Source organism: Pseudomonas mangrovi (assembly GCF_003052585.1).
In the GTDB taxonomy this organism is placed as follows: domain Bacteria; phylum Pseudomonadota; class Gammaproteobacteria; order Pseudomonadales; family Pseudomonadaceae; genus Aquipseudomonas; species Aquipseudomonas mangrovi.
Map to the genome: position 1 here is coordinate 388,901 of NZ_QASN01000020.1, position 57,671 is coordinate 446,571.

At 64.1% G+C, this 57,671-nt stretch carries 45 protein-coding genes, 1 tRNA gene, 1 other RNA gene and 1 pseudogene (2 of these 48 running past the window's edge); 38 read left to right on the plus strand and 10 right to left on the minus strand.

Going from position 1 to position 57,671, the window contains the following annotated elements:
* The 21 genes from pelG to ligA form a co-directional block, all read left to right on the plus strand.
* On the plus strand, nucleotides 1-735 hold the 3' portion of the coding sequence (gene pelG, locus DBO85_RS14530; protein WP_108107979.1) for an exopolysaccharide Pel transporter PelG. It extends 636 nt beyond the left edge of the window; the window shows 735 of its 1,371 coding nt (coding positions 637-1,371); the start codon falls outside the window, past its left edge; the stop codon is at nucleotides 733-735.
* A gap of 95 nt (nucleotides 736-830) precedes the next feature.
* A complete protein-coding gene (locus DBO85_RS14535) occupies nucleotides 831-1,145 on the plus strand; it encodes a hypothetical protein (protein WP_108107980.1) in 315 nt (104 codons plus the stop codon).
* A gap of 297 nt (nucleotides 1,146-1,442) precedes the next feature.
* The gene (gene thrS / locus DBO85_RS14540) at nucleotides 1,443-3,365 is read left to right on the plus strand and encodes a threonine--tRNA ligase (protein WP_108107981.1); all 1,923 of its coding nucleotides are present in this window, start codon (nucleotides 1,443-1,445) and stop codon (nucleotides 3,363-3,365) included.
* Nucleotides 3,365-3,916 carry a translation initiation factor IF-3 gene (gene infC / locus DBO85_RS14545; protein ID WP_177429789.1) on the plus strand — a complete coding sequence of 184 codons (552 nt, stop codon included), beginning with the start codon at nucleotides 3,365-3,367 and terminating at the stop codon, nucleotides 3,914-3,916. Before thrS ends, infC begins: the two co-directional genes overlap by 1 nt.
* 60 nt (nucleotides 3,917-3,976) lie before the next feature.
* Nucleotides 3,977-4,171, plus strand: coding sequence for a 50S ribosomal protein L35 (gene rpmI, locus DBO85_RS14550; protein ID WP_108107983.1), 195 nt, complete (start codon nucleotides 3,977-3,979; stop codon nucleotides 4,169-4,171).
* Between the two features lie 28 nt (nucleotides 4,172-4,199).
* Nucleotides 4,200-4,556: a 50S ribosomal protein L20 gene (rplT, locus tag DBO85_RS14555; protein ID WP_003243409.1), complete on the plus strand. Its 357-nt coding sequence runs from the start codon at nucleotides 4,200-4,202 to the stop codon at nucleotides 4,554-4,556.
* A 141-nt stretch (nucleotides 4,557-4,697) separates the two neighbouring features.
* Nucleotides 4,698-5,702 carry a phenylalanine--tRNA ligase subunit alpha gene (gene pheS / locus DBO85_RS14560; RefSeq protein ID WP_108107984.1) on the plus strand — a complete coding sequence of 335 codons (1,005 nt, stop codon included), beginning with the start codon at nucleotides 4,698-4,700 and terminating at the stop codon, nucleotides 5,700-5,702.
* 34 nt (nucleotides 5,703-5,736) lie between these two features.
* Entirely contained in the window at nucleotides 5,737-8,115 is a 2,379-nt protein-coding gene (gene pheT, locus DBO85_RS14565) for a phenylalanine--tRNA ligase subunit beta (protein ID WP_108107985.1), read from the plus strand.
* A 3-nt stretch (nucleotides 8,116-8,118) separates the two neighbouring features.
* A complete protein-coding gene (ihfA, locus tag DBO85_RS14570) occupies nucleotides 8,119-8,421 on the plus strand; it encodes an integration host factor subunit alpha (RefSeq protein ID WP_003282572.1) in 303 nt (100 codons plus the stop codon).
* Nucleotides 8,402-8,758, plus strand: coding sequence for a MerR family transcriptional regulator (locus DBO85_RS14575; protein WP_108107986.1), 357 nt, complete (start codon nucleotides 8,402-8,404; stop codon nucleotides 8,756-8,758). The genes ihfA and DBO85_RS14575 overlap by 20 nt, the downstream gene beginning before the upstream one ends.
* A 76-nt stretch (nucleotides 8,759-8,834) precedes the next feature.
* A tRNA-Pro gene (locus DBO85_RS14580) sits at nucleotides 8,835-8,911 on the plus strand.
* A 267-nt stretch (nucleotides 8,912-9,178) separates the two neighbouring features.
* A complete protein-coding gene (locus DBO85_RS14585; protein WP_108107987.1) occupies nucleotides 9,179-10,873 on the plus strand; it encodes a vWA domain-containing protein in 1,695 nt (564 codons plus the stop codon).
* Nucleotides 10,874-10,888: 15 nt separating this feature from the next.
* Nucleotides 10,889-11,485, plus strand: coding sequence for an RNA polymerase sigma factor (locus DBO85_RS14590; protein WP_108107988.1), 597 nt, complete (start codon nucleotides 10,889-10,891; stop codon nucleotides 11,483-11,485).
* Entirely contained in the window at nucleotides 11,482-12,156 is a 675-nt protein-coding gene (locus DBO85_RS14595) for a hypothetical protein (RefSeq protein ID WP_108107989.1), read from the plus strand. Before DBO85_RS14590 ends, DBO85_RS14595 begins: the two co-directional genes overlap by 4 nt.
* Nucleotides 12,157-12,310: 154 nt before the next feature.
* Nucleotides 12,311-14,779, plus strand: coding sequence for a hypothetical protein (locus tag DBO85_RS14600; RefSeq protein ID WP_108107990.1), 2,469 nt, complete (start codon nucleotides 12,311-12,313; stop codon nucleotides 14,777-14,779).
* Complete coding sequence (locus DBO85_RS14605) at nucleotides 14,770-15,099, plus strand: hypothetical protein (protein ID WP_108107991.1); 330 nt, start codon at nucleotides 14,770-14,772, stop codon at nucleotides 15,097-15,099. The genes DBO85_RS14600 and DBO85_RS14605 overlap by 10 nt, the downstream gene beginning before the upstream one ends.
* A 103-nt stretch (nucleotides 15,100-15,202) precedes the next feature.
* Nucleotides 15,203-15,688 (plus strand): hypothetical protein, encoded by a 486-nt coding sequence (locus DBO85_RS19145; RefSeq protein WP_146168213.1) that lies wholly within the window; start codon nucleotides 15,203-15,205, stop codon nucleotides 15,686-15,688.
* Nucleotides 15,689-15,766: 78 nt separating this feature from the next.
* Nucleotides 15,767-16,426 (plus strand): GntR family transcriptional regulator, encoded by a 660-nt coding sequence (locus DBO85_RS14615; RefSeq protein ID WP_108107993.1) that lies wholly within the window; start codon nucleotides 15,767-15,769, stop codon nucleotides 16,424-16,426.
* 16 nt (nucleotides 16,427-16,442) lie between these two features.
* Nucleotides 16,443-19,931 (plus strand): chromosome segregation protein SMC, encoded by a 3,489-nt coding sequence (gene smc, locus DBO85_RS14620; protein WP_108107994.1) that lies wholly within the window; start codon nucleotides 16,443-16,445, stop codon nucleotides 19,929-19,931.
* 159 nt (nucleotides 19,932-20,090) lie between these two features.
* Nucleotides 20,091-20,912 carry a cell division protein ZipA gene (gene zipA, locus DBO85_RS14625; RefSeq protein WP_108107995.1) on the plus strand — a complete coding sequence of 274 codons (822 nt, stop codon included), beginning with the start codon at nucleotides 20,091-20,093 and terminating at the stop codon, nucleotides 20,910-20,912.
* Nucleotides 20,913-21,014: 102 nt separating this feature from the next.
* Nucleotides 21,015-23,384: an NAD-dependent DNA ligase LigA gene (gene ligA / locus DBO85_RS14630; RefSeq protein ID WP_108107996.1), complete on the plus strand. Its 2,370-nt coding sequence runs from the start codon at nucleotides 21,015-21,017 to the stop codon at nucleotides 23,382-23,384.
* Nucleotides 23,385-23,426: 42 nt separating this feature from the next.
* Here ligA and DBO85_RS14635 read toward each other — a convergent pair whose 3' ends face one another.
* Nucleotides 23,427-23,699: an HU family DNA-binding protein gene (locus tag DBO85_RS14635; RefSeq protein ID WP_108107997.1), complete on the minus strand. Its 273-nt coding sequence runs from the start codon at nucleotides 23,697-23,699 to the stop codon at nucleotides 23,427-23,429.
* Between the two features lie 87 nt (nucleotides 23,700-23,786).
* A complete protein-coding gene (locus DBO85_RS14640) occupies nucleotides 23,787-24,332 on the minus strand; it encodes a hypothetical protein (protein ID WP_108107998.1) in 546 nt (181 codons plus the stop codon).
* Nucleotides 24,333-24,488: 156 nt separating this feature from the next.
* Here DBO85_RS14640 and DBO85_RS14645 point away from each other — a divergent pair, with 156 nt between their 5' ends.
* The 5 genes and pseudogenes from DBO85_RS14645 to ffs all read left to right on the plus strand — a co-directional run bounded on the left by DBO85_RS14645 (nucleotide 24,489) and on the right by ffs (nucleotide 30,480).
* Nucleotides 24,489-26,732 (plus strand): hypothetical protein, encoded by a 2,244-nt coding sequence (locus DBO85_RS14645; protein ID WP_108107999.1) that lies wholly within the window; start codon nucleotides 24,489-24,491, stop codon nucleotides 26,730-26,732.
* Nucleotides 26,733-26,743: 11 nt separating this feature from the next.
* Nucleotides 26,744-28,510, plus strand: a complete 1,767-nt coding sequence (locus tag DBO85_RS14650) for a toxin-antitoxin system YwqK family antitoxin (protein ID WP_158268900.1) — start codon at nucleotides 26,744-26,746, stop codon at nucleotides 28,508-28,510.
* 94 nt (nucleotides 28,511-28,604) lie between these two features.
* A pseudogene (locus DBO85_RS19745) lies at nucleotides 28,605-29,381 on the plus strand (MCP four helix bundle domain-containing protein); the annotation flags it as partial.
* A 78-nt stretch (nucleotides 29,382-29,459) separates the two neighbouring features.
* On the plus strand, nucleotides 29,460-30,239 hold the full coding sequence (locus DBO85_RS19750) for a methyl-accepting chemotaxis protein (RefSeq protein WP_407681479.1): 780 nt from the start codon (nucleotides 29,460-29,462) through the stop codon (nucleotides 30,237-30,239).
* Nucleotides 30,240-30,383: 144 nt separating this feature from the next.
* Nucleotides 30,384-30,480, plus strand: an RNA gene (gene ffs / locus DBO85_RS14660) — signal recognition particle sRNA small type.
* A 146-nt stretch (nucleotides 30,481-30,626) separates the two neighbouring features.
* Here the strand turns inward: ffs and blaOXA are convergent.
* Nucleotides 30,627-31,409: a class D beta-lactamase gene (gene blaOXA, locus DBO85_RS14665; protein ID WP_108108002.1), complete on the minus strand. Its 783-nt coding sequence runs from the start codon at nucleotides 31,407-31,409 to the stop codon at nucleotides 30,627-30,629.
* A 290-nt stretch (nucleotides 31,410-31,699) separates the two neighbouring features.
* Entirely contained in the window at nucleotides 31,700-32,788 is a 1,089-nt protein-coding gene (locus DBO85_RS14670; protein WP_108108003.1) for an NADH:flavin oxidoreductase/NADH oxidase, read from the minus strand.
* A gap of 89 nt (nucleotides 32,789-32,877) precedes the next feature.
* On the opposite strand from DBO85_RS14670, the gene DBO85_RS14675 reads away from it, so the two are divergent.
* The 6 genes from DBO85_RS14675 to DBO85_RS14700 all read left to right on the plus strand — a co-directional run bounded on the left by DBO85_RS14675 (nucleotide 32,878) and on the right by DBO85_RS14700 (nucleotide 38,680).
* Complete coding sequence (locus tag DBO85_RS14675; RefSeq protein ID WP_108108004.1) at nucleotides 32,878-33,180, plus strand: ArsR/SmtB family transcription factor; 303 nt, start codon at nucleotides 32,878-32,880, stop codon at nucleotides 33,178-33,180.
* A gap of 56 nt (nucleotides 33,181-33,236) precedes the next feature.
* Complete coding sequence (locus DBO85_RS14680) at nucleotides 33,237-33,758, plus strand: DUF3087 family protein (RefSeq protein ID WP_108108005.1); 522 nt, start codon at nucleotides 33,237-33,239, stop codon at nucleotides 33,756-33,758.
* A 227-nt stretch (nucleotides 33,759-33,985) separates the two neighbouring features.
* Nucleotides 33,986-34,765, plus strand: coding sequence for an efflux RND transporter periplasmic adaptor subunit (locus DBO85_RS14685; RefSeq protein ID WP_108108006.1), 780 nt, complete (start codon nucleotides 33,986-33,988; stop codon nucleotides 34,763-34,765).
* The gene (locus DBO85_RS14690) at nucleotides 34,762-36,081 is read left to right on the plus strand and encodes an efflux RND transporter periplasmic adaptor subunit (protein ID WP_108108007.1); all 1,320 of its coding nucleotides are present in this window, start codon (nucleotides 34,762-34,764) and stop codon (nucleotides 36,079-36,081) included. Before DBO85_RS14685 ends, DBO85_RS14690 begins: the two co-directional genes overlap by 4 nt.
* A 1-nt stretch (nucleotide 36,082) precedes the next feature.
* Nucleotides 36,083-38,179, plus strand: coding sequence for a biotin/lipoyl-binding protein (locus tag DBO85_RS14695; protein ID WP_108108008.1), 2,097 nt, complete (start codon nucleotides 36,083-36,085; stop codon nucleotides 38,177-38,179).
* Nucleotides 38,180-38,188: 9 nt separating this feature from the next.
* Nucleotides 38,189-38,680 (plus strand): GNAT family N-acetyltransferase, encoded by a 492-nt coding sequence (locus DBO85_RS14700; RefSeq protein ID WP_108108009.1) that lies wholly within the window; start codon nucleotides 38,189-38,191, stop codon nucleotides 38,678-38,680.
* A 98-nt stretch (nucleotides 38,681-38,778) separates the two neighbouring features.
* On the opposite strand, the gene DBO85_RS14705 is transcribed toward DBO85_RS14700, so the two are convergent.
* Together DBO85_RS14705 and DBO85_RS14710 are read right to left on the minus strand one after the other, a co-directional pair.
* Nucleotides 38,779-39,090: a DUF6916 family protein gene (locus DBO85_RS14705; protein ID WP_108108010.1), complete on the minus strand. Its 312-nt coding sequence runs from the start codon at nucleotides 39,088-39,090 to the stop codon at nucleotides 38,779-38,781.
* Nucleotides 39,091-39,135: 45 nt separating this feature from the next.
* Entirely contained in the window at nucleotides 39,136-39,723 is a 588-nt protein-coding gene (locus DBO85_RS14710) for a phage tail protein (RefSeq protein WP_108108011.1), read from the minus strand.
* 301 nt (nucleotides 39,724-40,024) lie between these two features.
* Between DBO85_RS14710 and DBO85_RS14715 the strand changes: the two genes are divergently transcribed.
* From DBO85_RS14715 to DBO85_RS14735, 5 genes are read left to right on the plus strand one after another with little or no spacing between them, the layout of a single operon-like run.
* Entirely contained in the window at nucleotides 40,025-40,861 is an 837-nt protein-coding gene (locus DBO85_RS14715) for a sulfotransferase family protein (RefSeq protein WP_108108369.1), read from the plus strand.
* A gap of 45 nt (nucleotides 40,862-40,906) precedes the next feature.
* Nucleotides 40,907-46,606, plus strand: coding sequence for an Ig-like domain-containing protein (locus DBO85_RS14720; RefSeq protein ID WP_108108012.1), 5,700 nt, complete (start codon nucleotides 40,907-40,909; stop codon nucleotides 46,604-46,606).
* A 39-nt stretch (nucleotides 46,607-46,645) separates the two neighbouring features.
* A complete protein-coding gene (locus DBO85_RS14725; RefSeq protein WP_108108013.1) occupies nucleotides 46,646-48,157 on the plus strand; it encodes a TolC family protein in 1,512 nt (503 codons plus the stop codon).
* A gap of 12 nt (nucleotides 48,158-48,169) precedes the next feature.
* Nucleotides 48,170-48,955, plus strand: coding sequence for an aspartyl/asparaginyl beta-hydroxylase domain-containing protein (locus tag DBO85_RS14730; protein ID WP_108108014.1), 786 nt, complete (start codon nucleotides 48,170-48,172; stop codon nucleotides 48,953-48,955).
* Nucleotides 48,943-49,890 carry a sulfotransferase family protein gene (locus DBO85_RS14735; protein WP_108108015.1) on the plus strand — a complete coding sequence of 316 codons (948 nt, stop codon included), beginning with the start codon at nucleotides 48,943-48,945 and terminating at the stop codon, nucleotides 49,888-49,890. The genes DBO85_RS14730 and DBO85_RS14735 overlap by 13 nt, the downstream gene beginning before the upstream one ends.
* Nucleotides 49,891-49,982: 92 nt before the next feature.
* Here the strand turns inward: DBO85_RS14735 and cysC are convergent, their stop codons facing one another.
* The 4 genes from cysC to imuA form a co-directional block, all read right to left on the minus strand.
* Nucleotides 49,983-50,564 carry an adenylyl-sulfate kinase gene (gene cysC, locus DBO85_RS14740; RefSeq protein WP_108108016.1) on the minus strand — a complete coding sequence of 194 codons (582 nt, stop codon included), beginning with the start codon at nucleotides 50,562-50,564 and terminating at the stop codon, nucleotides 49,983-49,985.
* 321 nt (nucleotides 50,565-50,885) lie between these two features.
* Nucleotides 50,886-54,062 (minus strand): error-prone DNA polymerase, encoded by a 3,177-nt coding sequence (locus DBO85_RS14745; RefSeq protein ID WP_108108017.1) that lies wholly within the window; start codon nucleotides 54,060-54,062, stop codon nucleotides 50,886-50,888.
* Nucleotides 54,059-55,465 carry a Y-family DNA polymerase gene (locus tag DBO85_RS14750; protein WP_108108018.1) on the minus strand — a complete coding sequence of 469 codons (1,407 nt, stop codon included), beginning with the start codon at nucleotides 55,463-55,465 and terminating at the stop codon, nucleotides 54,059-54,061. The genes DBO85_RS14745 and DBO85_RS14750 overlap by 4 nt, the downstream gene beginning before the upstream one ends.
* Before the next feature lie 2 nt (nucleotides 55,466-55,467).
* Entirely contained in the window at nucleotides 55,468-56,076 is a 609-nt protein-coding gene (gene imuA, locus DBO85_RS14755; RefSeq protein WP_108108019.1) for a translesion DNA synthesis-associated protein ImuA, read from the minus strand.
* 283 nt (nucleotides 56,077-56,359) lie between these two features.
* Here imuA and dnaX point away from each other — a divergent pair, with 283 nt between their 5' ends.
* On the plus strand, nucleotides 56,360-57,671 hold the 5' portion of the coding sequence (dnaX, locus tag DBO85_RS14760; protein WP_108108020.1) for a DNA polymerase III subunit gamma/tau. 752 nt of this gene lie beyond the right edge of the window; the window shows 1,312 of its 2,064 coding nt (coding positions 1-1,312); the start codon lies at nucleotides 56,360-56,362; its stop codon lies beyond the right edge, outside the window.

Here is a 57,671-nt window from a genome sequence, read left to right on the forward strand (position 1 = left end):
GGCTCTGATCGACTGATCGCCTTCGACTTCCTCGACAGGCGCAAGGTGTTCCTCAGCCTGCTGGCCACCGGGCTCTGCTACAACCTGGGTATCTGGGTCGACAAGTTCATCTTCTGGTTCAACCCTGCCACGTCCGATCAGGTGATCGGCCCGTTGCGCGCGTCGATGCTCTACGACCTGCCGATCTTTCTTGCGTACCTTGCGATTATTCCGGGCATGGCGGTGTTCCTGGTTCGCATCGAGACCGACTTCGCCGAATGGTACGAGCGCCTGTTCAGCGCGATTCGCGATGGCGAGACGCTGCAGCACATCGGTCAGTTGAAGAACGAGATGACCCTGTCGATTCGCCAGGGTCTGCAGGAGATCTGCAAGGTGCAGGGGCTGACCGTGCTGCTGCTGTTTCTCTTCGCGCCCAACCTGCTCGACATGCTCGGGATGTCGCACTACTACCTGCCACTGTTCTATATCGATCTGGTCGGGGTCAGTATTCAGGTCGTGTTCATGGCGCTGCTCAACGTGTTTTTCTACCTGGACAAGCGCATCGTGGTGCTCGAGCTGTGCGTGCTCTTCGTGGTACTGAACACCTTGCTGACGCTGCTCAGCCAGTACCTGGGGCCGACGTTCTTCGGCTACGGGTTCACCGTGTCGCTGTTCTGTTGTGTTCTGTTCGGCCTGCTACGGCTTTCGACGGCCCTTGAAGATCTGGAATACGAGACTTTCATGCTCGATCGCTGAGCCGACGGAGTTGCGTTCGTCAGTTGCGAGCGCACCTCTGATCGTCTGCTGTGGTCCACCTCTGGCAAGCAAAAAACTCCAGAGGAGAACAACGCATGAAGAAACTCAATTGCCTGGCCCTTGGCCTCTGCCTCATGTCCGGCGCTGCCGTTGCAGCCGACAGCACCTCGCCGAATACCCCGGCCACCCAGCCTGGCGCGTCGCAGAGCGGCCCGGTTGATCGTGGCGCCGTGGGCAACGGTTCCATGGGGACCGGTGACGGCATCCTCGATCATGAGCGTCGCGAAGAGCAGCGTAGTCCTGGCGTAGGTAGTGGCGCCGGTACCGATGGAACCGACTCGCGCACCAGTGGCAGTGGCACAGACAGCGACAGCGTACCGAACAACATTCCCCCGGCTCGCGCCAACTGATCTGCTGCTAAACAGTCCCCAACGAGCGCTCCTGCGTTCGTTGGGGCAGCATTTGTTCCCGTTTGCCCTCCCGTGGTGCTAGGATTCGCGCTGCTTTTGCCCGCAACATGCCTGTCTGCGACCTTTTTCCGCTCGCTCGGCCCGCTCAAGCACACTCGATCATCCAGTGTTTGGTTCTGTTCCGGTTCGCCCGTAAGGGCCCTGCCATCGTGAGGCAGGCTGGCCGGCGGAGCCTTTCCTGGCTAATCCCAACCCACGTGGCCTTTGGTAGGGGTCACCACTAGGAGAGGAGGCGCCATGCCCACCATTACTCTTCCCGATGGCAGTCAGCGTAGTTTCGACCAGCCCGTCAGCGTTCTTGAAGTTGCCCAGTCCATCGGTGCCGGTCTGGCCAAGGCCACTGTCGCCGGAAAGGTCGACGGTCGCCTGGTCGATGCCTGCGACCTGATCGAGGCCGATGCCACTCTGCAGATCATTACCCCGAAGGATCAGGAGGGCGTCGAGATCATCCGCCATTCCTGTGCACACTTGGTTGGGCATGCGGTGAAGCAGCTGTATCCGGACGCGAAGATGGTCATCGGGCCGGTGATCGAGGACGGCTTCTATTATGACATTGCCATCGGCCGGCCCTTCACGCCTGACGATATGGCGGCGATCGAGAAGCGTATGGGAGAGCTGATCGACAAGGACTACGACGTCATCAAGAAGGTGACTCCGCGGGCCGAGGTCATCGAGGTGTTCAGTGGGCGTGGCGAGGACTACAAGCTGCGCCTGGTCGAGGATATGCCCGACGAGCAGGCCATGGGGCTGTACTACCACGAAGAATACGTCGACATGTGCCGTGGCCCCCACGTGCCGAACACCCGCTTCCTCAAGGCGTTCAAGCTGACCCGCATCTCCGGTGCGTACTGGCGCGGCGACTCGAAGAACGAGCAGCTGCAGCGTGTCTACGGCACCGCCTGGGCTGACAAGAAACAGCTGGCAGCCTATATCCAGCGGATCGAGGAGGCCGAGAAGCGCGACCACCGCCGCATCGGTAAGCAGCTCGACCTGTTCCATACCCAGGAAGAAGCGCCGGGCATGGTGTTCTGGCACCCGGCCGGCTGGACGCTGTATCAGAGTCTCGAGCAGTACATGCGCCAGGTGCAGCGCGAGAACGGCTATGTGGAAGTGCGTACGCCGCAGGTGGTCGACCGCATTCTCTGGGAGAAGTCCGGCCACTGGTCGAACTACGCCGAAAACATGTTCACCACTTCGTCGGAGAGCCGCGAGTACGCGGTGAAGCCGATGAACTGCCCGTGCCACGTGCAGATCTTCAACCAGGGGCTGAAGTCCTACCGTGACCTGCCGCTGCGCATGGCCGAGTTCGGCGCCTGCCACCGTAACGAGCCGTCCGGCGCGCTGCACGGCATCATGCGCGTGCGCGGGTTCACCCAGGATGACGCGCACATCTTCTGCACCGAGGAACAGGTGAAGAAGGAAGCGGCGGACTTCATCAAGCTGACCCTGCAGGTCTACGCCGACTTCGGCTTCAGCGACATCGCCATGAAGCTCTCGACCCGCCCGGCCAAGCGGGTCGGCTCCGGCGAGCTGTGGGATCGCGCCGAGGGCGCGCTGGCCGAAGCCCTCAACGAGTCCGGTCTGGCCTGGGAGTACCAGCCGGGCGAGGGCGCCTTCTATGGTCCGAAGATCGAATTCACCCTGCGCGACTGCCTGGGCCGTAATTGGCAGTGCGGCACCCTGCAGTACGATCCGAACCTTCCCGAACGTCTGGATGCCAGTTATGTGGCAGAGGACAACAGCCGGTTGCGTCCGGTCATGTTGCACCGCGCCATCCTCGGTTCCTTCGAGCGTTTCATCGGCATGCTCATCGAGCACTACGCCGGGGCCTTCCCCGCGTGGCTTGCGCCGACCCAGGCGGTGATCATGAATATCACCGACAAACAGGCCGATTTTGCCCAGACGGTAGAGAAAAGCCTCACTCAAGCGGGTTTCCGGGCCAAGGTCGACTTGAGAAACGAGAAGATCGGCTTTAAAATCCGCGAGCATACCTTGCTCAAGGTTCCCTATCTTCTGGTTATCGGAGATCGGGAGGTCGAGACACGATCCGTTGCTGTGCGCACCCGCGAAGGCGTCGATCTGGGCTCCATGCCCCTAGATCAGTTCGCTGCTTTGCTGTCACAGGCGGTTTCCCGGCGTAGTCGCCAAGAATTGGAGTAATCATTATTAAGCGTGAAATGAGACAGGATAAACGAGCTGCACCCAAGGCCCCGATCAATGAGAATATCTCGGCCCGCGAGGTTCGTTTAATCGGGGCGGATGGTGAGCAGATTGGCATCGTCTCTATTGATGAAGCGCTGCGTGTGGCCGAAGAGGCCAAGCTGGATCTGGTAGAAATCTCTGCTGATGCCGTACCGCCGGTGTGCCGGATCATGGACTACGGCAAGCACCTCTTCGAGAAGAAGAAGCAGGCTGCCATCGCGAAGAAGAACCAGCACCAGCAACAGATCAAAGAAATCAAGTTTCGTCCAGGGACGGAAGAAGGGGATTACCAGGTAAAACTACGCAACCTGGTACGTTTCCTTGAAGAGGGGGATAAGGCCAAGGTTTCCTTGCGATTCCGCGGCCGAGAGATGGCACATCAGGAGCTGGGCATGGAGCTGTTGAAGCGGGTCGAAACCGACCTCGCCGAATACGGCGCCGTTGAACAGCATCCAAAGATGGAAGGACGCCAGCTGATCATGGTCATCGCCCCCAGAAAGAAGAAGTAACCACCAGGGCACGGCAGGCCTTGCGGTTATGTTTATCAATTGAATGCGGAGTATCCGAACATGCCAAAAATGAAAACCAAGAGCGGCGCCAAGAAGCGCTTCAAGCCGACAGCGAACGGCTTCAAGCACAAACACGCTTTCAAGAGCCACATCCTGACCAAAATGTCTACCAAGCGTAAGCGTCAGCTGCGTGGTACATCTCTGATGCACCCGTCTGACAAGGCAAAAGTAGAGCGCATGCTGCGCGTTCGTTAATTCGGTCAAGACTTAGAGGAAATTACTCATGGCTCGTGTTAAGCGTGGCGTTATCGCTCGTGCTCGTCACAAGAAAATCCTGAAACTCGCAAAAGGCTACTACGGTGCGCGTTCGCGCGTATTCCGTGTTGCCAAGCAGGCGGTAATCAAGGCAGGCCAGTACGCCTACCGTGACCGTCGTCAGCGCAAGCGTCAGTTCCGCGCTCTGTGGATCGCCCGTATCAACGCTGGTGCTCGTGTCAACGGTCTGTCCTACAGCCGTCTGATCGCCGGTCTGAAAAAGGCTTCCATCGAGATCGATCGCAAGGTTCTGGCCGATCTGGCCGTGAACGAAAAAGCAGCCTTTGCTGCAATTGTCGAGAAAGCCAAAGCCGTTCTGGCCTGATTCCCCGACAATTCCGGGTTCGCCCGGTGCTGGTAATCGATAGGGGAAGAGCCTTTGGCTCTTCCCCTATTTCGTATCTGAAGAGGCACTTGCAAAGCCTCGCAAGTTGGCCGGCTTTGCAAGAGCCTTTGGAGGTTGTAGATGGAAAATCTGGATGCATTGGTCGCCCAGGCGCTCAAGGCAGTGCAGGGCACTGATGACGTCAACGTGCTGGAGCAACTGCGGGTCCAGTACCTGGGCAAGAAGGGCGAGTTGACGCTGTTGATGCAGACCCTGGGCAAGTTGTCTGCCGAGGAGCGCCCCAAGGCTGGCGCGCTGATCAATACCGCGAAGAACTCGGTGCAGGACGCGCTCAATACGCGCAAGTCCCTGCTGGATGCTGCTGCGTTGAACGAGAAGCTGGCCGCCGAGCGTATCGATGTGACCCTTCCGGGTCGCGGCCAGGAGTCGGGTGGCCTGCATCCGCTGACCCGCACGCTGGAGCGCATCGAGCAGATCTTTGCGCGCATCGGTTATACCGTTGCAGAGGGGCCGGAGGTCGAGGACGACTACCACAACTTCGAGGCGCTCAACATTCCCGGGCACCATCCGGCGCGGGCGATGCACGATACCTTCTATTTCAACGCCAACATGCTGCTGCGCACGCATACCTCGCCTGTGCAGGTGCGCACCATGGAATCGAGTCAGCCGCCGATCCGCATCATCTGCCCAGGTCGCGTCTATCGTTGTGACTCCGATCAGACCCACTCGCCGATGTTTCACCAGGTCGAAGGTCTGCTGATCGACGAAGGCATCAGCTTTGCTGACCTCAAGGGCACCATCGAACAGTTCCTGCGGGCATTCTTCGAGGCGGAGCTCGAGGTGCGTTTCCGTCCCTCGTTCTTCCCGTTCACCGAGCCGTCGGCCGAGGTGGATATTCGCCGCGTGGTGCGCAAGGGCGATCAGGAGTCCCAGTCCTGGCTCGAGGTTCTGGGCTGCGGCATGGTCCATCCCGATGTCCTGCGCATGTCCGGAATCGATCCGGAGCGCTATCAGGGCTTTGCCTTCGGCATGGGCGTCGAGCGGCTGACCATGCTGCGCTACGGGGTCAATGACCTGCGCATCTTCTTCGATAACGATCTGCGTTTTCTCGAGCAGTTTCGCTAACAGCAGATCGTCTGAGCAGGTTTAGGAGAGCAGGATGAAATTCAGTGAGCAGTGGCTGCGTAGCTTGGCCAATCCCCCGGTATCCCGTGATGAGCTGGTCGCTCGTCTGTCGATGGTCGGGCTCGAGGTGGATGCGGTAGCGCCAGTCGCGGGGCAATTCAGTGGTGTGGTGGTTGGCGAGATCCTCAGTGCCGAGCAGCATCCGGACGCCGACAAGCTGCGTGTCTGCCAGGTCAGCAATGGCAGCGAAACCTTTCAGGTCGTCTGCGGCGCGCCCAACGCGCGTCCGGGCATCAAGATCCCCTTTGCTATGATCGGGGCCGTGCTGGGCGAAGACTTCCAGATCAAGAAGGCCAAGCTGCGCGGCGTGGAGTCCTTCGGCATGCTGTGCTCGGCGTCGGAGCTGAAGATCAGTGAGGAGAATGCTGGCTTGCTCGAGCTGGCGGCAGACGCCCCGGTGGGTGTTGATCTGCGCGAGTACCTCGGGCTGGATGACGTCAGCATCGAGATCGGTCTTACCCCGAACCGTGGCGACTGCCTGTCACTGGTTGGCCTGGCGCGCGAAGTCGGTGCGATCTATTCGGTGCCGGTTGCCTCGATCGCAATCGAGCCAGTAGTGCCAACGTGCGACCAAGTGCTCCCGGTAGAGATTGTCGCCCCGGCCGCCTGTCCTCGATATCTGGGTCGCGTCGTGCGCAACGTTGATGTTTCGCGTCCGACGCCTTTGTGGATCGTTGAGCGGTTGCGCCGCTCCGATATCCGCAGCATCGATGCGGTAGTGGATATCACCAATTACGTGATGCTGGAGCTGGGTCAGCCAATGCATGCCTTCGATCTGGCCCAGTTGCGCGGCGGGATTCGCGTGCGCCTGGCCGAAGAAGGCGAAAAACTGGTGTTGCTCGGCGGCCAGGAAATGACCCTGCGTCCCGATACGCTGGTGATTGCCGATCATGAGCGAGCTCTTGCAATCGCCGGCGTCATGGGTGGCGAGCACAGCGGAGTGGGTGCAACGACCCGCGATCTGTTCCTGGAAAGCGCGTTTTTCGACACCATCGCGTTGGCCGGCAAGGCGCGCTCCTACGGTCTGCACACCGATTCCTCTCATCGTTTCGAGCGTGGTGTCGATTCGCAGCTGTCGCGTGATGCGATGGAGCGGGCCACTCGGCTGGTGCTGGAGATTGTCGGCGGTGAAGCGGGCCCCATCGTGGAAGTCGCCAGTGCCGAGCACCTGCCCAGCGTCGCTCCGGTTACTCTGCGTGCCGAGCGGGTCGAGCAGATGCTTGGCCTCAAGATGGACGGCGGCGACATCGAGCGGCTGCTCGGAGCCCTTGGTCTGGGTGTAAGCGAGCAGAGTCCGGGTGTCTGGACGGTCACGGTGCCCAGTCATCGCTTCGATATCAGCCTGGAAGTTGATCTGATCGAGGAGCTGGGCCGTCTCTACGGTTACAACCGTCTGCCGGTACGTTACCCACAGGCGCGTCTGGCTCCGCAGGCGAAAGAAGAGGCGCGTGCCGATCTGGCAGCACTGCGTCGCCTGCTGGTGGCTCGCGGCTATCAGGAAGCGATTACCTACAGCTTCATCGATCCGCGGCTGTTCGAGCTGTTCAGCCCGGGCGTCGAGCCGCTGCAGCTGGCCAATCCGATCTCTGCCGACATGTCTGTGATGCGTAATTCGTTGTGGCCGGGTCTGATCAAGGCCCTGCAGCACAACCTCAATCGCCAGCAGACGCGGGTGCGCGTGTTCGAAAGCGGCCTGCGTTTCGTAGGGCAGCTAGAAGGTCTCAAGCAGGAAGCGATGCTGGCTGGCCTGGTATGCGGCGCGCGACTCCCGGAAGGCTGGTCGAATGGCAAGGAGTCGGTCGATTTCTTCGATGCCAAGGCCGATGTCGAGGCGCTACTGGGTGTTGCAGGTGCTGCCGGTGCGTTCTCGTTCCGCGTCGCAGAGCACTGTGCGTTGCATCCGGGGCAGGGCGCGGTCATCGAGCGCGACGGGCGCCAGGTTGGCTTTATCGGCGCACTGCATCCTGAGCTTGCGCGCGAGCTGGGTATCGACCAGCCGGTGTATCTGTTCGAGCTGGTACTGGCCGAAGTTGTCGCCGGTCGCCTTCCCGCGTATCGGGAGCTTTCCCGCTTCCCCGAAGTGCGCCGGGATCTGGCTCTGCTGGTGGATCGTCAGGCGCCGGCAGAAGAGATTCTTAAGGCCGCCCGCGAAGCGGCCGGTGAAAGCCTGGCTGATCTTCGACTGTTTGATGTCTATCACGGTAAAGGTATTGATCCACAAAGAAAAAGCCTTGCGGTCGGCTTGACCTGGCAACATGCATCACGCACTCTTAACGACGATGAGGTGAGTGCATCCGTTGAAAATATCCTCACCTTGCTTGGAGAAAGGTTCAACGCCACGTTAAGGAAGTAGCGCATGGGGGCTCTGACGAAAGCTGAGATGGCTGAACGTCTGTACGAGGAGCTTGGCCTGAATAAGCGGGAAGCCAAGGAATTGGTGGAACTGTTTTTCGAGGAAATTCGCCAGGCTCTCGAGCATAACGAGCAGGTCAAATTGTCCGGTTTCGGTAATTTTGATCTCCGGGACAAGCGTCAGCGTCCCGGTCGTAACCCCAAAACGGGTGAAGAGATTCCGATCACGGCACGGCGTGTGGTCACTTTTCGTCCAGGACAGAAATTGAAAGCCAGGGTCGAGGCATATGCTGGAACCAAGTCATAACGACGAACTGCCGGCGATTCCTGGCAAGCGTTACTTCACCATTGGTGAGGTGAGCGAGCTGTGTGCGGTCAAGCCTCACGTCCTGCGCTATTGGGAGCAGGAGTTCCCGCAGCTCAATCCGGTGAAGCGCCGTGGAAACCGTCGTTATTACCAGCGTCAGGACGTGCTGATGATCCGGCAGATCCGCGCGTTGCTCTATGAGCAGGGTTTCACCATCGGCGGCGCCCGCCAGCGTCTGTCCGGCGATGAAGCGCGTGACGACACCACCCAGTACAAACAGCTGATCCGTCAGATGATCTCCGAACTGGAAGATCTGCTTCTCGTTCTGCGTAAGTAAGCCTTTGTTTTAAAAACCATTTGACCGTGCGAAGCATTCCTGTATAGTGCGCGTCGCGTTCGAATGAATGCATCGTCGGGGCGTAGCGCAGCCTGGTAGCGCACTTGCATGGGGTGCAAGGGGTCGAGTGTTCGAATCACTCCGTCCCGACCAAATAGATCAACAAAAAGGCCAGCTCAGATATGAGCTGGCCTTTTTGTTTTCGACGTTTGTGCTCGATCCTCTCGCTCTATCGGTGACCGGCAAACATCGCCGCAGGATGCTTCTTGTCTGCACTCCGCGAAGCCGAATACATGCCGAGCGTTATGCTTGGCGGTGTTGTAGGTAGAGATAAAAGTTTTCCTGCGAGCTTAACCCGTCACGCTGAAGTGCCTCGTCTACCTCTGTGAATGGACCCTATCGCCATCAAGGAGGCGCGTCATGTCCCGTCACATCCAACTGCTCCCTCTGCTGTCCGGTTTCGGCAGCGTCTTTCTCATTGCCCTGGCGGGCTGCACCGTCAAAAACGAGCCGGAGGTTCAGGTTCAGGCAGGTTCTGATCAACTGAGCAAGCCGGCGCCGGTGCTGGCCGAACAGGTCGCCGACGTCAACGCGGGCTATGCAGCTTCCAAGCGCGAGCTGGTCCGCATGGCGGCGCCGATGCCGGTGGCGCCCATGCCCGGCGATTACCAGCAGCAATACCAGGACAGCTACCGCGAGCAGTACGCGGATGTCGAAGACAATCCGGTGCAGGCAGTGGCGCAGCATCCGGTCTCGACTTTCAGTATCGACGTGGACACCGGTGCCTACGCCAACGTGCGGCGCTTCCTCAATCAGGGCCAACTGCCGCCGGCCGAGGCGGTACGACTGGAGGAGATGGTCAACTATTTCCCCTACGCCTACCCGCTGCCCAAGGGTGATACGCCATTCGGCGTGACCACCGAGATCGCGCCCTCGCCGTGGAACGCGCAGAGCCGTCTGCTGCGCGTGGCGATCAAGGCATCGGACGTGCAGAGCAGCGCGTTGCCACCGGCCAATCTGGTGTTCCTGGTCGACGTTTCCGGCTCCATGCATCGCCGTGAGGGGCTGCCAATGGTGCAGGCTACGCTGAAGCTGCTGGTCGACCAGTTGCGCGAGCAGGATCGGGTTTCTCTGGTGACCTACGCCGGCAACTCCCAAGTGGTGCTCGAGTCCACTTCCGGGGCGGAGAAGGCGAAGATTCGTGCCGCCATCGACGGCCTCGTCGCGGGCGGCTCCACCGCAGGCGAGTCAGGTATCCAGCTGGCCTACCAACAGGCGCAGAAGGGCTTCCTCGACAAGGGCATCAACCGCATCCTGCTGGCCACCGACGGCGACTTCAACGTCGGCATCAGCGACTTCGACAGCCTGAAGAAAATGGCGGCTGACAAGCGCAAGGGTGGCGTTTCGCTCACCACGCTGGGCTTTGGCACCGACAACTATAACGAGCGCCTGATGGAGCAACTGGCTGACGCCGGTGACGGCAACTACGCCTACATCGACAACCTGCGCGAGGCGCGCAAGGTACTGGTCGATCAGCTCAGCTCGACCCTGGCCACCGTGGCCAGTGACGTGAAGATCCAGGTCGAATTCAACCCGGCCCAGGTCAGCGAGTACCGTCTGCTCGGTTACGAAAATCGCGCCCTCAAGCGCGAGGACTTCAGCAATGACAAGGTTGACGCTGGTGAAATCGGGGCCGGGCATACGGTGACCGCGCTCTACGAGATCGTCCCGGCTGGCAACAAGGGGTGGCTGGAACCGCTGCGTTATCAGCAGTCGGGCGTCAGTGGTGGCAAGGCCGACGAGTTGGCCATATTGCGCCTGCGCTGGAAAACACCGGGTGAGCAGAGCAGCCGGCTGATGGAGATTCCACTGCAGCAGGGGCAGGGCGTGGCGACCCTGGATCAAGCCAGCGAGGATCTGCGTTTCGCTGCATCGGTGGCGGCGTTCGCCCAGCAGCTCAAGGGCGGCAAGTATCTGGGGGACTTCGATTACAAGCAGACCCTGGCCCTCGCGCGCGGCAGTCGCGGTGAGGATACCTTCGGTCTGCGCGCCGAGTTCGTGCAACTGGTGGAACTGGCGCAGAGCCTGCAAACTGCGCCAACCCAGGGACGTTGACCAGAGACACCGCGAGTGAGCGCAGCCACAACCGATCAACCCGAGAACGACGCCGCCTTGTTGCGGCGTTACCGGCGCGGTGACGCCGACGCCTTTGCCGTGCTCTATGCGCGGCATCGGCTCGGCCTTTTTCGTTTTCTTGCGGGCCTGTGCGGCGATGCCTCGCTGGCCGAGGAGATCTTCCAGGAAACCTGGCTGAGTCTGGTGCGCAGCGCCTCCGAACAGCAGCAGGCGTCGGTGCAGTTCCGCAGCTGGCTGTACCAGATCGCGCGCAACCGGCTCATCGACCACTGGCGCAAGCACGGCAAGCGCCAGGGGCTGCAGGATGTTTTTGACGAGCAGCTGCACGACAGCCCGGCGGACGAGCCGGGGCCGGAGCAGCAGCTTGATCTGAGTCGTGACCGCCAGCGTCTGCAGGCCGCTCTGGACGATCTGCCGCAGGAGCAGCGCGAGGTCTTTCTGCTGCGCGCCCACGGCGACATGGAGCTGCATGAGATCGCCGAGCTGACCCACACGCCGGCGGAAACCGTGAAAAGCCGGCTGCGCTATGCGTTGTCGAAGTTGCGTCGGCTATTGGCCGACCCGGCGCCGACCGAGGAGGTCTGCCGATGAACACCCCCAATCCGGAGCGTCTACCGGCCGAGCAGATGCTGCTCGAGCACTATCGCGCTCACGAGACCGGGCAACCGTCTGCCGAGCTGGACGCCATGATTCTTGCGGCAGCGCGTGAAGCGGTTGCGCCTGCACGTCCTTCGCTGCTGGCGCGCCTGCGCGATCTGTTACGCCGGCCGCAGCGCTTTGCCCTGGCCTTCGGCAGTCTGGCGAGCATGGCATTGGTGCTGGGTCTGGTGCTCAAGGGACTGCCGCAGGAGCCGAGCATCGATGATCGCCAGGTAGCACCGGTGCTGCGCGAAGAGCTGGGCGAGTCGCTGGCTGCGAAAAGGAAACAGGAACTACCACGCACCGCCGTGCCCAGCCCGGCTCCGCTGAATCGGGAAGCGGCACGCATGAGCGCTGCGCCAAGCGTGGAGGCGCTGGCCGATCAGCCGGCGGCTGCCGAGATCGCTGACGTCGACGCCGGCTACGCACCGCAGAGCATCAGAAAACCCCTGGTGCCGCCGCTGATCAGTGAGCTGGACGAAGTACTGAGCGAGGTCCTGCAGTTGCGCGAAAAGGGTCTGGACGAGGAAGCGCAGCAACTGCTGCAGGCCCTGCGCGAGGCGCATCCGCAGCTGGATCTGGATGCGCGACTGGAACAGCTGCAGCATCCCGATGGGCCATGAGTGACCGCAACAGGCGGCTGCTCGGATACCGCCGTCGGCGCGATGTGCGGATTGACCGGGCTGGGCGGACGCTCCGAGAGTCGCCCACCCGCTGCCGAGGCGCGTTTCGCGGCATGCACTGAACAGTGGATACCCACGCAAAAGGATTGCCTCCATGAGTGCCAGCCACGATTCCACCGATAGCGACGAACCGTTGGGTCGTCTGCTGCTCAGGCTGGCGGGCCATCTGATCCATCTGCTGGCGCCCATCGTGCTGGTCGCCATGCTGCCGTTGCCCTGGACGCTGGCAGCCATTGCGCTGCTGGTTCTGGCGCAGCTGCTATGCGTGTATCTGGGTGCGCGGCGTGTCGCTGACGAGGCGGGATTTTTACTGGTCACCGCCATTCTCGGTGCGGCTTTCCCCCTGGCGGCATGGTTTCCCGGTTGGTGGGGCGTGCCGGTGGCCGCCGTTGCGGTGCTGTTCGGTCTTGCCGCTTGCGCGACCCTGGCCCGCCGTCTGGGCCTTGCAACGATAACGCCTGAACCAGCCAGGGCCGCGGCACAGCGGGGCGCCAGTGCCTGGGGCGGAGGAGAACCGACGCTGACCCCTGAAGGCGAGCCGATTCGCCTGCTGGCTCGCGGCGAGATCGCCATGGGCGGGCCCAGCTACTGCGACTATCTGTTCGCCGACGGCGTGCTGCTGCAGGGGCTTGGCGGCTCGGCGCTGTTCTCCAATGACGGCCGCTACTTCGTGGCTCCCATCCCTTCGCGCCAGCGCTGGGGGCTGCTGGTGCTGGATCGACAGGCGCGCCTGGTCTATCGCTTCGTCGAGATCGACTGTTTCTGGGAGCTGGATGCCTTCGAGAAAAAACTGCTGGGACGCTGCAGCCCGCTTACCGACGACAAGACCTATGAGCTCGACCTGCGCGCGCTGCTGGCCCAGTCCACGGGAGTGGCACTGCGGGAGCTGGGCGATCTGTGGCTGGAGCCGGATGACGCCTGGCAGTTGCCGGACGCGCGCGATTATCCCGCCCCCGAAGGGCGTCAGCTGCATGCCGAGCCCTGGCTGCCGGCGTCGTTGCTGGCGCTGGACGATCCGCTGCAACCGTTGCGCCATCCGCTGCTGCGCCTGGCGCTTGACGGGCAGGACAGCGGCCTGCTGCTGGATGAGGCTGAAACGCCGGTCTGGGATGCCGGCGGCCTGCGCCTTGCCTGTCGCGCACAGGGTGGGGTGCAGCGTCATGGCGGTTACTGGTGCTGGCAGTCGCAACGGGGCTGGTGGGAGCTACCCCGGCCCTGGGTCGAGGCAGTCGGCGAGCCGGGTCTGCTGCTGGGCGCCGTCGAGGGGTTTGAGGAGGACGCGCTGCTGATCACCGCCGAGCTTGCCCTGGGCGAGCTGGATCAATTGCGGTTCGGCTACGGCCAGATGCAGGTGTACAGCCCCATCCAGGTGATCGACGGCCATGATGCGCGGGGCCGTGCCCAGCTGCGGGAGCGGGCGCTGCAGCGTCTGCAACTGGTGCTGCCCCTGCAGGCGAGCGCGACGGAGCGCGGCTGTTGCAGGATTCGTATCGCCACGCCGGCCGGGCAGCGACTCGAGCTGCGCTGGCTGCGCGACAGTGCCGACGGCCGGCTTGGTGCCTATGCCTGCGAACTGGATGGCAAGCGCTTGCCTGGTGAATGGCAGCTGAATGTGCGCACCGCGCAAGAGGGGCGCTATCTGGCCTTGCTGGCGTTTGCCGACGCGCCGGCCGCTGCAGGGGAGGTGGCCGTGCTGGATGTGCCACGGGCGCAGTTCTGGCAACTTGCGCTGAAGACCCCGCTGGGCCGACTGCTCGACTTCAGTGACATGCGGCTCTGTCTGAGCGAGGTGGTAGGCAGGCTCGACGACACCCTCGAGTCCACGCCGCTGCAGCGTTTCAATCGTCAGTCGCCGGGGCCGGCACGCGCCGCGGCGTTCCTTGCCGAGACCGAAGGCTCGAGGCTGTGCTATCGCGAGCGGCACCTGCAACTGACGGCCCAGGGGCTGCAGGTGCTGCCGCCCTGGCGTCTGGTCGATCGGCCGCAGGCGGCCAATGCCGAGGGTGATTTCGTCCTGCCCAGCCCGCCCGGCGACGATGCGGCCTGGCTGTTCGGTGCGCAAAGCGAGTATCGCGACAGCTACCCGCGTGAGCGGCACCCGCGTCAGGGCGGCTGTCTGCTGACGGCGTCCGGCGTCGCGCTGGCGGATCTGACGCCAGCGCTGGTCTGGTCGGCGGACGGGCGCTATCTGGTGGTGACCCGCCTGCGGGAGAGCGATGACTGGCATGACTTTGCGCCGCGGCGCATGCAGTGGGTGCCCTATCTGCTCGATGTCCGGGCCCGTTGCCTGTACGGTCCGGGGCCGGGTCTGGGCTGCATGCCGCTGTTCGAAGGCCTGGCGGGTGGTCGTCTGTCGCTGAGGGTATTCGACAGCGACTGGCAGGTGGATGAGGAAGCCGGCGCAGCCTGCGTGCTGGCGCTGGAGACAATGCTGGGCTGGCCTGTGCAAACACTCGGCGCCTGCGGCCGTCTCTGGCTCGAAACAGACGAACGGGCTCGCGCCGGACAATGGCTGCGCCTGGACGATGATCATCTGGATACATGGAGAGCGAAATGGACATGATGCAGCCGGCGTTACTGGCGGGACTTGGCACGATGCTGCTAATGCTGACCTGGGTCGGCGGGATCATTCTTGCGGCGGTCAAGTGGCGCAGCTGTCCGCGTGCGGCTGCGATCACCCTGACCTGCGCGCTGACGCTGCTGCTGTGGCAGATACTGAGCTTCCTGCTGACCCAGGGTATGTCGCGCTGGTTCGAGGATTCCACGTCGATGCTGGTCGGATTCCAGTTGGTCAATCTGCTCGGTTGTGTGGTTCATGCCGCGGTCTATGTGGGGTTGGGGTACGCGATCTTCGCCGGACGCGATGAACGTTCCGTCGGTTGATGGCCCAGACGATTTGCAAATGCTCCGCCGGCGGACCAGCATTTTGGCTGCTATCCGATATCCGGCGCTGCCGTCAGGCCGCGCCGCAGCCTGGGAATGATCGATGACTCACCTGCGAATCCTGGCCCTGGCGCTGGTCCTGAGCGGTTGCGAGGAGACTGCCGCGCCACCACAGGCCGCACCGGAACCAGCAGAACCCGCGCCAACGCCCACTACTCAGGAGGTAGAAGAGGCGCCAGCTCCTCCGGAGAGCTCGCCGCCGGCCAGGAAACCACCGGCGTCGCGTATCGCCGCCCCGGTGGTACCGAGCAGCCCGCCGACCGTGGCGGTTGTGCCCGGCAGCAAGGGACGCACGCAGACGCCGCCAGCGGAAGACGAAACAGAGCTGCGCCCCCTCGATCTGAGTCTGCCCGAAGAGCTGCTGGAGGCGGTCGAGCCGGGCGAGTCATTGCAGTTGGAGCCGGTGCTGCCGTCGCTCTTCGGACACGACATCAAGCGCGACTACCGCCTCAATGGCCGGTTGATCGAAAGCGACGACGGCGAGCACCTGGTCGAAGGTGCCGAACTGCGTCTGGAGATTCGTCGCTAGGCCGCGTCGGCGCTTGGCGAGGGGTGGCCCTGTGCTACACTCTCGCGCCTCTTCGTGCGCCGAATTCCAAGGAAAATCATGACCTTCAGGGCCTCCGAAAGCCTCGCCGGACAGATCGCCGGGCATCTTGCCGAGCGCATCATCCGTGGTGAGCTGAAGGCCGGCGAGCGCATTCAGGAGATCAAGGTCACCCAGAGCCTTAAGGTCAGCCGCGGCTCGGTGCGCGAGGCGCTGCTGATCCTCGAGCGGCGTCATCTGGTCGAGATATTGCCGCGTCGTGGCGCCCAGGTTGCAGCGCTCGATCCGCACAAGGTGCGCAGCCTCTATGACCTGATGATCCAGCTGTACATCCTGATGGCCCATGCAGTGGCGGACCGCTGGAGCAGCGCAGAGGACCTGCAGCCGATGCGCGAGATCCAGCGCGGTCTGCGCGAGAGCTGTGCGGCAGACGATGTCGACGCCTTCGTCGAACACAGCTTCAATGCCCTGCGCGCGGGCTACCCGTTCGCCGCCAACCCCTATCTGCAGGAAACCATCGAGAACCTGCGCCCGGCCATCGCCCGTACCTATCACCTGGCGCTGGAACAGCGGCGTAGCCAGATGAGTCTGTTCCTCGACGGCATGGTGACGCTGCTCGATGCCATCGAGGCGCGCGACAAACCACGGATCGCCGCCATCCTCGACAGCTATTGCCAACAGAACTGTCAGCTGGCGCTGGCTGCCCTGCAATCCCACTAGCGACAGGAAGCGCTGCATGCGGTTGAAGTGTATCAAGCTGGCCGGGTTCAAGTCGTTCGTCGACCCGACTACCGTCAACTTCCCCAGCAACATGGCTGCGGTGGTCGGGCCCAACGGCTGCGGCAAGTCCAACATCATCGATGCGGTGCGCTGGGTGATGGGCGAGAGCTCGGCGAAGAACCTGCGTGGCGAATCGATGACCGATGTCATCTTCAACGGCTCCAACACCCGCAAGCCGGTGACCCAGGCCTCGATCGAGCTGATCTTCGACAACAGCGACAACTCGCTGGTTGGCGAGTACGCCGCCTTTGCCGAGATATCGATCCGCCGCCGGGTCACCCGTGACGGGCAGAACACCTACTTCCTCAACGGCACCAAGTGCCGCCGCCGCGACATCACCGACATCTTCCTCGGCACCGGCCTGGGGCCGCGCAGCTATTCGATCATCGAACAGGGCATGATCAGCAAGCTGATCGAGGCCAAGCCCGAGGAGCTGCGCAACTTCATCGAGGAAGCGGCGGGGATCTCCAAGTACAAGGAGCGCCGCCGCGAGACCGAAAACCGCATCCGCCGCACTCACGAAAATCTGGCGCGTCTGTCCGACCTGCGCGAGGAACTGGAGCGCCAGCTCGAGCGTTTGCAGCGCCAGGCGCAGGCGGCGGAGAAGTACCAGCAGTACAAGGCCGAGGAGCGCCAGCTCAAGGCGCAGCTGTCGGCGTTGCGCTGGAGCGCGTTGAACCAGCAGGTCGGTGCGCGGGAAGCGGTCATCGGCGATCAGGAGGTCGCCTTCGAGGCGCTGGTGGCCGAGCAGCGCAATGCCGATGCCAGCATCGAGCGCCTGCGTGATGGTCACCACGAGTTGTCCGAGCGCTTCAACCAGGTGCAGGGTCGTTTCTACTCCGTGGGTGGCGATATCGCTCGCGTCGAGCAGAGCATTCAGCACGGCCAGCAGCGCCTGCGCCAGTTGCAGGATGACCTGCGCGAGGCCGAGCGCGCGCGTCTGGAGACCGAGTCGCATCTGGGACACGACCGCACCCTGCTGGCGACCCTCGGCGAGGAGCGGGCGATGCTCGAACCGGAGCTGGAAGAAGCCAACGCCGCCGCCGAGGAGCTGGCGGCACTGCTGGCCGAAGCCGAGGAAGCCATGGCTGCCTGGCAGGAGGAGTGGGATGGCTTCAGCCAGCGCAGCGCCGAGCCGCAGCGCCAGGCGCAGGTTCAGCAGTCGCGGATCCAGCAACTGGAGCAGACCCTCGAGCGCGTCGCCGAGCGTCAGCGGCGTCAGGGCGAAGAGCTTGCCCGGCTGGTGGCCGATCCCGAGGACGCGGCCCTGCTGGAGCTGGCCGAGCAACTGGCGGCCGGCGAGCTGGAACTGGAGGGTCTGCAGGTCGCCGAGAGCGATACCGTGCAGCGCCTGGAGCAACTGCGCGAAGACTTGCGCCAGGCGCTGACGACACAACAGCAGAGCCAGGGTGAACTGCAGCGCCTGGGGGGCCGCATCGCTTCACTGGAGGCGCTGCAGCAGGCGGCACTGGATCCTGGGCAGGGCACTCAGCAATGGCTGCGCGAGCAGCAGCTGGACCAGCGCCCACGCCTGGCCGAGGGCCTGCGCGTCGAGCCGGGCTGGGAGCAGGCGGTGGAAGCGGTGCTGGGCGCCGATCTGCAGGCGGTGCTGGTCGAGGATTTCGCAGGGCTGGCACTGGAGGATTTCCAGCAGGGCGATCTGCGCCTGGTCAGCACTGCGGCGCAGTTGTCAGGCAGTGCCGGCAGCCTGCTGGACAAGGTCGAGGCGCCCTTTGATCTGAGTCCCTGGCTGGCCCGCGTGCGCGCGGTCGAGACCCTGGACGCGGCGCTGACCGCGCGCGCTGCGCTGGGCGAGGGCGAAAGCCTGGTCAGCCGTGATGGCTACTGGGTCGGTCGACATTTTCTGCGGGTGCGCCGCGCCAGTGGTGCCGACAGCGGCATGCTGGCGCGGGGGCAGGAGCTGGAGAACCTGCAGCTGGAGCGCGAATCGCTGGAAGAGGCCCTTGTCGCCAGCGAAGCGGCGCTGGATGAACTGCGCGTGCGGCAGCGGGGCGAGGAAGAGAGTCGCGACCGCCAGCTGCGTCAGTTGCAGGACGAGGCGCGGCGTCTGGCCGAGCTCAAGGCGCGCCTCTCGGCCGGCCAGGCGCGCGCCGAGCAGCTCGGCCTGCGTCGCCGTCAGCTCGAGGAAGAGTGCGCCGAGCTCGCCCAGCAGCGTGAGCAGGAGCAGGAGCAGTTGGGCGAGGCGCGGGCACTGCTGGAACAGGCACTGGATGCCATGGCCAGCGACAGCGAACGTCGGGAGGCTCTGCTGGGGCGTCGCGACGGCCTGCGTGAACGCCTCGACCGCACCCGGCAGGAGGCCCGGCAGCATAAGGATCACGCGCACCAACTGGCGGTACGCCTGGGCTCGCTCAAGGCCCAGCACGACTCAACGCGTCAGGCCCTGGAGCGCCTGGAGTTGCAGTTCGAGCGCGCCATCGAGCGCCGCGAGCAGCTCAACCTGAACCTGGAGGAGGGCGAGGCACCGCTGGAAGAGCTGCGCCTGAAGCTGGAGGAGCTGCTCGACCGGCGCATGGGCGTGGAGGAAGAGCTGCGCCTGGCGCGCCTGGCCCTGGACGATGCCGACCGCGAGCTGCGTGACGCCGAGAAACGCCGCACCCAGGCCGAGCAGCAGGCCCAGCTGTTGCGTGGTCAGCTGGAGAAGCAGCGCCTCGACTGGCAGACCTTGAACGTGCAGCGCAAGGCCCTGGCGGATCAACTGGCCGAGGACAACTACGACCTGCACGGCGTCCTCGCCAGCTTGCCCGCCGAGGCCAGCGAGGCGGCCTGGGCCGAACAGCTGGAGCAGCTTTCCGGCCGCATCCAGCGCCTGGGAGCGATCAACCTGGCGGCGATCGACGAATACCAGCAGCAATCCGAGCGCAAACGCTATCTGGATGCACAGAACGACGACCTGGTCGAGGCGCTGGAAACCCTGGAAAACGTCATCCGCAAGATCGACCGGGAAACCCGCAACCGCTTCAAGGACACCTTCGATCAGATCAACGCCGGCCTGCAGGCACTGTTTCCCAAGGTCTTCGGTGGTGGCAACGCCTACCTGGAGCTGACTGGCGAAGACCTCCTCGACACCGGCGTAACCATCATGGCGCGCCCGCCGGGCAAGAAGAACAGCACCATTCACCTGCTTTCCGGCGGCGAGAAGGCGCTTACCGCGCTGGCCCTGGTGTTCGCCATCTTCCAGCTCAATCCGGCGCCGTTCTGCATGCTCGACGAAGTCGATGCGCCGCTGGATGACGCCAACGTCGGACGCTACGCACGACTGGTCAAGGAGATGTCGGCGACGGTGCAGTTCATCTACATCACCCACAACAAGATCGCCATGGAAATGGCCGATCAGCTGATGGGCGTGACCATGCATGAACCGGGCTGTTCACGGCTGGTTGCGGTGGACGTCGAGGAGGCCTTGGCGCTGGTCGATGCCTGATACGACGAACGGTGTAAAGTTGCCTTTCGTCGTGCTAGGTTAGGCCCAATTTTTTAGCTGCCCCGGCGTGTTTCCTCCGTCCATGGGCATTTCGCAAGAATTTCACGGCTCTGGGCTTGTCCATTGCCGGTCATCTATTCAAGGGGTCACAGGAATTTCATGGATATCGGTCTGCGCGATTGGCTCATTGTCATCGGCATCATCGTCATCGTCGGCATTCTGTTTCACGGCTGGATGAGCATGCGCGGTGGCAAGGGCAAGCTGAAGTTCAAGCTCGACCGCAGCTTCTCCAATCTGCCGGACGACGACGGCGATCCCGATCTGCTCGGCCCGGCCAGGGTGGTGGAGCGCCACCAGGAGCCGGCGCTGGATGAAGATGACCTGCCTTCCATGAGTGCTCGCGAGCTGAATCGCCGGCGTGGCGGCGAGCCGCAGCAGGGTGATCTCAACCTGGGCGCCGACGAGCCTGTGCCGACCCTGCTCAATCCCGTCGATGAGGGTGAAGCGGAGGTCGGCGAAAGCCAGGCCGCGCAAGCCGAACAGCTGCCGGTCGAGGAAGTCCTGGTGATCAACGTGATCGCCCGCGGAGAAGGCGGCTTCAAGGGTTCCGCGCTGCTGCAGAACATCCTCGAAAGCGGTCTGCGTTTTGGCGAGATGGACATCTTCCACCGCCACGAGAGCATGGCCGGCAACGGCGAGATCCTTTTCTCCATGGCCAATGGCGTCAAGCCGGGCACCTTCGACCTGGACGACATCGAGCACTTCAGCACCCGCGCGGTGAGCTTCTTCCTCGGCATGCCGGGGCCACGCCATCCCAAGCAGGCCTTCGATCTGATGATCGCCGCCGCGCGCAAGCTCTCCCACGAGCTGGACGGCGAACTCAAGGACGACCAGCGCAGCGTGATGACCGCGCAGACCATCGAACACTATCGCCAGCGCATCGCCGAGTTCGAGCGTCGGCAACTGACCCATAAACGCTAGAACGCAGCGGCAAGCTGCCAGCCTCAAGTTGCAAGCCGTGCGCTTGGCTTGGGGCTTTTTCGTTCTTGCCGCTGGAAGCTTGCTGCTTGAGGCTTTTTTCGCATGACCAACCCCGCCGAACGCATCGCCGCACTTCGCACCGAACTCGACGAACACAACTACCGCTACTACGTGCTTGACGAGCCGAGCATCCCCGACGCCGAGTACGACCGCCTGTTTCGCGAGCTGCAGGCGCTGGAGGCCGAGCACCCCGAACTGGTGACGCCCGAATCGCCGACCCAGCGGGTGGGGGGCGAGGCGCTGGCGGCGTTCGGCCAGGTCCGTCACGAGGTGCCGATGCTCAGCCTCGGCAATGCCTTCGAGGAGCAGGACCTGTTCGACTTCGACCGCCGCGTGCGTGAGGGGCTGGATCTGCCGGCGGGCGATCTGTTTGGCGGCGGCAGCGAAGTCGAATACAGCTGCGAACCCAAGCTCGATGGCCTGGCAGTCAGCCTGCTGTATCAGGACGGTCAGCTGGTGCGCGGCGCAACCCGTGGCGACGGCACCACCGGCGAGGACATCAGCGCCAATGTGCGCACCGTGCGTAACATTCCGCTGCGCCTCAAGGGCGAGGGCTGGCCGCAGATGCTTGAAGTGCGCGGCGAGGTGTATATGCCCAAGGCCGGCTTCGAGGCGCTCAACGCACGTCAGGTCGAGGCGGGCGGCAAGACCTTTGCCAACCCGCGCAATGCCGCGGCCGGCAGCCTGCGCCAGCTCGATCCGAAGATCACCGCCAGCCGTCCGCTGGAGTTCTGCTGCTACGGCATCGGCCAGGTCAGCGAGGAGCTGGCCGAGACCCAGGTCGGCATGCTGGAGCAGTTGCGTGGATGGGGCATACCCATCAGTCGCGAGCTGAAGCTGGCGCGCGGCGCCGAGCAGTGCCTGGCCTACTACGGCGACATAGGTGCGCGCCGCGAGCAGCTGGCCTATGACATCGACGGTGTGGTGTACAAGGTCAACCGCCGCGCCGACCAGCGCCAACTTGGCTTTCGCGCGCGTACGCCGCACTGGGCGGTGGCGCACAAGTTTCCCGCCCAGGAAGAAGTCACCGAGCTGCTCGACGTCGAGTTCCAGGTCGGCCGCACCGGTGCGGTGACGCCGGTGGCACGGCTCAGGCCGGTCAAGGTCGCCGGGGTGATGGTCGCCAACGCGACCCTGCACAACATGGACGAAGTGGCGCGGCTGGGCCTGATGATCGGTGACAGCGTGATCATTCGCCGTGCCGGCGACGTGATTCCCCAGGTCATGCAGGTCGTGCTGGAGCGCCGCCCGGCACAGGCGCGGGCGGTGCAGATACCCCAGCAGTGCCCGGTCTGCGGCTCGGCGGTGGAGCGCACCCAGCTGGTCAGGCGCAGCAAGGGTCGCGAATCGCTCAGTGAGGGTTCGATCTATCGCTGCTTCGGCCGACTCAGCTGTCAGGCGCAGCTCAAGCAGGCAATCATCCATTTCGTCTCACGGCGGGCGATGGACATCGACGGCCTCGGCGACAGGATCGTCGAGCAGCTGGTCGACACCGGGCTGGTCGCCTCGCCGGCCGATCTCTACACCCTGACCTACGAGCAGGTGGTCGCGCTGGAAGGCTTTGCCGAGGTGTCCGCGCGCAAACTCCTGGCGGCCATCGATGCGAGTCGCAGCCCAAGTCTGGCGCGCTTCATCTATGCCCTCGGCATTCCCGATGTCGGCGAGGAAACCGCCAAGCTGCTGGCCCGCGCGCTGGGCAGTCTGACGCGCATCGAGAAAGCGCTGCCCGAGGTTCTGGTGTGGCTGCCGGACATCGGTGCCGAAGTCGCCCACGAGATCCACAGCTTCTTCGAGGACGCGCACAACCAGGCCGTCATCGGTGCGCTGCTGGCGCGCGGGGTACAGCTGCAGGAGCAGGGCGATCTGCATGCCGAGTTCGCCGCCTGTGCAAGCTTTGCCGAATTCATCAACCGACTGCAGATTCCCTTTGTCGCCAGCACCGGGGCGCGGACGCTGGCCGAACGCTGTGCCGGCCTGCCGGAGCTGATTGCACTGAGCCAGGACTGGCTCGATCTGAACCAGCTCAAGGGGCTCAACGAGAAGGCGCGGCAGTCACTGCGCGACTTCTTTGCCGAACCCGCCAACCAGGCGCGGGCGCAAGCCATCGAGGCGCAGCTGCGTGACTTCGGTATGCACTGGCAAAGCGAAAGGAAAGTTGCCGAAGGTCTGCCGCTGGCAGGGCAGACCTGGGTGTTGACCGGCAGCCTGGAAAGCATGAGTCGCGATCAGGGCAAGGCGCGCCTGGAAGCGCTGGGTGCCAAGGTGGCGGGCTCGGTGTCGGCGAAGACTCACTGCGTGGTCGCAGGCCCCGGTGCGGGTTCGAAGCTGACCAGGGCGCAGGAGCTGGGGGTTGCGGTGCTGGACGAGGAGGCCTTCATCGTCCGGCTGGCGACGCTGGAGGCGGCTGGCTGAGCGAAGGTGGCGCCGGCTGGACAGGCGCCACGGTGGTGATGATCAGTTGAGGCTGTCGCTCAGGGCCTTGGCGGGAACGAACTTGACCACCTTCTTGGCGGCGATCTGGATGCTCTTGCCGGTCTGCGGATTGCGGCCGGTGCGCGCCGGGCGGTCGCCGACCTTGAGCTTGCCGATGCCCGGCAGAGTCAGTTCGCTACCGTTCTCGAGGGTGTCGGCAACCACTTCGCTCAATTGGTCGAGTACAGCGCGGACCTTGGCCTTGGGCAGGTCGACGGCATCGGCGATATCGGAAATCAGCTGGTCTTTGGTCATCGGGTGAAACTCCCTTGCTGCTCGTGTTGGATGAAGTGCCAGGCTGTGGCGGGGAAACGGGCCCATGCACGCTAGCACAAGATCGGCTCAGCGAAGTGCGACACCCAGACACAGGCTCAACTGTCTGCCGCTGTGCGGATCGAAACGGCAGGGCGGCAGCGCTGGCGACTGCAGCCAGAGCAGCCAGGCACAGTACCCGCCGATGAACAGCAGAACTACCGCCGCGATCCAGGCAGCTCGCCCGCTGCGCAAAGGTGCTGCAGGCAGCAGCCAGAGTGCGGTGATCGCGCAGACGGCCAGTAGCGCGACGGTCAGCCCGCCATCACTGACGAGCAATGCTGGCAGGTCCCGGTGCAGCATGACCGTTCGTATCGCCAGCGTACCCAGCACCAGCGTCGTCAGCAGGCGCGCCGGTCCCAGGCGCAACCAGCCGGCGAGCAGCAACAGCGCGCAGCACAGCAGCGGCAGGAACACTGAAAGTCCGCTCGCCCAGCCGCCGAGCAGCGTGCCGCTGGTGGTGGGGGCGAAGCCGCTGGACAATGCCAGCAGGCAAAGTGGCAACAGCCCGAGCAGGCAGAGCAGATGCCAGGCCAGGGGCATGTCGGAGCGGTGCAGGCGGTAAAGCGCGAACATGCGCACATTCCCTGTGAAAAAGCCCGGAAAGCCTAACAGGATGTGTCTGGCGCGGCCATTTCGGCGATGCGGAACGAGCGTCTTTGTTAGACTCCCGCGCTTTGCCGCAGGGGCCTGCAGTGCCGTTGCCTCGGATAAATCATCACAGGGACTCTCGTGAAGCTGCTCAGCCCCGCTCTTTTCTGCTCGTTTCTCTTCCTGTCCGCCTGCGGCAGCGACGAGGTGTCTTTCCGCCCGGACAAGGGCGACAGCCGCCAGTACCAGCTCTACACCAAGAGTCAAATGAGCCTGGAGGCGGGCGGGACTCGACAGAGCAGAACGGATCTCGGGTCGCTGCTGGTGACCTACGAGATCGAGGAAGTCCGGCCTCATCTGCGCATGCTGGTGCGCGCGGATTATCTGCAGCTGAAAATGCCTGGCCGCACCATCTCCAGCAGCGACCGGGATGAGTCCGACCCGCAGTTCAGGGAGCTGATGGCGGAGGGCATCGAGTTCGACATCGACCTCGACAGCGGCGCGCTGCTGGACATCCGAGGTCGCCATCGCGAGCACTGGGACGCGCTGATCAAGGAGGGCGGCGAGCGCTTCGTCAGCGAGATGCGCAAGCAACTTAATACGCCGGCGCTGCTGGAGCGAATCCCTGCCAAGGTGGGCGCTGAACTCAAGCTGAGTAGTTTCCAGGGCAGCGAAGATCTGCTGTTGCGGGTTGAAGAGGTGAGCGACGAAGAAGTCCTCGCCAGCATTCAGCTCGATGGCGAGCAAGCCCGTGCTTACGGCTATCTGCGTCTGGAGCGCAACAGCGGCTGGCTGCGGCGCCTGGCGATGGTGGCCGAGCAGCCGTTCGATGAGTACGGCTTTCGTGGAACCACACGTACGCAGTTTCTGATGCTGCCCGCCGAGCAGGGCGTGCCTCTGTCTTCGCTGGACGTCTATGGCTGGGACGAGCCGGACGCAGAAGGGTTCATCTTTCCCGCCTGGGAGGAGCAGTCCGCGGAGCTACCGGCTGAGCCGGCCAGCGAAGCGCAGGTGTTCCCTAGTGATGTCGGCAGCATCGAGTATTACGAGAACGTTCGGCTCGAGTATCTGCATGCGCTGGACAAGACCGCCGGACATCTGGAATTTCGTCGGCTGCAGGCGCTGGATGACCAGGGCGAGCCACTCGATCTGCAGTTGTTCGGGGCCACCTGGGGGATGACCCGGAGTTCCCGGCCGGGCGAGGGCGCGCGCACCATGGCGGTCTACCTGCCGCTTGGCTGGCAGGATACCCAGGAGAAGCTGGAGGCGTTGCAGCAGATTCGCCTGCAGGCGGACTATTTCCCCTACCTGCCCGAGCGCCTGGAACTGCCGGTGGACCCGCAGCGGTCCAGCAGGCTGGAACTCGATGGCGCCGGTATCGAGCTGAGCCCGACCGGCAATCCGGGCGAGTTCATTCTCTCGTTCAGTGCTTCCGAAAAGGCATTCTTCAGCATGGCGGTCGAAGGGCTCACCGGGGCCCAGGGCTGGCTGCATGTCGAATCGCCGCCAGCGGACTGGCTGACACTGGATGATGCGCGGTTGTTGCGTTCGGTCGCCGCTGAAAGTGGCGGCTGGCGCTACCGGGTGAAGTTCGCAGACGATGTCCCCAAGGTGTTGGGTGTGCATCTGCTGCGACGCCAGGCCGAGGCACAATTCAGTCGCGAACTGCAGTTCCTTTCGGGCGAGGCGCAGTATGACCGGCTGGATCTTGCGCCACAGGCAAGCTACTACCTGCACGCGGACCCGAGCGAGCAGATACAGCCGGTGGCCGCACCTTTCGATCTGCAGACGCTGGCGCTGGAAGACGCCGAGCTCAATCGGTTGCGTCTGACGCTGACGACGGAGCAGGCCGCCCTTTGTCAGTTGCAGGTACTGGATGCGCCGAGCGAGGCGGGGCATGCGTTGACCTTTCTGCAGGCGCCGGCAGAAAGGGATTACAGCGGCGGTCTGCAGTTGCCGGCCACCCAGCAGTGGCAGCTGCGTACCGATGATGGCGTGCGTCAGTATTTCTACGGCATCGAGCTGCGCGCACAGCTGCGCTGTAGCGGTCGTGCCAGCTGGAACGAGGTCGAGTTCGAACTCGGCGAGCGCCCCTGGCTGATCGACCCGCGACGCCTGCCCGGCTACGTCGACGAGCCGGGGCAGCGCGCCGCGAGCTTCCTGAGTCGCTACCGCTTCGTCGACGAGAGCGGCAGGGCTCTGACGTTGTTGCCGGCGACCTCGCAGCAGCAGGGCCTGGATGTCGGCATCGCAGCCTTGAGTGAATACCTGACCGAGGAAGGTCTGCTGCGCCTGGCGGGTACGCCGGTGCGCGTGGAGCAGTTGCGCAGCGACGGCGAGCCCCTCGAGAAAACCTGGACCACACGACTGGCACCGCTGCCATGAGGAGCGTCGGCATGATCCGCAAATACCTGGCGCTGCTGTTGCTGCTGCCGAGCCTGGCAATGGCTGAACGTCAGTGGCTGGACGCCAGCTTCGAGCCGGTCGAGGAAAGCGAGGCCAGCTTCTACATGGAGCAGGCGCCGCAGCAGCAGGGTGATGGCTGGCCGGTCAAGGTCTACTACCGCGAGGGTGGTCTGCGTCTTGAGGGCGTTCTCGACGGTCCGGATCTGGTTGACGACGGCCTGGTCGGGCCATACCGCTTCTACCACGCCAACGGTGCGCTGCAGGAGCAGGCCAGCCGCGACGATCAGAATCGCTACCACGGGGAGCTGCTGTCCTATCACGACAATGGTCAGCTGCGTTTCCGCCAGAACTACCGGCACGGCACGCTGCATGGCGAGTTCAGCGAGTATCACGACAACGGCCAGCTGGAGAGCCGCACCGAGCTCGTCGATGGCAAGCGCCGGGATGGCGAGTGCCTGCACTATGACGCGCAGGGACGCTTGGCGGCGCGGCATTTCTACCAGGATGACAAGCTCGAAGGCCCGGCCGAACGCTATCGGGAGGGCGTTCTGCTGTCGCGCGAACACTATCGTAGTGGTGTGCTCGAAGGGCTCAAGCAGAGCTTTCATGCCGATGGCAGCAAGTCCAGTGAGCACAGCCTGAAGAATGACCGCATCGAAGGTCTGGAGCGTCGCTGGCACGCCAACGGCAAGCTCTTTCTTGAAAGCAGCTACCGCCAAGGCAAGCAGCATGGTGCCTTTCGCCGCTTCGACGAGGCCGGCGTCCTGGTGGAGGAAGCCGAGTATCGCAACGGCATCAAGGTGGGGGTAAATCGTGACTATTTTCCTTCTGGTGCGTTGCGCAAGGAGGAGACTCTCGATGACAAGGGGCAGCGGCAACGCCAGGAGCAGTTCGACGAACAGGGCAATCGCCTGTCGCTTGAACTACGTGAAAGCGGTACGCATGGCGTGCACCTGCGCAGCGAGACGTATCGCCTAGACGGCAGCCTGGAGAGTCGCCTGCAGAAGACGCTCGACGGACGCTGGGAGTTGCGCGAAGCCTTCGCCGAGGACGGCAGTCAGATCGAGCGCTATGAAGAGCGCCAGGGTCGCTCCCATGGCTTGCGGTTGAGCGTCGGCTGGCAGGGCGAACGACGCGAGGAGCACTTCCGCGAGGGTCGGCGCGAAGGCCTGTTCAAGGTCACCAGCCGCACGGGCGAGGTGATCGAACAGGGGCGGTACCGTGCCGACAACAAGGTGGGCGAATGGCTTCAGGTAGACGCCCTGGTGCGCCGCACCGAAAACTACGATCAGCAGGGTCGTCTGCATGGCGAACAGCGTAGCGAGACCGTGGCGGGTGAACTGCTACAGCGCGGACACTATCGCAATGGCCTGCGTCATGGCCGCGCCGAGTACTACGAGGCAGGCAAACTGGTCGAAGCGGGTGAGTATCGCGACGACAAGCCCGACGGCGTCTGGCGCCAACGCCTCTACGACGGCCTGAACTGGCATGGCAGCTACCGCAAGGGATTGCAGGTTGGCATCTGGCGGGCCCTGTCGGCCGAAGGTTATCTAATGGCCAGCGCCCGCTACGATGATCAGGGCCGTCCAACGGGCACGCACTACAGCTTCGAGGTGGACGGCGGGCTGGCGCGGGTGGATCGCTATCGCGACGGCCGCCAGCACGGGCTCAGTGAGTACTTCGCCGGCGGGCGACGCTTCATGGTCATGGAGTACGACGAGGGAATACTGCTCGAGACGCGTCGCGACGAAGACTAGGTGTCAGGGTGCGCCTTCAGCGAGACGGCGGTATTCAAGTTCGCAGCTATGCTGGTCGATACAAGAACACTGCCTTCTCTGCCGGAGCACGTCCATGTTTCGCTTGTTCACCGATCTCGCCTTTCGCTGGAAGATCGCCCTGCCGATCATTTGTCTGGCCATCCTGCTGATCCTGATGGGTGTGCTGGGCATGCGCGGCATCGATCAGGGTGTCGACTCCAGTACCCGCCTCACCAACCGTTATCTGCCTGCCATCAGCGTCCTGCTGAATGCCGACCGTGACCTCTATCAGGCGTTCGTCGCCGAGCGCAGCATGCTCGGCGAGGGCAGTCAGACGCATATTCAGGCGCTGCGGGCGTCGCACGCGGAAAACCTCCAGCAGGCCTACGAGCGCGTGCACAAGTACGCGGCGATGCAGCCGGGGGAGGAGGCGCTGCGTCTGGTCGCGGAATTTGATCGCGGTTATGCGCGCTGGAAAGAGCTTTCCCTGCAGGTGGTGCAACTGAGCCAGACCGACCCTGCGGCAGCCAGCCAACTGAGCTTCGGCGAGAGCGAGGCGGCGTTCGACGCCATGCGCGGCGCGATAGACAAACTCGGCGAGCTGGAGGATTCGGCGGCCGGACGCGAGGGTAGCGAGGCGATTGCCGAAGGTCAGTCCAATCGTTTCCAGCAAGGCGCCATCGTCCTCGTTGGCGTGCTGGGCTGTCTGGTTCTGGTAATCGGTTTCCCGGCGCTGGTGATTCGTCCGATGCATCGTCTGCTGCATCGCATCGAACAGATCGCCGAAGGTGATGGTGATCTTCGAGTGCGTGTCGAAGTTACTTCCGCCGACGAGTTGGGCCAGCTGGGCGATGCCTTCAACCGCTTTCTCGACAAGCTGCAGCCCTTGATTGCCGAGGTGGGTCGGGTTACCGGCGAGGTGGCCGAGTCGGCGCGCGGCATGGCCGACATGGCAGCGGCCAATGACCGGCTGATCAATGACGAGCACGTAGCGGTAGATCAGGTGACCACTGCCGCCACCGAGATGAGCGCTGCGGTGCATGAGGTCGCCCGCAATGCGCAGAACGCCGCGGATGCCGCGCGCGATGCCGAAGCGCAATCGCGGGAAGGTGCTCAGGTCGTCAGTGCGACCATTCACTCGATTCGCGAACTGGCACGCGAGGTGGAGGGCGCGTCCGACACCATTCGCACCCTGGAGCAGGAAACCTCGAGCATTGGCGCGGTGCTGGAAGTGATCCGGGGCATTGCCGAGCAGACCAACCTGCTGGCATTGAACGCCGCCATTGAGGCAGCTCGAGCCGGCGAGCAGGGCCGTGGTTTCGCCGTCGTCGCTGACGAAGTCCGCGCCCTGGCGGCGCGTACCCAGGAGTCGACCAAGGACATTCAGCAGCGCATCGAGCGTCTGCAGAGCGGCGTGCAGCAGGCGGTCAAGGCCATGCAGAGTGGTAGTGGCAAGGCGCGCGCCAGCGTCGAACAGGCCGCCGGCGTGGATCAGGCGCTGAGCGTCACCGGTGACTCGGTGCAGCGGATCAACGACATGGCCGCGCAGATCGCCACCGCCTGCGAGGAGCAGAGCAGCGTGACCGAAGAGATCGCGCGCAACATCAGCGACATCAGTGACCTGTCCAACCAGGCGGCGAAGATGTCCGAGCAGGGCGCCCGCGCCAGCCAGAATCTTTCGGAGGCCTCGCGCAACCTGGCGCAACTGGTCGGACGTTTTCGCGTCTGACCCGGGCACCAGTCGCGCCGATCCGTGGGTTGCAGGCAAGTGCCTGGTGCGGCTCGCATTTTCACCCGGCAGGCGGTTGTAACTTGTCTGCAAGCCGGTACAATGGCGCGGCCCACCGTCAGGTGGGCTTCGTTATGGTGGCCCTTCCGGTCCCCCCGCAATGATTAACCGTGAACCTGGTCAGGCCCGGAAGGGAGCAGCCACAGCGGTGACATCGTGTGCCGGGGTGTGGCTGGCGGGGCCATCTCCATTTTGGGGTGGAGAGTTGTCGGGCCTGTCCGTTGCGGGCGCACCTGATATCGCGCTGCCTTGCGACGGATTGATACGGCAGGCCGGTTTCTGCCACGCGCAGATCGCTGGCAGCGCAGCTCCGGCCGCGCCGGGTAGTCAGAGAATGCCCAGCGCCCGCAGGCTCGCGCGACCCAGTTCAAGGCGCGTTGCTGCATCCTCGGCGCTACGCATGTCGATGTTCAGGGCGAAGCTGTAGATCTGACCTTCCTTTTCCACCCAGCCCACCCACCAGCCAATGCCTGGGTCGGGAGCGTTCTGCCAGCCGGTCTTGCCATACAGCTTCCAGCCTTCGCCCTGTTCCAGCAGGAGGATTTCGCGCGTGCTGCGCTGATGCTCTGGCGGCACTGGCAGCTCGTCGGCAGCCAGGCGCGCAAGAAAGCGGGCCTGCTCGACGGCGCTGATCTCGAGTGGCCCATCCAGCCAGAACCTATCGACGATTGTCCCGATGTTGCCGTTGCCGTAGTCCAGCAAGGCAAGGGTGTCGGACATCCTCTGCAGACCAATGCGGCGCGCCATGCCCTGGTAGACCGGCACGTTGGAAAGGGTAATGGCCTCGCGCAGCGGCATGTCCCGTTCCCAGCTGGCGAATGCCTGCTTGCCGCCGCCGTAGGGCAGCACCTGGTCGACATCGGCGACAACACCGACCGTCAGCCCGATCAGGGTGTGTGGAATCTTGAAGGTTGACGCCGGTACGTAGCGCTTTTCGCCGCGCTCCTGTGCATGACCGACCAGGCGTTGCGTCTGCACGTCGTAGAGCACGAAGGTTCCTGCAATGTTCTGCTCATGGAACAGCTCGGAGATGGCTGCGCTGTCTTCCCAGGCCAGGGCATTGCTCTGCACGAGCAGCCAGAGGGCGAGGGTGCCAAGCAGTGATTTCATGAAGGGGTCTCCGCAAGGTGCTGGGTCGACAGATGACCGGCGCTGGATTGCAGGACGCAATTGCTGGTCGGTCCGGGCGCAGAAGTTTGCCATGTCTCGTGCCGCAGGGGCGTGCGTATCTAGGCCGGGCCAACAGTACGAAGGGATTTTTGCCAGCGGCATATGCGCGTGCGGTGCGGATTGAAGTCGCTGTCGATAGCACAGCGAGACCTGGCTTTCGCATCGCTGGGTGCGGCCAGGATGGCTGACTGAGCAAGGCGCCCCGTTGCGGGCGCCTTGTTGCACAAGGCTCAGTAGCGCTCGAGCCAGTGGGCGTAGGGCGCAGGCAAGGTCCAGGACGGGCGCTCTATCTGCAGCTCGCGCGCCACCTGATAGCTCCAGTGCGGGTTGGCCAGATGCGCCTTGCCGACCATGACCAGGTCCAGTTGCCCGGACGCGACGGCGTGTTCCGCGATCTTTGCCTCGCCAAAGCCCCAGGCCGAAGACACCGGGATATCGACTTCGCGGCGTACGCGTTCGGCAATCGGCCCCATGAAGCCGGGTGCCCAGGGGATACGTGCGGCAGGGGTGTTGAAGCCGATGCTGACGCTGATCATGTCCAGGCCGTCGGCCTTGAGACGGCGGGTCAGGTCGATGGATTCGCTCAGGGTGGTCTCGTCCTCGCCATCGAATTCGATGACCCCGAAGCGGATGGTCAGCGGCAGGTGCGCCGGCCAGACCTCGCGCACCGCAGCGAAGGTCTCGTGAATGAAGCGGCTGCGATTCTCGTAGCTGCCACCGTACTGATCGGTCCGCTGGTTGGCATGCGGCGAGAAGAAGCTCTGCGCCAGGTAGCCGTGGGCGAAGTGCAGCTCCAGCCATTCGAAGCCGGCCTCGCGTGCGCGCAGTGCTGCGGCGACGAAGTCGTCGCGGACCCGGGCAATGTCGTCGACGCTCATTTCCTGCGGGGTACGCGCAAGGTGTGCGCCGAAGGCAACAGGGGATGGGCCGAGGGGCTGCCAGCCGCGCGGATCTGCAGCAGCAATATGGTCATCGCCTTCCCAGGGGCGGTTGGCACTGGCCTTGCGGCCGGCGTGGGCGATCTGGATGCCGGGCACGGCGCCGCCAGCCTTGATGGCGCGCACCACCGGAACGAAGGCCTGGGCCTGCTCGTCGCTCCAGATACCGGCGCAGGCCGGAGTGATGCGCCCCTCCGGCGCTACCGCGGTCGCTTCGACGATGACCAGGCCTGCGCCGCCGCGGGCGAGGCTGGCGTAATGGATCTGGTGCCAGTCGGAGATCAGACCATCGTTGGCGGAGTACTGGCACATCGGCGGTACGGCGATGCGGTTGCGCAGGGTGACATCCTTGAGACTAAAGGGTTGGAAGAGCGCAGACATGCGGAATTACCTGTGGGTTGGTTGATACTGTAGTTCGATAATATTGGAACTATGGATGCAAGGTAAACCCCTGTGTATCATCCGGCGCCATGCGACCTTTCAAACATCCAGACGTCGGCGACTTCGTGCTCGAGCGCGTGCTCTACGCGTTGAGCGATCCGGTGCGCCTGGAAATCGTCTGCCGGTTGGCCAACGTGGAGGAGGCCAGCTGCGGCGAACTCGACGGCGGCCGACCGAAGTCGAGCATGTCGCATCATTTCCGGGTATTGCGCGACGCCGGTCTGGTGCGCACCCAGAGCGTCGGCACCACACACATGAACTCGTTGCGGCGGGCCGACATCGACAGTCGCTTCCCAGGACTGTTGACCGCGGTCCTCGCCAGTACCTCCTGAACCATTCGCGCACGCCTGCATGTGCGAGCCCTCCCTGCAGCCCGGAGATTGTTGCGATGTTCGAGATCAGTCCGTTCGACCCCGAAATCTATCGGCGACAGACCCGACGCATTGCCATGCTGCTCCTGCTGATCTTCGCCGCGCTGGCGATGGCGCTGTCGACCGCTGCAGTGATGCTGTTCGGCTCGGCAGAGGCTGACAATTTTCGCTGGAACCTAGGCGGCGTGCTTGTCGGTCTGTTGCTGACGATTGCGCTGGTGCGCTTCAAGCTCTGGTCGCAGCCGTGGATGGCGCCGGCGGTTTACGGTTGGCGGCTCAAGCGCAGCTTGATGCGCGTCACCAACGCGATGCATCGGGTCACGCGTGGTGTCGAGGCTGGTGATCCGCTGGCGATGCAGGTGCTGCGCTTCTATCACCTGGGGCTGACCCAGATGCATCAGCTCGATGGCAACTCCAGTGCCCTCAGCCAGATGGTGCGCGAGATCGACGCGCATCGCGAGCGCATGCTGGCGCTTGGGTTGGATATCGAGCAGACACGCTTTGAGCCGAGCTGGATCGAGACGCTGAAAAAGACCTGAGTGCCGGGTTTGGCCATGGCCCTGAGGTTGCTCTGGCCGATTGGGGGCGATTTCCCTGGACTGCACTTGGGCCGTTGCCTGGCCAGCACTACTGCGGTTTTGCAACGACTTTGCTGCGTCAGCTGCAGGCCACACCTCCAGTCTTTCCAGAGGTTTCCCTCACGGCTATTTCCTTGACGCTCTCCACCGCTGTCGTAGACTCCGCCCATCGTCAGGGAGTAGCGGTCATGCGGCACTTGAGTGGTTGGGTAGTGGGTTTGGCGCTTGTAACGTGCGGGGTTCAGACACAGGCGTCTGCTGCCGATGATCCGCTGCTCGATGGCAGCCTCAGCGCTGCTGTGTCGACTGGCAACGAGGCGCGCGGGGTGCTTCGGGCGCGGGATCAGGCAGTCTTGGCCAGCGAGTTGGCCGGACGGATTATCGAGTTGCCGTTCAGTGAGGGCGAGTCATTCAAGAAGGGCGATACCCTGGCGCGTTTCGACTGCTCGGCGTATCAGTCTCAGCTCAATGCGGCCCAGGCAGCGAGTCGGGGTGCCAAGGAAGAGCTGGCACACAACCGGCAACTGGCTGCCCTGAATTCGGTGGGGCGCTTTGAGGTGGCGAGGGCCGAGGCCAGGCTCAGCGAAGCCCAGGCGCAGTCTCAGGTTTATCAGGTGCAAGTAAGGCGCTGCAGCGTGGTCGCTCCGTTTGATGGGCAGGTGGTGGCGCGCGAGGTCCAGCGTTATGAAAGCGTGGCGGCCGGCGCGCCCCTGCTGGATGTGGTGGACAATCGAACGCTGGAAATCCATCTGCTGGTGCCGTCGCGCTGGATGGGCAAACTCAAGCCCGGGCAGCCCTTCACCTTTGTCCCCGATGAGACCGGCCAGCCGCTGGAGGCGACGATCAAGCGTCTCGGCGCGCGCATCGACGAAGGCAGCCAGACCTTGCTGCTGGTAGCAAGCGTGCCCGATGCCACTGGCCTGCTCTCTGGCATGAGTGGCACGGCGCATTTTCCGGAGTTCAAGTGAACGCACCGATCACGGGCAGTGCCGAGCAGGCGTTTGCCCGCTTCCTCGATCTGGAGCGGCAGACCCGTGCAGCACGTACGCCGGCCCAACTGACCTACAGCCTGGTCAATGATGGCCAGAGCTTGTTCAATTTTCGCCATGCCGCGTTGTTGATCGCCGGTAGGGTGCAGGCCGTGACAGGCGTCAGCGCGGTGGATCCTCATGCACCATTCGTAGCCTTTGTCGAGCAGGCAGCCGCGCAGTTGTTCAAGCAGGGGCTGCTGAATCAGGCACGGGTGATTGCCATCGATGGACTGAGCGAATCGATCCAGGCGGACTGGCGCAGCCTCTCGGCCGGCCAGGTATTCTGGCTGCCGTTGATTGATCATCAGGGTCAGATGTTCGGCGGCTTGTGGCTCGCCCGAGACCTGCCCTGGAGCCCGCCCGAGCAAGTGCTTCTGGCGCAGCTGGGTGATACCTATAGCCATGCCTGGCTGGCGTTGCAGCCTCGCAAACCCTGGCGCCTGCGTTGGACGCGCAAGCGGCAGCTGGCGCTGCTGGCGTCGTTGCTGTTGGTGTTGCTGGTCCCCGTGCGGCAGTCGGTGCTGGCGCCGGCTGAAGTCATCCCGTTGGGCGGGCAGGTGGTGGCAGCGCCGCTGGATGGGGTGATCTCGGAGTTTCTGGTCAGGCCCAACCAGGCGGTCGAGAGTGGCGATCTGCTGCTGCGTTTCGAAAGCACCAGTCTCAAGGCCCAGGCCGATGTGGCGGAGCGTGCGCTCGGTGTGGCCGAGGCGGAACTCAAGGCCAACTCGCAACGCTCGTTCAGTGATGCCGAGTCGAGCTCGAAGCTCGACCTGCTGGCCGCACGCGTTGAACAGAAACGTGCGGAGCGCGACTATGCCGCTGAATTGCTCAAGCGCAGTGAAGTGCGCGCCGAGCGCGACGGCATTGCGGTATTTGCCGATGCCGAGCGTTGGCTCGGCAAGCCGGTGCAGACCGGCGAGCGACTGATGGAAATTGCCGACCCTGACCAGGCCGAGCTGCGCATCGAACTGGCGGTCGGCGACGCGATCGCCCTGGAACCGGGTGCGGAAGTGGCGCTTTTCCTCGACAGCGATCCGCTACAGCGGCATCTGGCCTGGCTCGAACGTTCGGCCTACGAGGCGCAACCTACTGCGGCAGGACAATTGGCCTACCGGCTGGACGCGCGCTTCGATGCCGAGGCGCCGCGCATAGGTCTGCGCGGCACGGCGAAGATCTTTGGTGAGCGCGCGCCGCTGGCGCTCTATCTGCTGCGTCGGCCACTGGCGGCTCTGCGCCAGAGCGTGGGTCTGTAGCGTGGGCTTGCCGAGCCTGCGTGCCGACCTGCAATTGTCCGCAGCGGCCCCGGACCCGGACGGCTCCCCGCAATGGACCCTGGCCGACCCGGTGCGGGGACGGTATTTCAAGCTCGGTGCAACGGCGATGCGCCTGCTGCGACACTGGTCTCTGGGCGATCCGCAGCAAGTACTGAAGGCCGCAAACCGTGAGCCGGGACTGCCACTCGATGGCGAGTCGCTTGAGCAGTTGCTGGAGTTCCTGCGCGGCCACGATCTGATCAGTGCGATGGACCCGCAACAGCGCGACAGCTATCAGCTCAAGGCGGCCGCCCAGCGCCAGAGCCTGTGGCAGATCCTGCTGCACCAGTACCTGTTCTTTCGCATACCCCTGTGGCGTCCGGACGCCTTTCTCAATCGCTGCTGGCCTGTGCTTGCGCGATTCGGCCCCGGCCTCCTGCGCTATGGAATTCCCCTGACCCTGGTTCTTGGCGTGTTTCTGGTTTCGCGGGACTGGCAGCGCTTCGTGGCGACCTTTCCGCACCTGTTCAGCATGGGGGGGGCGCTGGCGTTCGGCGTGGCGTTGTTGTTTGCCAAGCTGTGCCATGAATTCGGTCATGCCTTCATGGCCAAGCGTGCCGGGTGTCGTGTGCAGAGCATGGGTGTGGCCTTCATGGTGCTGTTGCCGATGTTCTACACCGACGTCAGCGATGCGTGGCGGGTCAGTGATCGTCGGGCTCGATTGCTGATTGGTGCCGGCGGGGTCCTGGCGGAGCTGCTGCTGGCGTGCGTCGCGCTGCTGGCATGGTCGCTGCTGCCGGAAGGACCCCTGCGCACCGCGGCGTTCATGCTGGCCAGTGCTACCTGGATCACCACGCTGATCATCAACCTGAACCCCTTCATGCGCTTCGATGGGTACTTCCTGCTCAGCGATCTCTGGGGCGTGGACAACCTGCAGGGGCGCGCTTTCGCCCTCTGTCGCTGGCGTCTGCGCGAAGCCCTGTTCGGCTATGGCGCGGCTGCCCCGGAGCCCTGGTCGCCGCAAATGCGTCGCCGTCTGCTGGTGTGGGGATATGGCGCCTGGCTGTGGCGCGCGGTGCTGTTCTTTGGCATTGCGCTGGCGGTCTATCACCTGTTCTTCAAGGTGCTGGGCATTTTCCTGATGCTGGTGGAGCTGGTCTGGTTCATTTTCATGCCCATCGTCAATGAGGGCCGGCAATGGTGGAGCCGTCGGGAGCACGCCCACGTCCCTCGCGTACTGCTTACCGGCCTGCTATTGCTGGGGGCGATGTTGCTGCTGCTGTTGCCCTGGCGCAGTTCAGTGGAAGTGCCGGCGATGTTCGAGGCGGGGCGTGCCAGTGTCCTGCATGCGCCGGTGGCGGCCCGGATCAAGCAGGTGAATGTGCATGACGGTCAGACCGTGGCCCAGGGTGATGTGCTGGTCGAGCTGGAGTCGCCGGATATCGCCTCGCGGCTGATCATCGTGCGTCGGGAAATCGAGATTCAGCAGTTGCAGATGCGCCGACAGGCAGGGCGCAGCGAAACTGCCGCCGATGCAGGCATCGTCGAACAGCAGCTGGCAGAGGCGGTGGCCGAGTACCGCGGGCTGGTCGCCCAGCGCGAGCGCCTGTTGTTGCGAGCGCCGCATGCCGGTCAGGTCCGCGACTTGCTGCCGCAATTGGCGGAGGGGCGCTGGCTGTCGCCGAGGGAACCGCTGATCCGGGTGGTGGAGTCCGGCTCCCGCTTGCGTGGCTACCTGACCGAAGCCGAGCTGTGGAGAATCACGCCTGACGCGAGCGGCCGCTTCATCGCGGACGACCCTATGCATCCCTCGATTAGCGTGCAACTGGACGAGATCGACACCAACGGTGTCGGCTGGATCGAGCTGGAGGCGCTGACCTCCGATCACCAGGGGCCGATTGCCGTGCGCCGCGACTCGCAGCAGCGGGCGGAGCCGGTGCAGGCGCACTATCGGGTGCGCTTGAGCGCTGTTGATGACATCGCTGCCCCGACGCAACCGTTGCGTGGGCTGGTGATACTGCAGGGCCAGGGTGAGTCGATTTTCGGGGCGGCCTGGCGGCGTTTGGCGGCCTTGGGCGTCAGGGAAAGCGGGTTCTAGGGAGTGAGCATGAAGTCGGTTGCGGCGGAAGGATTGGTGGTGCGGCCGTCACAGGTCAGCGATGGGCCTTTTTTGCAGAGTCTCTACCAGGCGGCGCGGCCGGATCTGCAATGGGTCGATGGTGAGCCTGAGCAAGTTCAGCAGCTGGTTGCGCAGCAGTTCCAGATTCAGGAGCAGGGCATGGGGGAAAACTTTCCCGATGCGTTGCACTACGTGGTGGAAAAGCTCGGTACGGCTATCGGTGCCTTGAGCGCCGATTTCGGTCCCAATGAAATTCGGGTGCTGTACCTGGCCTTTGTCCCCCAGGCTCGCGGGCAGGGGTACGGCCGGGCAGTGCTGCAAGGCGTGCAGAAAGCTGCACAGCAGATCCGCTGCCCGGTAGCGACCGTGGTCTGGGCCAGCAACCCCCACGCGCGCCAGCACTATCTGGCGCTGGGTTTTGAAGTCGAGGAACGTAACCCGGCGGCGGAGCGCCTGGTGTGGTACCCGAAGGGGAACTGAGTGTCACCTCACCGGTTATTCAATTCGCAAGCCGGTGGTGAAGAAAGACTTCTGAAGCTACCGGCAATGCAATTCGCCCATCTCGAGGGCACTTTTGCTCAATTGAACGCGATGTAGAAATACCCCACCGCCGGGTCTCTGCCCATGGGCGGTATCCGCGACACGAACACGCCCTCGAGTTTCCCCAACTCCGGCACCTCGAGCGCACAGAGCCCGTCGATGAAGTCGGTGCTTTCCAGGCTGTTGAATTCCACGCTGAAGGGCATGCGTTCGCTGTCCGGCATCTTCGTCCGGGGCGCTTCGTCAAGGGTTTCGATCCGAATGGGCAGGCAACTGCCGTCAGGCAGAAGCAGGTTGCGGGTCTTGCCCAGCAGGGGCTGGAAATGGCGGCTGTGAACGTGCTGCAGCATAAGCGGCTCCCAAAAGCCGGAGGGCCTTGGCCCTCCGGCGCGTCATCAGTTGCGGGACGGGAAAATACCTTGCAGGGCGATGCTGAAGTTGATCGCCAGGAAGGGGTTCATGACCGTCATCGGCGTGCCGCTGCCAGCGGGGGAAACCGAGCCGCTGACGGTGGTGGTCACGCCTTGCAGTGGCACTGGCGAGGCTCCTTGCTGATCGGAATAGATGGTTGCCGACCCAGGCCCGCCGCCGGAGGTTCCGACGAACGAATTGCTGGACGTCGGGGTGTTCACCGGATTGCTCGCCGGGTTTGCCAGCTGTACGGTGGTTTCGGCAGTGATGCCCGTGAGCGTGTGGGTGTGGCTGGGCAGGTTGGCCAGGGTGGCGCTGACATTTTCCGTGCCGGAGGCCATGCCGATGAGCCGCGGGCTCAGGCCCGCACCGTTGCCCTGGCCCATGGGCAGGCGGCCTTGCAGGTTGGGCAGCATGAAGGTGTTGCGGCCGTCGCCTCCGTAGGTGGTTCCGATCAGCGCGAAGAGGGTCTGGTATTGCGAGAGGCTGAGCGTCTGCCCGCTGCACAGCGCCCAATCCCTGGGGGCAAAGTTAAATGCGAACGACTGGATAGTGCCGACGAATACTTCCATGGAGTGTTTTTCCTTCAGTTGATGTGGTCGGGCAGTGCCCGGCAGGCTCCGGGGATGAATCGAGTGCGAGAAGCCTGTTCCTTCATTCCCTGGATGGGTCACGCACGCTGAGCGTAGACCGGATGTTCCATCCTGCTTCGCAAAAGGGAAGAAACACCCTGATTGGCCTCGACGAATCATCTGCCAGATACCGTCCATCTTTTTGATGGCGATGGTGCGTCTGATTCCCCGGTGCGGCTATGCGGCCAAGGGCATCCTCGGCTACGCTCTGCGCAACAAATGGAAAACCATTGGTGAAGGGATGCCGCAGTTTCACTTTATTTCCGGTTTGCCGCGTTCCGGCTCGACCCTGCTTTCCGCGATCCTCCTGCAGAATCCGCGCTTTCATGCGGGGATGACCAGTCCCGTCGGCTCGCTGTTCAGCAGCGTCCTGCAGCAGTGCAGTGCCGGCAGCGAGTTTGGTTCGGTGATCGACACAGACCTGCGTCGACGCCTGCTGCGCGGCCTGTTCGACTCCTACTACGCCGACAAGGCAGACAAACCGGTCATCTTCGATACCAACCGCCAGTGGTGCTCGCGCCTGCCGGCGTTGCAGGACCTGTTTCCCAAGGCCAAGACCATCGCCTGTGTGCGCAACGTCGCCTGGGTGCTCGACAGCCTGGAGCGTCTCTACCGCGCCAACCCCTTCGAGAACACCAAGCTGTTCAACGATGATGACGAGCGCAGTACCGTCTACAGCCGTTGCGAAACCCTGGCCCAGCGCAATCGCCTGGTGGGGTTTGCCTGGACGGCGCTCAAGGAGGCGTATTACGGCGAGAACGCCGATTCACTGCTGATCGTTGATTACGATCTGTTGAGTCAGGCGCCGGAGCGGGTGATGCGGCTGGTCTACGAGTTCATTGGCGAGCCCTGGTTCGAGCATGACTTCAATCACCTGAGCTACGACGCACCAGCCTTCGATCAGGCGCTGGGTGTTGCCGGTCTGCACAAGGTCAAGCCCAGGGTCGCGCCGCACGCTCGACGGACCCTGCTGCCGCCGGATCTTTTCGAGAAGTATGCCCAGTTGTCGTTCTGGCTCGATGGCTCTGCCAGCGCTGCCAATGTCATTCGTATGAAAGCCGACGCCGCGATCAGCTGATCGCGGTTTTCATTTTTTAAAGAAGTTCGAGTTCGGGTGAACGTCATGTGGTGGAGCAAAGGCAAATCGCGAGTGACCGAGAACGCACGGGCCCTGGCATCGCCCATGATCCTGTCCCTCGAGCCGCGCATGCTGTTCGACGGCGCAGTGGCCGCGACCGTAGCGGAAGCAGCGCAACCGGATGCCCAGCCCGGCGCCGATGCAACCCCGGCGCATGCCACAGATCAGCCGTCAGACAGCCAGACGCCGCAGGGGCAGGTCGATGTGACCCAGGCCGTGCCGGGCAAGAGCGTGCTGTTTGTCGATTCGCGGGTCCGCGACGCCGCCGACCTGCTCGAGGGCGTCGCGCCGGGTACCCAGGTGGTGTACCTGGATGGCAGCAAGGACGGCCTGCAGCAGATAGCCGATTACCTGGATGCCCATCAGGGCATCAGCGCTGTGCAGATCATCGCCCACGGCAACGCGGGTGATCTGTGGCTGGGCAACAGCTATCTGACCGCAGACAACGTCCAGGCCCGCAGCGACGTGCTGGCGCAGATCGGTCAGAGCATGAATGTGGGCGGCGATATCCTGATCTACGGCTGCTACACCGGCGAGGGTGAGAGTGGTCTGAGCCTTGTCGAATCGCTGGCAGAGCTGACCGGCCGCGACGTGGCGGCGTCCGATGACCGCACAGGTATGGGCGGCGACTGGGAGCTGGAAATCGCGGTCGGCAATATCGAGAGCGCCAACGTCCTGTCGGCCTCCGCGATGAGCGAATACCAATGGGGTCTGGCGACCTGGACCGCTACCAACAACCTCAATTCCGGCATCGGTTCGCTGCGCGCGGCTTTAGCCTCCGCGCAGAACGGCGACATAGTTACCTTTAACGCCAGCATGACAGTCGCGTTGACCCAGGTGCTGGTGATCGACAAGAACGTCACCATCGATGGCGATCTGAACAATGACAACGTGGCCGATGTCACCCTAGACGGGCAATATCGCACCCAGATCATCAACGTGGCGGCTGGCACCACGGCGACCCTCGATGGGTTGGTGATTACTCGCGGCATGCTGGCGGGTAACGGCGGCAATGGCGGCGACGATGCGCTGGTGTCAAAGGGCGGCGGGATCTATAACGCCGGCACCTTGACCCTGAGGAACGTCACCGTCACCGCGAACGCCGCTTCGGGTGGCGGCGGTGGTGGTGGCGTCACGCCGCAATACGCCGGTGGCGGTGGCGGTGGAGGTGGCGCGATCACTGGCGGTACCGGCGGAAAGGGGGGCGACACCCTCAATGCGACGGGGTCCAACGGCTCGGCCGGGCAGGGTGGCGCCGGGGGTGGCTTCTTCAACATGGGCGGGCGTGGTGGTTCCTCTACCGGGGGGGCTGGCGGCTCCGCGTACCCTGGCTATAGCACCGGTTCGGCCGGCGGCACGGCGGTCAGTGGCGGACTGTCCATCGGCGGTGGCGGCGGTGGCGACGGTTATAACGACATTGGCGGCGCCGGTGGCGGAGCGGTCGGTGGTATCTACAACGATACCGGCGCGACCCTGCGAATCATCGGCAACTCGGTTATTTCCAACAACGTCGGTGCGGGTGGTGGCGGTGGTGGCGGTGGCGCCGGTGGCGGCTACAACCACACGGGCGGTGCCGGCGGCGTCGGTGTTGGAGCCATCTGGAACAAAGGCTCGATCCTGATCACCGCCGCCAACTTCGCCGCCCTGGCCGGCAACGTCGGCGGCAGCGGCGTGGGTGGGACCAGTGCGGGTACCGCGGGTGTTTCTCCGGCGTCGGTGGCCAACGTCTACGGCGACGGCGGCACCATCAACAGCAACTATGTGCCGGACGAGACACCGCCCACCGCGACCGTCGTGGTGGCCAATACCAACCTGAACTCAGGTGGCACGTCGCTGGTGACGATCACCTTCTCCGAAGCCGTGACCGGCCTCACCGCGGCGGACCTGACTGTGCAGAACGGCACGGTCGGCGTCCTTAGCAGCGGCGATGGCGGCATCACCTGGACCGGTACGCTGACCGCGGCCAGCAACATCGCAGACACCACCAACATCATCACCCTGAACAACACCGGGGTTGCCGACCTGGCTGGCAATGCCGGCGTGGGCACCACTGACTCGAACAATTACGTGGTCAACGACACCGTGGCGCCCACGGCATCCATCGTGGTGTCCGACACGGCCCTCAGGATCGGTGAAACCTCGTTGGTGACCATCACTTTCTCCGAAGCGGTCAGCGGTTTTACCGCAGCCGACCTGACGGTGGCCAACGGTACGCTCAGCGGCTTGAGTAGCAGCAATGGCGGCATTACCTGGACGGCTACCCTGACCCCGGATGCGGCCATCACCGATACCTCCAATCTCATTGTCCTGAATAACACCGGCGTGGCGGACCTCAATGGCAACGCCGGCGTGGGGACGACCAACTCCAACAACTACGCTATCGACACGCAACGCCCGAGCGCCACCATCGTGGTGTCCGACACCGCGCTGCGCGTGGGTGAAACCTCCGTGGTGACCATCACCTTCAGCGAGGCCGTGAGTGGTTTCACTACCGCTGACCTGACGGTTGCCAACGGTTCGGTCACCGGGTTGAGCAGCAGCGACGGCGGTATCACCTGGACCGGGACGCTTACCCCGAGCGCCAGTATTGCTGACACCAGCAACCTGATCACCCTGGATAACACCGGCGTTGCCGATCTGTCCGGGAACGCTGGCACCGGCACCACCGATTCAAACAACTATGCCATCGACACGCTGCGTCCCACCGCGACCATCGTGGTGGCCGATACCGCGCTGAACATCGGTGAAACCTCGCTGGTGACCATTACCTTCAGTGAGGCTGTCACGGGCTTTACCCTGGCGGACCTGACAGTGGCCAATGGCTCGCTGAGCGGGCTGAGCAGCAGCGACGGTGGCATCACCTGGACCGCGACGCTCACCCCGAGCGCCAGCGTCAGCGACGCCACCAATCTGATCGTCCTGGCCAATACCGGTGTGGCGGACGCGGCGGGCAACGCCGGCAGCGGTACTACCAGCTCAAACAACTACGCGGTTGACACGCAGCGGCCAACCGCCAGCATCGTGGTGGCCGACACCTCCCTGAGCGTGGGCGAAACCTCGTTGGTAACCATCACCTTCAGCGAGGCGGTGACAGGCTTTACTGGCGCTGATCTGACGGTCGCCAACGGTACGCTCACCGGCCTGAGCAGCGGCGATGGTGGCATCACCTGGACCGGTACGCTCACCCCAAGTGCCAGCATCAGCGATACCAGCAACCTCATCACCCTGGATAACACTGGTGTGACGGACGCGGCGGGCAACGCTGGCAGCGGCACCACCGATTCAAATAACTACGCCATCGACACCGTGCGTCCGACTGCCACCATCGTGGTCGCCGACTCGGCCATTGCCATCGGCGAAACATCGCTGGTCACCATCACCTTCAGTGAGGCGGTGACCGGTTTCACCCTGGCCGACCTGAGCGTCGTCAACGGCAGCCTGAGCGGCCTGAGCACGAGCGACAACATCACCTACACCGCGACCTTCACGCCGAGCGCGGGTGTCAGCGATGCCACCAACCTGATCACGCTCAATAACACGGGCGTCGTGGACGGCGCGGGCAACAGCGGCAGCGGCACCACCGACTCCAACAACTACGCCGTAGACACGTTGCGCCCGACCGCCACCATCGTGGTGGCCGACACCGCCTTGAGCGTCGGCGAAACCTCGCTGGTGACCATTACCTTCAGCGAGGCGGTCAGCGGCTTCGACAATTCCGACCTGAGTATCGCCAACGGCACGCTGAGTGCGGTCAGCAGCAGCGACGGCGGCATCACCTGGACCGCGACCTTCACGCCTGCCCTGGGGGTCAGTGACACCTCCAACGTCATCACCCTGAACAACACCGGGGTCAGTGACGCGGCGGGCAACACCGGCACTGGCACTACCAACTCCAACAATTACCAGGTCGATACCAACGTACCGACGGCGACCATCGTGATTGCCGATTCCACGTTGAGCATCGGTGAGACGTCATTGGTCACCGTGACCTTCAACTCGGCGGTCAGCGGGTTCGACAATTCGGACCTGACCGTCAGCAATGGCACACTCAGCAGCATGAGCAGCACCGACGGCGGCGTCACCTGGACGGCGACCTTCACCCCAAGCGCGGGCATTTCCGACACCAGCAACGTGATTACCCTGGACAATACCGGCCTGATCAACGGTGCGGGCAACGCGGGTATCGGCACCACCGACTCCAACAATTACGTGGTCGACACCGTACGGCCAACGGCGACCATCGTCGTGGCCGACACAACCATTGCGGTGGGCGAGACCTCGCTGGTAACCATCACTTTCAATGAAGCAGTGACAGCCTTCACCACGGCTGATCTGACGGTGGCCAACGGCGTGATCTCGGGCTTGAGCAGCAACGACGGTGGCATCACCTGGACCGCGACCTTCACGCCCACCAGTGGCATCACCGACAGCAGCAACGTCATCTCGCTCAACAGTGGCGGCATCGTTGACCTCGCCGGCAACCTCAACGTGGGCACCACCGACTCCAACAACTACGCCGTAGACACGTTGCGCCCGACCGCCACCATCGTACTGAGCGACTCGGCGTTGAAGGCGGGCGAAACCGCACAGGTGACCATCACCTTCAGCGAGGCAGTGTCCGGGTTCACCGACGCAGATCTGACAGTTGCCAACGGCAGTTTGAGCGGACTCAGCAGCAGCGACGGCGGAGTCACCTGGACCGCCACCTTTACCCCGGATCTGGGCGTGGTGGATCTCACCAACCTGATCAGTCTGAACAACAGCGGCATCAACGACATGGCTGGCAACACGGGAACAGGCGTGACCGAATCGGCCAACTACTCGGTCGAGACACGGGTGCCGACAGCCACCATAGTGGTGGCCGATGATGTCCTCCAGGAGGGTGAAGTCTCGCTGGTAACCATTACCTTTTCGGAAGCGGTCAGTGGCTTCGACAATGCCGATCTGAGCGTAAGCAATGGCACCCTGAGCAACGTCTCCTCTTCCGACGGCGGCGTTACCTGGACGGCGACGCTGACCCCGGCAAGCAATGTCAGTGGCACCAGCAATCTGATCAGCCTGGATACCCGCGGTGTGGTCAACATCTTGGGCAATAGCGGTGTCGGCGTGGTGAGCTCCAACACTTATGCAATCGACACGCTGATTCCGAATGATGTGAAGCCGCCGCCAGAGTTTCTCGTGCAGGATCCGGTGGCTGTTGTCCCGCCGGCGGAGGTTCCTTTGCAGCCGATCGTTTTCACCCCACCGACCGGTGATCTTGGCTCGCCGCTAGGCTTTCCACCGCTGTTTGAACAACGCGATACGGGGGGACTGCGGCCGGTCGGGGATATTTTCATCAGCCGCGGCGCGCTGGCGCCCAGCTTCATTGCCCAGGTTTTCAGCGATGCTGCCGGTGACGGTTCCGCCCAGGGGTTCCTCGGTTTTGGTGGCGGCGATGGCGGGGTGTTTGGCAGCAGCACGCTCTCGGGGCTGTTCAACCAGGATTCCGCTTCTGACAGTGAGTCACTGAATGCCTTCGGTAGCCGTTCGATCCAGGACGGCGATCTGTCCCAGGGCTTGCGCGGCATGTTTGGCGCACCGACCCTTGGTCAGCAACTGCAGGAACTCAAGGACATTGAACAACGCCAGATCGACAGCCTGGCAATCGCTTTACAACAGGTCGGCATCAGCCAGGTGCAGGCCTGACAATTTCAAGAGCTTCGGCTATCAGGGGCAATCCAGGGAATGAATACAAGCAAGAAGTTATTCGGTATGAGTGTGCTGGCGTTGGTCGTCAGCGGATGCGCTGTCACCAGCGAGCCGATCGAGCGTAGCGTCAGTGAGCAGCGTGCCCGCACTGATCTGCAGGACATGTACAAGGGCCAGGAACCCCTGAGCGGCCCCTTGACCCTGCACCAGGCCATGGCCCGGGCGGTGAAGTACAACCTCGAAGGTCGCCTGAAGATCATGGAAGAGGCCCTGGCCAAACGACAACTGGACCTGGCCAGCTTCGACATGCTGCCGCGCATGGCTCTGGACGCCGGCTATGTGGGGCGCAACAACGTCAGCGCCTCCAGCAGCGAGAGCGTGGAGACCGGCACCCAGTCGCTGGAGCCCTCGACATCCCAGGACCGCGACCGTGAAGTGGCCGACCTGACCATGGTCTGGAACGTACTCGACTTCGGGGTCAGCTACCTCAGCGCGAAGCAGGCCGGAGACCAGCGACTGATCGTGCAGGAGCGTCGACGCAAGGTAATCAACACCATCGTCCAGGACGTGCGTTCGGCCTACTGGCGCGCCATGGCCGCCGAGCGCCTGCTCAAGCAGATCGACAGCCTGATGACGCGGGTCGAAACGGCTCGCGACAACAGTCAGCGCATGAGCGAGCAGCGCATCGGTGATCCGGTACAGACGCTGGGCTATCAGCGCTCGCTGATCCAGGCAACGCGCCAGCTCGAAGAGCAGCGGCGTGCACTGTCCCTGGCCAAGACCGAGCTGGCGACCCTGATCAACCTGCCCCTGGGCACCGAACTGACCCTGGCTTCCGAGGATGAGTATGTCGTCCCGGAGCTCAAGGTCGACCTGGCGCTGCTGGAGCAGGAAGCCCTGAGCAACCGCCCGGAATTGCGTGAGCAGGATTACCAGACGCGGATTACCGCCACCGAAACCCGCAAAGCCATGCTGCGGCTGCTGCCGGGCCTGGAGTTTTCCGTGGGCGGGCATTACGACAGCAACTCGTTCCTGGTGGAGCAGGGCTGGGCCGACTATGGGGTGAAAGTGACCTGGAACCTGTTCAATGTGATTTCCGCACCGGCAGCCATCGATGTCGCCAAGGCTGGCGAAGAAGTCGCACAGGCGCGGCGCCAGGCAATGTCGATTGCCATCCTGGCCCAGCTCTATGTGGCCAATGCCAACTATCGCGAAGCACTGCGCCAGTTCAAAACCAACCAGCAGCTGGCGGACATCGACGGGCAGATAGTCGGTCAGCTGCGTAACCGGCATCAGGCCGCCGGGCTGGGCGAACTGGACCTGATCCAGGGTGAGCTGAACACTTTGCAGGCTGATCTGCGGCGGGATCTGTCCTATGCCGAGCTACGCAACGCCTACGGGCAGATCTTCGCCAGCGCTGGCCTTGATTTGCTTCCCGACGAGGTGCAATCGACCGAAGTGCAGTCGATCGCTACCGCGTTGGCCAATCGCGAAGCAGACTGGGCGCAGGGCAATATCGCAGTGCCAGCGGCAACGATGCCTCAGTAACCGGTTGCCGGCATGACGCGTCCGGCGTTCTCCCGGTTGCCGGTCGCGGTGAATCTGCCGTTGCTGTTGCAGGCGCTGGCAGCCATCGGGGAAGACAGCTGGCGGGGACACTTCAACAGTGCCTATCACAGCGGCGACTGGAGCGGCGTGGCGCTGATTTCTGCTGCCGATGCCTTGAGCGAGCTGTCTTGCGGGCGCGGCCAGCCGCTGCGCCGAGCTCCCTGGTCAGCGGACAGTCGCTGGCACGCAGCGCTACGTGACTGGCCTCTGGATATCGTCTCTGCCCGGCTGCTGCGGCTTGGTCCCGGCGCGCGCATCCACGAGCATCGGGACTATGACCTGGGTGGAGCGGACGCGGACCTGCGTCTGCATGTTCCGCTGCTCAGTCCCCCCGAAGTGGATTTCTGGCTGGACCAGCAACGCATTCCGATGATGGCGGGTGAATGCTGGTTTCTCGACTTGTTGCGGCCTCATCGTGTCGACAATCGTGGCGCGGAGCCAAGGATTCATCTGGTGATCGATTGCCGCCCCAGTCCGTGGCTGGAGCAGGCGATTGTCAGTGGGCTGCGCAGCACACCTGCTGCCAGCACCGCGCCAAGCGACTTCGAACGGTTTCGGCGGCAGGTACATAGCGACCCTGAGCTCGCCAGGCTGTTGCAGGGTCTGCATCAGGTGGATGCCTTCATGGAGCGCGCGCAGGCACTAGGTGCCGAGCAAGGGTTGCACTTCACCCCGGAAGAGCTGCGCGCCGCCATGCGCCGCGGTCGCCGGCAGTGGCGCGAACAATGGAAGGCCTGAACCTGGATGGCTGGTTGCCGATTCGGGTGTGGCAGGAAGCCGGACAATGGCGCGTCGATTGGTGCTGGTTCGCTGATGCACGATTGTTGCAACCCTTCTTCGGCGATGCGGTAGAAGAGGCTCTTCGCTTGCCTTTCAATCAGGCGTTCCGTCGGCAGACGCCCTTGAGCGCTCTTACCCAGTGGCAGCAACAGAAGCCCGGTCTTGAGCCTGCGGCGCTGATCTTCCACGCTTCCCGCTGCGGCTCCACGCTGATCAGCCAGATGCTTGCGCAGCTGGACGACCATATCGTCATCTCCGAACCTCCGCCTCTGGATACTCTGCTGCGCGGCGACATCCCGCATGCCGAACGTTGTGCGGCACTCAAAGGGCTGGTGTCGGCCTATGGACAGCGCCGTCGTGGACCGGAGCAGCGCCTGGTGATCAAGCTCGATGCCTGGAACATCGGCGAGCTGGCGCTGCTGCGCGAATGCTTTGCCCAGACGCCATGGCTGTTCGTCTACCGTAACCCGTTGGAAATTGCCGTCTCCCATCTGCGCCGGCCCGGCATGCACATGGTGCCGGGGATGATAGGGGCCAGCGTGCTGGACGATGGCTTGCCCTTCAGTGGCCAGGAAGACTTCATTGCGCGCCGGCTGGGACGGCTACTGCAGACGGGGTTGGAACAGTGCCGGGCATTTGCCGGCACGGCGCTCAACTACAACGAATTGCCTGCGGCGATGGCGGGTCGGTTGGCGGGGTTTTTCCGGCTTGATGCGGATCACTGCAGACAGGCGCTTGCCTGCGCGCGAGTGCATGCCAAACAGCCGACGCACGCGTTTGCCGAGGATGGCGAGGACAAGCGTCGGGAAGCATCAGCCTTGCTGCGTGAGCGTGTGCTGGAGTGGACGCAGGAGCCTTATGCGGCGTTGGAATTGCTGAGAGAGGGCTGTTGAGCCTTTCGGCGTCTTGCGCGCTTCCCCAGGTGTCCGGCTGTTACCCGGGTATCTGTCGTCAGCCCGATGGAACTGCCCGGGATCGGCAGCTTTCACCGGCTAAGTGGATAGTGCTTCACGACGTAGTCGAACAGCCGCGAGACGCAGTCTTCCAGGCTGGAGCGGGATGTGTCTATCTCCAGGTCGGGGGACTCCGGCGCTTCGTAGGGCGCGGTAATGCCGGTGAACTCCAATAGCTCGCCGGATCTTGCGCGACGATACAGGCCCTTGGGGTCCCTGCGTTCGCAGGTGGCCAGATCCGCCTTCACATGGATTTCGTGAAAGCCTGCTGCGCAGGCTCGGCGGGCATTGGTTCTGTCCTTTCGGTAAGGCGAGATGAATGCAGCAATGCAGATCAGTCCGGCGTCTGCAAACAATGCCGCTGATTCCCCCGCACGCCTGATGTTCTCGCTGCGGTCCGCGGCCGAAAAGTTCAGGTCGGCACAGAGCCCCTGGCGCAGGTTGTCGCCATCCAGGACATAGCAGGAATAACCCTGGTCCAGCAGCTTGAGCTCCAGCGCCGTAGCCAGAGAAGACTTGCCTGCCGCAGACAGGCCTGTGAGCCAGAACACCGCGCCGCGGTGGCCGTAGTGTTGCTGGCGATCGATGCCGGTGCATGGCCTGGGTTTATTCATGATTCAGAACTGGGTCGAGTGGGAGGCGGTGCTCATCGTACCTCTCGGCAGTCGCAAGCCGCATGTAAAAATCTCCCTGCGCGCCGCCTGTGTTGCCGCCGTGTGGGAGGCCATGCGAGCAAGTTCTTCCGCTTCCGAAAAGGCTGCGCCCCCGGAGCAGGCACCATCAGTTGCGGATGGCGATGGGCCTCAGGAACTCTGGAAAAGGTAGCGAGCGAAGGGCTGGCGGGAGCGCCTAGATGGGGTCGCCGAGATGGGGTCACTGTGACCGGACCGCGGTGGGGATCATTTCAATGGCCCCAGGCCGATTTCAGCGGTTCCCTAGTGAAAGTCGCGGCTGCGCACGTCCAGTTCGGCCAGTAGCGGTGACAGGTCGCGCAGGCGACCGGCGATCAGGTGGCGTACGCCGTCCTTGGATTCCAGACGGCCGTCCACCTGCAGCAGCCGCGACTCCACCAGCACCCGCCGCTGGCGTTCGGCCAGGTCGCGCCAGACCACCACATTGATCATGCCGAATTCGTCCTCGAGGGTGACGAAGGTGACGCCGCTGGCGGTGCCCGGGCGCTGACGGCCGATCACCAGGCCGGCTACCGACAGGTTGCGCCCGTGCTCCAGCACCAGCAGCTCGCGGGAGCTGCGGCAGCGCCGGGTCCGCAGCGCGTCGCGTAGCAGGCGCAAGGGATGCGGGCCCAGGGTGGTGCCGAGGGTGGCGTAGTCGCCATGCAGGTCTTCGGCCTGGCTGGGGCGCGGCAATTCCAGCATCGTTTCGGCAAAGCGCGGCGCTTCGGCGAACAGCGGTAGCTGTGGTTCGATGGCGGCGACTTCCCAGCGCGCCTGGTGGCGATGACCGACCAGGCCCTGCAGGGCGCCGGCATCGGCGAGCAGTTCACGGGCGCGGGCATCCAGATTCGCGCGGCGGCAGAGGTCGGCGGTATCGGCGAAGGTTGCTCGGGCACGCGCATCCTCCATGCGCCGTGCATCTTCTTCGCGAAAGCCGCGGATCATCCGCAGGCCCAGGCGGATGTCCGGCTGCTCTCGACCACCGGGCTCCAGGCTGCAATCCCAGTCGCTGTGGCGGACATCCACCGGCAGGGTGTGCAGGCCGTGTCGACGGGCGTCCTGCAGCAACTGGTCGGGGCTGTAGAAGCCCATCGGCCAGCTGTTGATCAGGGCGCAGGTGAAGGCCGCCGGTTCGTGGCACTTGAGCCAGCAACTGGCGTAGGTGAGCAAAGCGAAGCTGGCGGCATGCGACTCGGGAAAACCGTAGCTGCCAAAGCCTTTGATCTGCTCGAAGATCCGTGCGGCGAACTCGCTGCTATAGCCGCGCGCGACCATGCGCTCGGTGAGCCGCTTACGGTGCGGTTCCAGTCCGCCGTGGCGCTTCCAGGCGGCCATGGAGCGACGCAGTTGATCGGCCTCATCCGCGCTGTATTCGGCCGCCACCATCGCCAGTTCCATCACCTGTTCCTGAAACAACGGCACGCCGAGGGTGCGCTCGAACACCGGCTTAAGCTCGTCGCTGGGGTACTCGACCGCTTCCTCTTCGTTACGGCGGCGCAGGTAGGGGTGGACCATGTCGCCCTGGATGGGGCCTGGGCGGACGATGGCCACCTCGATTACCAGGTCGTAGAAGGTCGTTGGCCGCAGCCGTGGCAGCATCGCCATCTGCGCGCGCGACTCGATCTGGAACACCCCGACGGTGTCCGCGCGGCTGATCATCTCGTAGGTGGCGGCGTCTTCGGCGGGCAGGCTGGCGATGGTCCAGCGCTGGCCGCGATAGCGCTCGATCAGATCGAAACAGCGGCGCAGCGCAGTGAGCATACCGAGGGCGAGCAGATCGACCTTGAGCAGGCCGACCAGGTCGAGGTCGTCCTTGTCCCACTGGATGACGGTGCGCTCGGCCATGCTGGCGTTTTCCACCGGCACCAGGCTGGTCAGCGGCTGTTCTGAAATGACGAAACCGCCGGGGTGCTGCGACAGGTGCCTGGGAAATCCGATCAGCTGCGCGGCGAGAATCTGCAGGCGTTTGAGCATCGGACTGTCCGGGTCGAAGCCGATCTCGCGCAGACGCTCTGGCGGCGGCACCTGTTCGCTCCAGCGTCCGCAGCAGCCGGCCAGTGCGTTGACCTGGTCCGGTGGCAGGCCGAAGACCTTGGCCAGCTCGCGCATCGCGCCTGCCGCGCGGTAACTGCTGGCCACGGCGGTGAGGGCGGCGCGGTGGCGGCCATAGCGACGGAACACGTACTGGATGACTTCCTCACGGCGCTCGTGCTCGAAGTCGACGTCGATGTCCGGCGGTTCCTTGCGCTCGCGTGACATGAAACGCGCGAACAGCAGGCGCGAGCCAGGCAGGCTGGGGTCCAGCTCGGTAATACCGAGAACGAAACAGACCACCGAGTTGGCCGCCGATCCGCGGCCCTGACAGAGAATGCCCTGATCGCGGGCGAAGGCGACGATGTCGTGCACGGTGAGGAAGTAGCTTTCGTATTTCAGCTCGGCGATGACCTGCAGCTCGTAGTCGACCTGCTGTTGCGCCTTTGCCGGCGCGCCTTCCGGCCAGCGCCGCTGCATGCCGATCCGGCACAGCTGGCGCAGCCAGCTGGTCGGGGTTTCGTTCTCGGGTACCAGCTCGCGGGGGTACTGGTATTTCAACTCGCTCAGATCGAAGCGACAGCGGGCGGCGATGCGCAGGCTCTCGGTCAGCAAGGGTTGCGGATAGATCGCGGCCAGGACCGCGCGGCTGCGCAGATGGCGCTCGCCATTGGCGAACAGTCCCAGCCCGGCCTCGGCCAGGGTGCAATGCAGGCGAATGGCGGTCATGCAGTCCTGCAGCGCGCGGCGGGCGCGCACGTGCATGTGCACATCGCCACAGGCTACGGTGGGCAGGGCCAGTCGCTGTGCCAGCTCCTGCAGCTCGCTCAAACGTTGTGCATCGTCGGGCCCGCGGTGCAGCTCGACGCCCAGCCAGAGACGTTCGGCAAACAGCTCGCTTAGCCACAGCCCCTGAGTGGGTTGCAGTTGCGCGTCGGGCAGCCAGATCGCCAGCAAACCACTCAGGGACAGGGTGAAATCCTCGCGCAGCAGCCGGTACTCGCCCTTGGCTGCACGGCGTCTGGCCTGGCTGATCAGCGCGCAGAGGTTCTGGTAGCCGGCCAGGTTCTCCACCAGCAGGACGATCTTCGGTCCGTTGTCGATGCGCATTTCGCTGCCGACGATGAGCCTTACGCCTGGTTCGTGTTCGCTCGCGGTTGCCTGAGCGGCCTGCCAGGCACGGACGATGCCGGCGAGGCTGCATTCGTCGGTGATCGCCAGGGCCTGATAGCCCTGCTGGTGGGCACGCTTGAACAGCTCCTCGGCGCTGGAAGCGCCGCGCTGGAAGCTGAAATTGGACAGGCAGTGCAGCTCGGCGTAATCGGGCGGGCGCCCGAGTGGGTCTCGCGCGACCGGGTCCCTCCGGACCGGGTCTCGCCTGACCGGGTCTCGCCGGACCGGAATCATCCGAACCAGCCCTGCAACTGCAGCGGGCCGGCTTCGCCCAGGGGCGCGAAGGCCCAGCCGCGCTGACCGCTGCGGGTCTCGATCAGGTAGTAGTCGCGGCGCATGTCTGCGCCATCCCACCAGCCGGATTCGATGCGCTCGGGGCCGGCGAGGATGCGCACCTGCTCGCGCAGCGGCTGTGCTGTGCGCAGCAGCCAGCCGGGGCGGGGCGCCTCCGGCAGCGGGCCTGGCCGCTGTGCGCTGGCCGCTCGCCAGGCCTGTTCCGGGCGATGCTCGGCGTGGCTGCTCAAACCCTGCACCGACGCATCACCCAGACGGGCGCGCAGGCGTTCACGCAACTGCTCCCAGGACAGGTTCTGCTGCGGGCGCTCATCGAACAGCGTGCGGTGTTGCGGCACGAAGGGCGGCAGGTCGCGGGCGCGCAGGCACAGGGCGAGCACCGGCGCCTCGAGCTGCAGCTGCTCCAGGCGTCCACGGGTCAGCTCCAGCAGCATGCCGGCCTCGCGCTCGGCGGCGAGCAGGCCGATCTGCAGCTGCGTCGGCTGCCCGACACGATGCTCGAGCAGCAGCTCGAAGCGCTGCACACCGCTGTCGCGTCCGCCGAGGTAGGCGGCCAGATCGCCAATCAGGCGACGCAGGGGGAAAAGCAGCGCCTGGGTCGATTCGACTTCGAAGTTGAGCTCGATGCGAGCTTCGAAGCTGTCTGCTGGCTGGTAACAGTCGAGCACCTGGGGTTGGCCACCGGTGAGGCAGTCGAGATGGCGCAGCAGCTCGGCAGGAAAACGTCGCGCCAGGCTGTCGCGTGGCAGCGCGAAAACCTGCTGCAGCGTACGCAGGCCCATGCGCGCAAGCGCGGTGGTGGTTTCTGCCGAAAGACCTGCGCGCGCCACCGGAACGCGGGTCAGTGCGTCTGCCAGCTCGGCTTCGTTCACGGCCGCGCCATCCTGCACATTGGCCAGTACCCGCGCCGCTGCAGGGGTGGGCGCCAGGACGATGCGGTGACGAAAGCCCAGCGCGTCCAGCTCCGCGCGCAGGCGCGCCTCGAAGCGCGGCCAGGGCCCGAACAGGCCGAGACTGGATTCGATCTCCAGCAGCAGCGCGCGCGGGTAGTGCAGGCTGACCTGGGAGCTGAAGCGATAGGCCCAGGCGGCGAGAAAACCCTGCCAGGCCTGGATCTCGCTCTCCAGATACTCCTCGCAGGCGAAGCGCACACCGAGCAGTTGCGCCGCCGCCAGCGACTGGCCGGGACGCAGGCCGAGCGCGCGGGCGGCGGCATTCGCGGTTCTGATCATGCGCCGTTGCGGCGGCCCCGCGAGCAGCGCCAGCGGCTCGTCGGGGTCACTGCGCCGGCGCAGCACGCCGTCCAGCGCCAGCTGCGGGAAAAGGATGCAGGCCCAGCGCATGCTCAGTGGCCGCTGGCGAGGCTGACGGGCCGTGCCGGCGGCAGGCCGCCGCGGCACTTGAGCACCTGCACCTGGCCGACGTCGAGCAGCAGGCGCAGCGCCGCGGGGGAGGGGTTGATCGCCTGCGCCGCCGGACGGTAGCTGAAGGCCAGGCTCTGGCCGGTCTCGGCAGCGACCTGGAGCCTGCGCAGGGAGCGGTCATCGGCTTGTGGCAACCAGCACAGCACGGCAGCGCAACTGCCCGAGCGCAGGCACTGTTCGGTGGCCCAGGGCGCGTTGTCGCCAGCGTCGACGATCTGCAGCCAACGCAGGTCGACTCCTGCCTTTTCCCAGGCCGGGGCATAGGGGATGTAGGGCGGTGCCACCAGGACCACACGCTGGCCGGCCTGGGTCAGACGTGCCAGGGTCGGCCAGAGCAGCTTCAGCTCGCCCAGCCCCGGCGCGGGCAGGAGGATTTCGCTGAGCGCCGCGTCAGGCCAGCCACCCAGCGGCAGCGCCGCGTCCAGGTGCGCAAGCCCGGTCGGCTGGCTGCTGCGGGCCGCTGCGCTCGCCTGGCCTTTCCAGACGCGCCGCTGGTCGAGCAGGGCATCCAGGGCAATTACCGCGCCCATGGGCAAGTCTCCACGGCGGGGTAATCCATCGATGCACAGGTCGTGAATGTGCCGCTGGGGAACGGAAGGGCAGCCGACGGCCATCGAAGGCCCGGCGAGATTGAATTGCTCATGGTATCGATACTTCGTTGATACTGTATGGATATACAGATATCAGGGCGTTGGCGACCGGTCAACCTGCCACGATGGGCGGGTGCGGAGGATCGCGGCATGGTCGAGTGCAATTTGCCGGCTGCTCCGCTAGGATTACCGACTTCCGCTCCCCAGGCTGCGACGGTTTTTCATGAGTTATCAGGTTCTTGCACGCAAGTGGCGCCCGCGATCCTTCCGCGAGATGGTCGGCCAGACCCATGTGCTCAAGGCCCTGATCAATGCCCTCGACAGCCAGCGCCTGCACCATGCCTATCTGTTCACCGGTACCCGCGGGGTCGGCAAGACCACCATCGCGCGAATCATCGCCAAGTGCCTGAACTGCGAAACCGGCATCAGCTCCACGCCCTGCGGCGTCTGCTCGGTATGTCGGGAGATCGACGAGGGCCGCTTCGTCGATCTGATCGAGGTCGACGCTGCGTCGCGGACCAAGGTCGAGGACACCCGCGAGCTGCTGGAAAACGTGCAGTACTCGCCCAGCCGCGGACGCTTCAAGGTCTACCTGATCGACGAAGTGCACATGCTCTCGACCAGCTCGTTCAACGCGCTGCTGAAGACCCTCGAAGAGCCGCCGCCGCACGTCAAGTTCCTGCTGGCCACCACCGATCCGCAGAAGCTGCCGGTCACGGTGCTGTCGCGCTGTCTGCAGTTCTCGCTGAAGAACATGCCGCCGGAGCGGGTGGTCGAGCACCTGAATCATGTCCTGAGCGCCGAGCAGATTCCCTTCGAGGAAGATGCGCTCTGGCTGCTCGGACGTGCTGCCGACGGCTCGATGCGCGATGCCATGAGCCTCACCGACCAGGCCATCGCCTTCGGCGAGGGCAAGGTGCTGGCCGAAGATGTGCGCTCGATGCTCGGCACCCTCGATCGTGGCCAGGTCTACGGCGTGCTCGGCGCGCTGCTTGAGGGTGATGCGCGGGCACTGCTCGAAGCGGTGCGCCAGCTCGCCGAACAGGGCCCGGACTGGAATGGCGTGCTGGCCGAGCTGCTTGGCGTGCTGCATCGGGTGGCCATCGCCCAGGCCCTACCGGAAGCGGTCGACAACGGCCAGGGTGATCGCGAGCAGGTGCTGGCACTGGCCCAGGCGCTGCCGGCGGAAGACGTACAGTTCTATTACCAGATGGGCCTGATCGGGCGTCGCGACCTGCCGCTGGCACCGGAGCCGCGTGGCGGCTTCGAGATGGTTCTGCTGCGCATGCTGGCGTTCCGCCCGGCGGATATCGAAGGTGCGCCGGGATCACCGCTAAAGCCGCTGGGAATCAGCCAGGCCACGGCTGATTCCGCCAAGACCCCGGTGGCCGGCGCAGCCCCTGCTGCCTCGCCGGTGATCGCCAGCGCTCCCGCGGCCCAGGCCGCCGTGCTGGCGGAGCTGCCTGACGGCAGGCCGAGCCTGGTCGCAGGCGAGGCGGCGGCGATGCTGGTGCCCAACGAATCGCCGCCTGATC

Bases quoted from the DNA above. Each gene is read 5' to 3' on its own strand.
- blaOXA (WP_108108002.1), bottom strand. From the start codon at position 31,409: ATGAAATCACTGCTTGGCACCCTCGCCCTCTGGCTGCTCGTGCAGAGC.
- DBO85_RS14725 (WP_108108013.1), top strand. From the start codon at position 46,646: ATGAATACAAGCAAGAAGTTATTCGGTATGAGTGTGCTGGCGTTGGTC.
- smc (WP_108107994.1), top strand. From the start codon at position 16,443: ATGCGGTTGAAGTGTATCAAGCTGGCCGGGTTCAAGTCGTTCGTCGAC.
- DBO85_RS14595 (WP_108107989.1), top strand. From the start codon at position 11,482: ATGAACACCCCCAATCCGGAGCGTCTACCGGCCGAGCAGATGCTGCTC.
- DBO85_RS14745 (WP_108108017.1), bottom strand. From the start codon at position 54,062: ATGATTCCGGTCCGGCGAGACCCGGTCAGGCGAGACCCGGTCCGGAGG.
- DBO85_RS14585 (WP_108107987.1), top strand. From the start codon at position 9,179: ATGTCCCGTCACATCCAACTGCTCCCTCTGCTGTCCGGTTTCGGCAGC.
- DBO85_RS14615 (WP_108107993.1), top strand. From the start codon at position 15,767: ATGACCTTCAGGGCCTCCGAAAGCCTCGCCGGACAGATCGCCGGGCAT.
- DBO85_RS14535 (WP_108107980.1), top strand. From the start codon at position 831: ATGAAGAAACTCAATTGCCTGGCCCTTGGCCTCTGCCTCATGTCCGGC.
- zipA (WP_108107995.1), top strand. From the start codon at position 20,091: ATGGATATCGGTCTGCGCGATTGGCTCATTGTCATCGGCATCATCGTC.
- ihfA (WP_003282572.1), top strand. From the start codon at position 8,119: ATGGGGGCTCTGACGAAAGCTGAGATGGCTGAACGTCTGTACGAGGAG.
- DBO85_RS14600 (WP_108107990.1), top strand. From the start codon at position 12,311: ATGAGTGCCAGCCACGATTCCACCGATAGCGACGAACCGTTGGGTCGT.
- DBO85_RS14700 (WP_108108009.1), top strand. From the start codon at position 38,189: ATGAAGTCGGTTGCGGCGGAAGGATTGGTGGTGCGGCCGTCACAGGTC.
- DBO85_RS14715 (WP_108108369.1), top strand. From the start codon at position 40,025: ATGCCGCAGTTTCACTTTATTTCCGGTTTGCCGCGTTCCGGCTCGACC.
- DBO85_RS14750 (WP_108108018.1), bottom strand. From the start codon at position 55,465: ATGCGCTGGGCCTGCATCCTTTTCCCGCAGCTGGCGCTGGACGGCGTG.
- DBO85_RS14650 (WP_158268900.1), top strand. From the start codon at position 26,744: ATGATCCGCAAATACCTGGCGCTGCTGTTGCTGCTGCCGAGCCTGGCA.
- DBO85_RS14680 (WP_108108005.1), top strand. From the start codon at position 33,237: ATGTTCGAGATCAGTCCGTTCGACCCCGAAATCTATCGGCGACAGACC.
- DBO85_RS14710 (WP_108108011.1), bottom strand. From the start codon at position 39,723: ATGGAAGTATTCGTCGGCACTATCCAGTCGTTCGCATTTAACTTTGCC.
- DBO85_RS14640 (WP_108107998.1), bottom strand. From the start codon at position 24,332: ATGTTCGCGCTTTACCGCCTGCACCGCTCCGACATGCCCCTGGCCTGG.
- pheT (WP_108107985.1), top strand. From the start codon at position 5,737: ATGAAATTCAGTGAGCAGTGGCTGCGTAGCTTGGCCAATCCCCCGGTA.
- cysC (WP_108108016.1), bottom strand. From the start codon at position 50,564: ATGAATAAACCCAGGCCATGCACCGGCATCGATCGCCAGCAACACTAC.
- DBO85_RS14705 (WP_108108010.1), bottom strand. From the start codon at position 39,090: ATGCTGCAGCACGTTCACAGCCGCCATTTCCAGCCCCTGCTGGGCAAG.
- DBO85_RS14575 (WP_108107986.1), top strand. From the start codon at position 8,402: ATGCTGGAACCAAGTCATAACGACGAACTGCCGGCGATTCCTGGCAAG.
- rplT (WP_003243409.1), top strand. From the start codon at position 4,200: ATGGCTCGTGTTAAGCGTGGCGTTATCGCTCGTGCTCGTCACAAGAAA.
- rpmI (WP_108107983.1), top strand. From the start codon at position 3,977: ATGCCAAAAATGAAAACCAAGAGCGGCGCCAAGAAGCGCTTCAAGCCG.
- ligA (WP_108107996.1), top strand. From the start codon at position 21,015: ATGACCAACCCCGCCGAACGCATCGCCGCACTTCGCACCGAACTCGAC.
- DBO85_RS14605 (WP_108107991.1), top strand. From the start codon at position 14,770: ATGGACATGATGCAGCCGGCGTTACTGGCGGGACTTGGCACGATGCTG.
- DBO85_RS14685 (WP_108108006.1), top strand. From the start codon at position 33,986: ATGCGGCACTTGAGTGGTTGGGTAGTGGGTTTGGCGCTTGTAACGTGC.
- imuA (WP_108108019.1), bottom strand. From the start codon at position 56,076: ATGGGCGCGGTAATTGCCCTGGATGCCCTGCTCGACCAGCGGCGCGTC.
- DBO85_RS19145 (WP_146168213.1), top strand. From the start codon at position 15,203: ATGACTCACCTGCGAATCCTGGCCCTGGCGCTGGTCCTGAGCGGTTGC.
- DBO85_RS14670 (WP_108108003.1), bottom strand. From the start codon at position 32,788: ATGTCTGCGCTCTTCCAACCCTTTAGTCTCAAGGATGTCACCCTGCGC.
- pheS (WP_108107984.1), top strand. From the start codon at position 4,698: ATGGAAAATCTGGATGCATTGGTCGCCCAGGCGCTCAAGGCAGTGCAG.
- DBO85_RS14735 (WP_108108015.1), top strand. From the start codon at position 48,943: ATGGAAGGCCTGAACCTGGATGGCTGGTTGCCGATTCGGGTGTGGCAG.
- DBO85_RS14720 (WP_108108012.1), top strand. From the start codon at position 40,907: ATGTGGTGGAGCAAAGGCAAATCGCGAGTGACCGAGAACGCACGGGCC.
- DBO85_RS19750 (WP_407681479.1), top strand. From the start codon at position 29,460: ATGGCAGCGGCCAATGACCGGCTGATCAATGACGAGCACGTAGCGGTA.
- DBO85_RS14675 (WP_108108004.1), top strand. From the start codon at position 32,878: ATGCGACCTTTCAAACATCCAGACGTCGGCGACTTCGTGCTCGAGCGC.
- DBO85_RS14635 (WP_108107997.1), bottom strand. From the start codon at position 23,699: ATGACCAAAGACCAGCTGATTTCCGATATCGCCGATGCCGTCGACCTG.
- thrS (WP_108107981.1), top strand. From the start codon at position 1,443: ATGCCCACCATTACTCTTCCCGATGGCAGTCAGCGTAGTTTCGACCAG.
- DBO85_RS14730 (WP_108108014.1), top strand. From the start codon at position 48,170: ATGACGCGTCCGGCGTTCTCCCGGTTGCCGGTCGCGGTGAATCTGCCG.